Here is a 57472-nt window from a genome sequence, read left to right as displayed (position 1 = left end):
GCCGCACGACGAGAACAAGGCCACCGACGCGCTCGCCCGCCTGTCCGCATCCGGCAAGGCACGTATGCCGGAGAACGACGACGAAGGCCGCCTCCTCGGCGCGTTCCGTGCGTGCGGTGTGCTGACGCCCGTGTGGGAGGTCGCGACCGACCGCCTGCCCGAGCAGCAGGCCGCGCCGATGGCCGAACTCGCCAAGGCCTTCGACGACGCGTTCGCCTCGCTCGAGACCGAGCCGCTCACCGCCGACGAACGTCGCGCCCGCAACGGCATCGTCTCGCGCCAGATCACGCTGCGCTGACGTCCGCCATCAGGTCGCACTGAGCTCGGCTCTCCGCCGGGCAACGACCGCGGCGGCGCTCGTCATCAGGCGCTCACCTTGCCGTCACTCGTGAGGCCCCCACATCGTCAGGTGCGGGGGCCTCACGCGTGTCGCTGCCGGGGGCGTCGTCGTCTGACGGAAGGGGCCGAGCGCGGCGCGCGTCCTACGTCGGCGACGGTGTGAAGGGATCAGTGGAAAGGGCTCGAAGCCCCCGGAAGCCTGTACCCATCTGCGATTTTCATCCACATTCGCCTTCCCGCAACGTCCGTTGAATGTGGACGTAAATCGCAGATGGGTACGGCCGTCAACTCTTCACGGCAGGCACGCGAGGGGCTTCGCTCGTGCGCGGCGATCCGAGGCGCGCCGCGACGATGACGAGCAGTGGCATGATGACGAGCGCGCCGGCGGGCGGGATCGAGGTGCCCGAGTCGTTGGCGAGGAATCCGGCGGCGAGCATGATCGTGATGGCGATGAGGCCGTGCCGCATCATGGGCACGCGCACGAGCAGTGGCTTGAGGAAGCGCCCGGGCCCGTCGGGAAACGCGAGCACGACGATGCACACGACGAGCCAGATCGGCACGAACCAGTAGAACCAATGCGTGTTGAGCATGTGCCAGTTTGCGTACAGCACCCGCCTGATCGGGTTGACCTGCCCGTCGCCGACGAGGCCGGCGAAGATGTCGCCGAGGTGTGTGCGCGCACTCTCGCCGCGCAGGTAGTCGAGCCAGCCGATGACGAAGACGAACGCAGCACCGCCCAACGCGGCGAGCAGCAGTCGCGTCAGCGTGATCCGCCACCCGCGCGCACGCATCGCCAGGTAGATGATCGCGGGCACGAACGCTGCCGAGCCGCCACCCTCGTTGCCCCACTGCGGCACCCCGTTGACGAGGATGGCGGGCACGCCGATCGCGAGCACCGTCAGCAATGCGAGCCGCGGCCGTTTCATCGCGCGATAACGCCCCGCGAGCATCGCCGCGACGAACAGGCATGACGTCATGAACAGCGCGTATCCGACGTTGCCCATCCCGAAGAATCGGCCGCCGTACACCGGCTGCAGCCCGAGCACGCTGACGAGCTGCAGCGGCGATCCCTGCACCGCGTCCATCGCGAGCACCAGCGCGGTGCAGGAGGCGACGAAGACGGCAGGGCCGGGCGTCCAGCGACGCCACGGCCCGAGCAGTGCGAGCGTCGCGATGACGACGATGATGACGACGACGCACCCGCCGAGCCACGCCAACGCATGGTCGTGGAGGTACCAGGCGTAGAGGTTCGCCAGGAAGGTGGCCACCGGCACCGCACCGAGCAGCGCACCCGTCGTCGCCCACCAACCGCGCGCCACCCGCAGCCGGCGCGTCATGACGGCGCGAGCCGCGGCGTCGCCGACGCCCGCGGCGTCGCCGTCAGCCACGTCACGTCCGCTCCAGGGCCACCAGCGCGCGCGGACCGACAGCCACGCCCCGATGGTGACGGCGAGCGCGCCGAGGGCCGCGACCCAGACGAAGAACGGCCCGACGAGGTTGCGCTCGGTGCGCAGCAGGGTCTGGGTGTGGCGCACCGAGCGCAGTGCGGCGGGCGTCGAGACGGGTTCGATCGACAGGGGGCGCCCCTCGCCGAGCACCGGCGGGCGGGGGGTGCGTTGGAGGACGAACGCGGAGATGTCGGTCGTCGTGACGATCCCGCGCTGACGCGTCTGGCGCGAGCGCAGCATGCCGGAGCCGACCGTCGGCCCGTCGAGCATGATCGCGCGCGGCGATTCGGGACGTTCGTCATCGGTGAGGCCGGTGACGAGGACGGTCGTGTCGATGGGTGCCGCGTCGAGCACCTGACGCAGTTGCGCGTCGCTGCGCCCCTCGAGCGAGACGTACGTGACGGGGCACGCGGCGAGGTCAGCGCCGGAGATGCTCGGCCAGTAGTGCGAGACGACGCCCTGACGGTTCGCCGCACCGAGCGTTGCCCGTTCTCCAACGGCGCTGACGCACTGGCCGTCCTTCTCCAGTGTCGAGGTGACGAGCCCCATGCGTGAGGGGATGTTGCGTTTCAGCGCGTCCTTGGCCCACGTGCTCCACTGCGGGTAGCGGTAGGTGTGGTGCGTCGCGTCGTACTCGCCTTTCACCGGAGGCGGGCAGAAGTCGTTCGTGCCGGACGCTGCCGCCATCGGCGGGCTGTAGCCGAGCGGGGTGCGTGTACCGGAGCCCAGCGTCACCCATGCCGCGTCGCTGCACGAGTGGTCGCTGATGACGCGGACGAGCTGGTTGCCGACGGCGGCGTGCTGCGACATGTCCCACAGCGTCGGTGTCGTGTCGGGGTTGATGTCGCTCCATGTCAGCCCCGGCATGCCGACGACGACGAGGTTGCCGGGCAGCGCGCGATGCGTGGGGGAGGTGTCGGACTTGGCGACGGAGATGCCCACGGCGAGCGCCGCGAACGTCACGGCGGCGACGAGAGCAGTCACGAGCCACCGACGGAACACCGCTCAAGCGTAGACGCTGATCCTGGATCCTCGCTGCGACCGGTAGGCTCGTGGCCCGTGGATCTCGCCCTCGCCCTGACCGTCTTCACGACGCTGTTCCTCGTCGAACTCCCTGACAAGACCTTCATCGCGACGCTCGTGCTCGCGACGAAGTATCGGCCCCTGTACGTGTGGATCGGTGTCGCGTCCGCGTTCGCCGTGCAGACGGTCGTCGCCGTGCTGTTCGGCCGCGCGCTCACCCTGCTGCCGGAGAAGCCGGTGCACGCCGTCGTCGCGCTGCTGTTCCTCGTCGCAGGTTTCGTGCTGATCAAGGGCGCGAAGGAGGCCGATGAGGGTGAGGCGGAGGCCGAGGAGGAGTTCGGTGCCAAGGCCAAGCCGGCCGAGGGGCTCAAGGCGATCGGGGCGAGCTTCCTCATCCTGTTCCTCGCCGAGTGGGGCGACCTCAGCCAGCTCGCGACCGCCGGTTTCGTCGCGCGTGGCGGCAACCCCTGGCTCGTCGGCCTGTCGGCGTTCCTCGCGCTCGCCCTGGTCTCGGCGTTGGGCGCCGTCGCCGGAAAGGCGCTGCTCAAGCGGCTCAGCCTCTCCGCCATCCGCACCGCCGGTGGCGTCGTGTGCCTGCTGTTCGCGGCGCTCATGGTGGCCGCCCTCGCCGGCGTCGAATTCCCGGCCTGGGTGCCGGTCTGATCGACCACGCCCGGTTGCATAGGCTGACGTCGTGATCGCCGTCGCTCTCGCCGTCGCAGTGTGTGCTCTCCTGCTCGCCGGGTGGGCGCTCGTGCAGGTCCGCGCGAGCGAGGCCCGCCTCGCGACCATCATCGGTGACGACGACGGCGGCCCGCGCCAGGTGGCGCGCGACATCGCCGCTGCTCGAACCGAACTCGCCGCAGCCCGCGCCGATTCGGGACGCGCGCTCAAGCACGTCGCAGTCGTCCGCTACGACGCGTTCGGCGACATGGCGGGTCAGCTGTCGTTCTCGGCGGCCCTCGTCGATGACGCCGGTGACGGTCTCGTCATCTCGTCGATCCACGGGCGCGCCGAGTCACGCACGTACGCCAAGAGTGTCGAAGCAGGCGCGAGTTCGAGCGAGCTCACGCCCGAGGAGAAGCAGGCGGTCGCCGCGGCGCGCGCCGGTGAGGGGAATGCCCGATGACGCACGACGAACCGACCTACGGCTACCTCGGCCCTGCCGGCACGTTCACGCAGGCTGCGCTGCGGGGGTGGCTCGAGCAGCAGAGGCGTGACACCGCCGGAGCGGTGCGTCCCGCCAGTGACGAGGGGGCGGACGCGACCACGCCTGCCGCGGGTGCTTCGACCCCCGGTGAGGCGAGTTCGCACCAGACTCCCAGCTCGTCCGGCGCCCCAACCGCGACGGACGACCTCGTCGCGGCTGCCCTGGAACGCTCGGTCCCGTTCGCGACCGTCCCGGCCGCGCTCGACGCGGTGCGTTCGGGTGGCGTCGACGGCGTCATGGTGCCGATCGAGAACAGCGTCGAGGGTGGCGTGAGCTCCACGCTGGACGCCCTCAACGCGGGAGCCGGCGCACCCACGGACTCGCAGTTGCTGCTCGTCGGTGAGGTGCTCGTGCCGATCACGTTCGTCCTCGCGGCCCGCCCGGGCACGCGCGCCGAGCAAATCACGGGCGTCGGGTCGCACTCGCACGCGTGGCCGCAGGTGCGCGGCTGGATGGCGTCGAACCTGCCACAGGCGACCTACGTGCCGACGCTTTCGACGGCCGCCGCCGCGCAGAGCCTCGCCGATGACGCCGCAGAGAACTTCCAGGCTGCCGTGTGCGCGCCGATGGCCGCCGACGTATTCGGCCTCGAGACCCTCGCCACGCACATCGGCGACAACGCGGGCGCCGTCACCCGATTCGTCCTCGTGACGAAGGCCCGCGACGCCGCGGGCCGCCCCCGCACCCCCGCGCCGACGGGCCACGACAAGACGACGCTCGTGCTCTACCAGCACGCCGACCGCGCCGGGGGGCTGCTCGAACTGCTCGAGCAGTTCGCGACGCGTGGCATCAGCATGTCGCGCCTCGAATCGCGTCCGACGGGCGAGGCGATGGGCAGCTACTGCTTCTCGCTCGACATCGAGGGGCACATCGCGTCCGAACGTGTCGGGGAGGCGCTCATGGGGCTCAAGCGCGTGGCCGCCGACGTGCGTTATCTCGGCTCGTACGCGCGCGCCGACAAGCGTCCCGTCGACGTCACGCCCGAGACGAGCGACGAGGCCTTCGCCGACGCCCGCGCGTGGTTGCACGCGCTGCGCTGAGGGCCGTCCGCCTGAACGGGGTCTCCTCGTCGCAGGGCGCCGCGCGTCAGTCGCCCGTCAGTGCAGCGTGCGGTGACGCGACTCGACGAACGGCGCGTCGTGGTCGGCGAGCCAGCGCAGCACCTGCGGTGCGACCTGCGGTTCGGTGCGCGCGAGTCGCTCGTGCAGTTCGGTGAGGTCGAGGCGCACGCCCAGCTCGTCGAGCCTGCGCAGGATCGTCAGCGTCATCGCGAACACCAGCGCCCAGCGGTCCTCGGCCTCGGGCGTGAAGGCGTAGTCGATGCGCCGGATGCGCGGGTTGTCCTGCACGCGCTCGAACCGTGCGTCGAGTTCGGCGCGCGTCGCGCGCGTGCGGGCGACGGCGGCGTCGAGCTCCTCCGGAGAGACGGGGTCGAGGCGGCTCGCCGGGTGCTCGGCGGCGTGACGCAGGGAAGCATCGTCCTCGCGCACGTAGAAGTGCAGCAGCTGGCTCGTCACGCGGCCCTGCGCGTCGCCGAACGGCGCATGGTCGTTCGCCGGCGGAACGACGGCGCTGTGGTGCGTCCACACGCGACACAGCGGGGTCGCGGCGTAGAGGAAGTTGTCATGGATGTCGGCGCGCAGCGGTTCCGCCGCATAGGGGTCGCTCACCAGCTCGCGGGCGAGCTCACGCGTCGTCGTGAAGCCGTAGCCGAGCACCATCGCGACGATGTCGCCCACGTCGTCGGGCCACGGCGTCGTCGTGACGGACGTGATGGCAATGGCGGGCAGGCCGACGTGGGGGCGATCCACCGCGCTCGTGCGCGGGCAGCCGACGTGCTGCACGGCCCAGGCGGCGTAGGCGTCGGGGTTGGGCTGCAGGCTCGTGTCGGCGAAGCGCGGTGCGCGTCGACTGCGGACGGCGAACGCGTCGTGCAGCGCGTCATGGACGAGGGGGTACTGGTTCGGTTGCGGCGCGGTGGCCTCGGCGCCCTGGGCGCGTAGGTCGATGCGGTCGGAGACGTGCATCGGGTAGCCGCGCGGGCCCTCGAAGACGGGCAGGACGGCGGCGCCGAGCCCCGACGCGGCGGCCGCGCGCACGACGTTGACGGCGCCCTCGTCAGCAGTGATCGCCGTCAGGGTGCTCTGGGCCTCGGCGATCTTGGCGCGCACCGTCTGCAGCCGGTAGGCGGCTTCGATGAGCTCGGCGTTCTCGGGGGCGGGGTCGAGGATGCCCATGACGCGCGGCAGGTGCGTCGGGTCGTAGGTGGCGCGGCCGGTGGGGTCGCTGCTCATGCCGAGGATGCGTCCGATGACCTTGAGCGTCATCAGGGGCGGTGACGTCGAGTGCCGCCAGCGCTTGATGATCTGCTCGTCGACGGGTGCGCTCAGACCGCTGGAGGGCAGGTCTGCGTTGATCGCCTCGGCGAGCGCCTTGTTCGTGAAGCGGCGCATTTCCATCCAGTGCTTGAGTTCGCTGCGGAAGATCTCCCAGCTGGAGTCGTGCGCTGCCATCGTCGGTGGTCCCCTCGTGAGCGTGCCCGTGTCCGACGCGGGCGCATGCCGTGGCTTCCGGCCAGTGTAGGAAGGCGCGGCTCGCTTGGCCGCGCACCAAGTCGGTTGTCCGACCTGTGAACAGAAATCTTCGCTTGACCTCGTCAGACCCTATTCGACCAGGACGAAAATTTCGGGTTGACCAGGGGGCACTCGTGGTCGGCCAGCCACCGCAGCAAGGAGGGGGCGATGTCCGGTTCGTCTCGCATCAACCGATCATGCACGGCGTCGAGGCCGTCGGTGCGCTCGACGCCGAGCTCGGCGAGAAAGCGCGTCGCGGCCAGCGCCGCGCCGAGGGCGTTCTCCCACCGCTGCGCCGACGTCTCGGCGAACGGTGTCGGCACGAGCAGGGTGCGTCGTCGCACGTGCGCGAGCGCGCCGCTGTGCAGGCGGGCCTCGACGGTGGACGAGGTGGTCTGCGTCAGCGTCAGAGCTTCCTCGGCGCTCATGCCGAGCTGCCCGCCGAGCTATTCGGACGTCCACTCGATGAGCCGGTGATCCTCGACGAGTCGGATGTGCACGAGGCCGGGCGAGCCGGTTCCGTCGGCTGCGGCCCACGGCGAGTTCGGGTTGTCCTCCGGCACCATGACGCTGTGGTGCGACCACACGTGGTGCGACGGCGGGCGCGCGACGAACTGATCGTGCACCTCGCTGCGCAGCGCGTCCGTCGCGATCGGGTTGCGCGTCAGCTCACGCGCGATCTCGCGGGTCGTGACGAAGCCGTAGCCGAGCAGCCACGCGATGATGCCGCCCACGTCGTCGGCCCGCGCACTCGTCGTCGAGGCGGTGACGGCGATCGCCGGCGCGGCGGGGTGGATGGCCTTGCCGTTGCGCATCGAGGGGCGGCCGATGAGCTGGATCGCCCAGTGCGATTGTTCAGCCAGATCATCAGGCTGGGTGCTGAATCGTGGATGGCGGGTGCCCGGCACGGCGGCGTTGGCGACGAGCGCGGCGAGCATCTCGTCGTTCTCCTCGACGGCAGGGATGTCGTCGCGCGGGGTGCGGAAGTCGATGCGGTCGGCGACGTGCATCGGATAGCCGACCGGTCCCTCCCAGACGGGAGAGACTGCCGCGGCGTACCCGTACGAAAGCGCCGTCTGGACGAGCTGGCCGGCGCCGGTGCGCGCGGCGTGGCGGCTCAGCTGGCCGCGCACCTCACTGAGGCGCAGGCGAAGCTCCTGCAGGCGCAGGCTCGTGTCGAGAAGTTCCTGGGCCGGCGCGGCGGGCGCGAGCAGGCCCATGCGACGCAGGATGAACGCGGGATCGTAGGGAGCCTGACCGCTCGGGTCGTCGCTCATCGCGAGCAGGGAGGCGATGTGAGGCACGGCTTCGAGGGGCGGTGACGTGGAGTGGCGCCATCGCTTGACGACGTGCTCGTCGAACTGCTGGTCGACGGTGAGCTCGTTGAGGCGAGCGGCGAGGGCCCTGCTCGTCATCCCCCGAAGCTCCATCCAGTGGCGGAACTCCTGGCGGAACGCCTCCCACCCGGCGTCATGGCTGGCCATGCAGCAGCTCCTCGTTCTCGGTTGCGCTTCCCCCGTGCGCGGCGCCGTGGCGGCTCGCGCGGGCCTGTCGTCCGCCACCACCCGGTCGGACGTCAGACCCACTACGCGTGTCGGATTTCACCACTCGCGTTCGATAAAGCGTACCTGACGGTCAACATAGATTCAGGGTCATTGGTCCCTTCGGGTGAAGGACCCGGTGCGACGGGCAGTGAATGAGACGCGCCCGCAGCGCCAAGGTTGTTGTGATGTGGGGCACACTGGTGGAACCGACGAAAGGAAAGACCCATGGGCCCGGCCGCACCCCTGCCGTACCGCTCGCCGTGGATGGACGACGAACTGGAAGACCTCCAGCGTCTCGCCGCCACGTTCAGCCGCGAGATCTTCGCGAACATCGACCGCTACAGCGAACAGCACCAGGTCGATCGTGACGTCTGGACGAAGGCGGGTGAGCTGGGCCTGCTCGGCCTGTCGGTGCCAGAGGAGTACGGCGGCAGCGGCGCGACGTTCGCGCACGAGGCCGTCGTCGCCATCGAGCAGGCGAAGGCCGGTGACGACTCGTGGGGCTTCGTCGTCCACGCCATCATCGTGACGCACTACATCGTCGCCTACGGCACCGAGGAGCAGAAGCGCAAGTGGCTGCCGAAGCTGTGCTCCGGCGAATGGGTCGGCGCCATCGGCATGACGGAACCCGGCGCGGGCTCCGACCTCAAGCGCGTCTCGACGCGCGCGCTGCGCGACGGCGACGAGTTCATCATCAACGGCTCGAAGACGTTCATCACGAACGCCGGTCACGCCGACCTCATCGTCCTCGTGGCCCGCACCTGCGAGCGTGACAAGGCCGCCGGGCACAAGGGCATCTCGCTCATCGTGCTCGAGACGGCCGACCTCGACGGTTTCGAGCGCGGGCGCGTGCTGCAGAAGATCGGCCAGCACGGTCAGGACACGCGCGAACTGCACTTCACCGACATGCGCGTACCCGTCGCGAATCTGCTCGGCGAGGAAGGGCGCGGTTTCTACCACCTCATGGAGCAGCTGCCGCAGGAGCGCCTCGGCCTCGCGTGCACCGCCGTCGGATCGGCGGAGCTGGCCGTGAAGCTCGGGGTCGAGCACGCGAAGTCGCGTGAACTGTTCGACGGCACGCTGATGGACCTGCAGAACACGCGCTTCGTGCTCGCCGAGTGCTCGACGGACGTGCTCGCCGCCCGCACTCTGCTCGATCACTGCATCATGCTGCACATGGAGGGCAAGCTCGACTCGGCCACCGCCTCGCGAGCGAAATACTGGACGACGGACGTGCAGTGCAATGTCATCGACCGCGTCCTGCAGCTGTTCGGCGGCTATGGCTTCATGCTCGAGTACCCCATCGCGAAGATGTACGCCGGTGCGCGCATCCAGAAGATCTACGGCGGCGCCAACGAGGTGATGAAGGAACTCATCGCCCGCTCGTTGTGACCTGACGCCCGCAGAACGGTTCGTCGAGTCCCGGCGAACCGCTCTGCGGTGCCCAGAGGCCGCTGCGTGCGCGATTGGGCAAGATGAAGGCGTGAACATCGATATCGCACATGCCATGCCTGGGGACGTCGAGGATTTCGTCGATCTGTTCGAGCAGTACCGCAGCTTCTGCGGCAAGGCGCCAACGCCAGACGCGCGGACGTTTCTGGCCGAGCGCATCGAGACGGGGCAGACGCTCGTCCTCGGCGCCCGGGACAGCGTGGGCGTCGTCGGGTTCGCGCAGGTCTACCGCGCGTTCGACTCGATCCACCTCACTCACGACTGGGTGATCGCCGACCTGTTCGTCGACGGAGCCGCACGCGGACGCCGCGTCGGCGGGTCGCTGCTCGAAGCGGTACTCGACGGTGCCCGTGAGAACGGTGCGCACCACGTTCGCGTCAGCACGCAGAGCAACAACGCCTACGCGCACCGCCTGTACGAATCGCACGGCTTCGAACAGCTGGACACCACGGGCGCGACGGTCTACTACCAGCTGAAACTGCGCGACCACCACTGACGCGCTGCGTCCCTGAAGGCCCGCCCCTCCGCGATTGTCGTCCCCATCTGCGATTCGGCCATCTTCGCAAGCGGCGTCCTCATCCGCGATTTCGGTCACATTCGCCCTTGAATCGACCGTCGTGGACCGTGGATACGCAGGGGGCTTCGACCGGCTCGGTTGGAGCGTTGTCGGTGGCCCGTGGCAATGTGAGGGCATGACGACTTCTCAGATGATCGTGCTCGCATCGCGCCCCCATGGCGCGCCCACCTCCGACAACTTCCGCCTCGAGACGCGGGAACTCCCCGCCCTCAGCGACGGCGAACTGCTCGTGCGCAACACCGTCATGAGCGTCGACCCGTACATGCGTGGCCGCATGAACGACGTGAAGTCCTACGTCCCGCCGTTCCAGATCGACGAGCCCCTCGACGGCGGCGCGGTCGGCGAGGTCGTCGAATCCCGCGCTGAGGGTTTCGCGGAGGGTGACCTCGTCCTCCATGGCCTCGGCTGGCGCGACATGGCCGTCGTGCCCGCGAAGGCGGCACGCAAGGTCTCGACGAACGTCGGTGGCGCGCAGGTGTCGCCGTCCGCCTACCTGGGCGCGCTCGGCATGCCCGGCATCACGGCGTACGGCGGGCTCATGCGCGTCGGTGAATTCCACTCCGGCGACGCGGTGTTCGTTTCCGGCGCTGCTGGTGCCGTCGGCTCGCTCGTCGGTCAGATCGCGAAACTCGAGGGTGCGTCCCGCGTCATCGGTTCGGCGGGCTCCGCACAGAAGATCGCGCGTCTCGAGGAGCTCGGTTTCGACGCCGCCTTCAACTACAAGGACGGTGACGTCCGCGGCCTGCTCAAGAACGCCGCGCCGGAGGGCATCGACGTCTACTTCGACAACGTCGGGGGCGACCACCTCGAGGCGGCCATCTCGTCGATGAACACCCACGGGCGCATCGCGATGTGCGGCGCCATCGCGCAGTACAACTCGACGGAGCCGCCCGCCGCGCCGCGCAACCTCGCGCTCGTCATCGGCAAGCGCATCACGATCCGCGGGTTCATCCAGAGCGACTTCCGCGACCTCGTGCCCGAGTTCCAGCAGAAGATGGCGACGTGGCTCGCCGATGGCTCGGTTCAGTGGGACGAGACGGTCGTCGAGGGCCTGGAGAACGCGCCGCAGGCGTTCATGGACCTGCTGAACGGCGCCAACACCGGCAAGATGGTCGTCTCGATCTGATCGTTCGACTCCTGTCGCGCCACGCCCCGCAGGGCGGCGCATGCGACGTGAGATCCAACTGCGTCACCAACGTCCGGGTGAGTCAGTCCTGACTGACTCACCCGGACACGAGAGTGACTCACTCGCCGGTAGACCCAGCACCCCGGCCTCGAGCACCCCGGGCGAGCGCCGTCGGGCGGGTATAACGTCGGGGGATGAGCGCGCTCCCTTCCACGAACTGGGCCGGCACCGTCGTCTTCGAAGCACGCGAGCGATACGCGCCGCGGACGACGTCGCAGGTGCAGGATGCGGTCTGCCGGGCAGCGGCCGACGGTGGGCGGCTGAGGGTGGTCGGCACCGGCCACAGCTTCAACGACATCGCCGACACAGACGGCGTGCAGCTCAGCCTCCTCGACCTCGAGCGTCGCATCGACCTCGACGAGGACGCACGCTGCGTCACCATCGACGGCGGCGCCACGTATGCGCAGGTCAACGCCGTTCTCGCGCAGCGTGGTTGGGCGTTCGAGAACCTTGCGTCACTGCCGCACATCACCGTCGCCGGGGCCATCGCGACGGCGACGCATGGCTCCGGCTGGGAGCGTCCGAGCCTCGCGTCTGCGGTGCGTTCGCTCACCCACGTCACCGCTGCGGGCGAGCTGCACACGATGACGCGCGGCGAACCCGGGTTCGAGCACTATCCCGTGCATCTCGGTCTGTTCGGGCCCGTCGTCGAGTTGATCCTCGACGTCGTGCCCGCGTTCGACATCGCAACGACGGTGTACGAAGGGCTCGAATACGACACCCTCGTCGACCATCTCGACGACCTGACGCGCCCGCTCTACTCGTTCAGCATCGCCCCCGACTGGAGCGACGGCGGTCGGGCGTTGCTCTTCGCCAAGCGTCCGCGCGGCGTCGATGCTCCGGCGCAGCTCGCCGGCGCCCGCGCCGCCACGAGCCCTCGTCACCCGAGCCCAGGCGCTGATCCCGTCGCGGTGACTGAGCAGCTCGGTGTTCACGGGCCGAGCGCCGAACGGCTGACTCACTTCCGCAGCGACTTCACCCCCAGCGTCGGCGACGAGGTGCAGAGCGAGTACTTTGTTTCACGTGAAACGGTCGCGGACGCCCTGCGAGCGCTGCCACGGTTCGCCGACGTCTTCGCCCGCCTCGCGCATTCGATGGAGATCCGCGCCGTCGCCGGCGACAGCCTCAGTGCGAGCCCGTTCGCCACAGGCGAGATGCTCGCCATCCACCTCACCTGGCGCCGCGACCCGGACGCCGTCCGCCGTGAACTGCCGGCCCTCGAAGCTGCACTCGGCCACCCGCGCCCGCACTGGGGCAAGCTGCACGCGGCACCGCCACAGCAGCTCAGCGAACAGTTCCCCGGACTGCATGCCCTCGACGGCGAGGCGCGTCGGCATGACCCGTCCGGCATGTTCCGCAACGCCTGGGTCGAGCGGTTGCTCGGGAATGAGCCGGCCTGATTTGGTGCTGCAACCGGGGCAGGCGTAACTTCCTGAGACGTGGAGAGCATAGATGTTCGATAAGAAAAAACAGCCCAGTGTGGAACTGGCCGGTGAGGCCGCTCACGCCTCTGCCGTCGCGCAGTTGAGGGCCTCCTTCGAAGCCATCCCCGCCGGCGCCACGGTGCGCCTCGCGAAGAAGACCTCGAACCTCTTCCGTCCGCGCGAGAAAGCGAAGGTAGGCCTCGACGTCAGCGGCCTCACGGGCGTCATCAGCATCGACGCCGACGCTCGCACGGCCGACGTCCAGGGCATGTGCACGTACGAGAACCTCGTCGACGCCACGCTCGAGCACGGCCTCATGCCGCTCGTCGTCCCGCAGTTGCGCACGATCACCCTCGGCGGCGCCGTCACCGGCCTCGGCATCGAGTCGACGTCGTTCAAGAACGGACTGCCGCACGAGTCCGTCCTCGAGATGGACATCCTCACCGGCACCGGCGAGCTGCTCACCGCCTCGCCGACCAACGAGCACGCCGACCTCTTCCGCGCCTTCCCCAACAGCTACGGCAGCCTGGGCTACGCGACGCGTCTGCGCATCGAACTGCAGCCGATCGGTGACCTCGTCGAGACGCGCAACGTGCGGTTCGCGAGCGTCGCAGCCATGACGCGAGCGATCGACGCCATCGTCGAGACCCGCGAGTGGCAGGGCGAACGCGTCGACGGCCTCGACGGCATGATCGTCAGCAAGGACGAGGCCTATCTCGTGCTCGCCAACTTCTTCCCCGAGACGCGCCGCCGCCCGAGCGACTACACGGGGCAGAACATCTTCTACAAGAGCATCAGTGAGCTCGACCGCGACACCTTGAGCGCGCACGACTACATCTGGCGTTGGGACACCGACTGGTTCTGGTGCTCCGACGCGTTCTTCGCACAGAACCCGAAGGTGCGACGCGTGTGGCCGCGCAAGTACCGTCGCAGCGACTTCTACCACCGCATCGTCGGGTGGGAGAACCGCTGGGGCTTCGCCGCGAAGATCGACGAGATGCGCGGCGAACTGCCGCGCGAGCGCGTCGTGCAGGACGTCGAGGTGCCCCTCGAACAGCTCGAGACGTTCATGCCGTGGTTCGACGAGCACGTCGGCATGACGCCCGTGTGGGTGTGCCCGCTGCGCCTGCGCGGCGACGACGCGTGGCCGCTGTACCAGCTCGAACCGAACCGCACGTACGTCAACGTCGGGTTCTGGGGCACCGTCGCCATCACCCCCGGGCGGGCTGACGGCGACGTCAACCGCGACATCGAGGCCGTGCTGCCGACGATGCACGGCCACAAGTCGCTCTATTCCGACGTCTACTACGACGCCGAGACGTTCGAAGAGCTGTACGGCGCAGACGAATACCGCCGCATGAAGACGAAGTACGACCCGCAGGGCCGCCTTCCTGAGTTCGCTGACAAGATGAGGACGCACGCATGAGCCAGACCACGACCGCCACCCCCCTCGTCGCCCAGGCCGTCCAGGCCGTGTTGGAGGAGCCGTTGCCCTTCCGCATCACGGCGTACGACGGCACCGACATCGGCCCGCGCGACAGCGACATCGCCGTGCGTGTCGAGAGCGAGGAGGGGCTGCGCTACCTCCTCAGCGCCCCTGGCGATCTCGGCCTCGCCCGCGCCTATCTGACGGGCACGCTGACCGGCACCGGTTTCCACCCTGGTGACCCCTACGAGGTGTTCAGCCGCATCAAGCGTGACGTGCGCACGAAGCAGCTGACGCCGAAGGGCGTCGCGTCGGCGCTCGCGCCCGTCGTCAAGCAGCTGGGGCCGAAGGCGTTCGTCCACCCGCCGCTGCCCGAGGTCGAGAACGAGCCCCGCTGGAAGCGCCACCTCGCCAAGGTGAACCCGGTGGGTCGCGCCGCCGACTCGATCAAGCACCACTATGACGTCTCGAACGCGTTCTACGAGAAGGTGCTCGGTGACTCGATGGCCTACACGTGTGCCGTGTTCGACACGCCGGACGACACCCTCGAGGAAGCGCAGGAGCGCAAGTTCGCCCTCGTTGCCGACAAGCTCGACCTGCAGCCCGGCCAACGGCTGCTCGACGTCGGCTGCGGCTGGGGCGGCATGGCGATGCACGCCGCTCGCGAGCGCGGCGTCCACGTCATAGGCGTCACCCTGAGCAAGGAGCAGGCCGAGTGGGGTCAGCGCGCCGTGCGTGAGGCGGGCCTCGAGAGCCTCGTCGAGATCCGCCACGGCGACTACCGCGACGTCACCGAGACGGGCTTCGACGCCGTCAGCTCGATCGGCCTCACGGAGCACATCGGCGTGAAGAACTACGCCAACTACTTCTCGTTCCTGCACTCGAAGCTGCGCGACGGTGGCCGCCTGCTCAACCACTGCATCACGCGTCGCGACGACACGGCATCGGCCAAGCCGGAGCCGTTCACCGATCGCTATGTCTTCCCCGACGGCGAGCTCGCCTCGCCGGGGCGGCTCATCAGGGAGTGCCACGACGCCGGTTTCGAGGTTCAGCACGACGAGAACCTGCGCCTGTCGTACGCCCTGACGCTGCGCGACTGGTGCCGCAACCTCGAGGCGAACTGGGATTTCTGCGTCGCCGAGGCGGGCCTGCCGACCGCGAAGGTGTGGGGCATCTACATGGCCGGTTCACGCCTCGGGTTCGAGGAGGGCTGGCTGCACCTGCACCAGGTGCTCGCCACGAAGACGACCGACAACGGCGACAACGGCGGCTACCCGCTGGGCTCGCACTGGGCACCCTGAGCTCTCACTGGCGGTGCTGAGCGGCTGCCCGTTGCCCGTCCAGACGTAGGCGACGCGCAATCATGACGGTGGGGGTGATGCCGACGAGCATCGCCGCCACCGTCATGATCTGCGTCCACGCGAACGCGTTCTGGAACGAACTGTTCGCGATGGCGACGGCCGCCGAGCGCAGGTTGAACGCGAGGATCGCGGCGCGGGCCCCTGACGCGCGGCGTGTGCGCGCCCAGTAGACGAGAGCGCCGACGGCCGGCGCGAGCAGCGACCACATGTACGCGCTCAAATCGCTGCCACCATGCGACTTCACGAACTCGACCGTGACGATCGACGCTCCGATCTCGAACACGGTCACGGCGATCATGAACCATCGATCACCGCTGCTCACGGAAGGGGGAGTGCTCCACGGGCGTTCTGCTCTCAGTATGGCCGCCCGGGTGCGGCGGGCCCCTGACGAATGTCACGGTGTGGCCGCCGTTGATGCATAACTCGACCTTTATGTTTGGCCAGTGCTACGTTATGTGTGGGTCACGAGCCCCGGCGCGAAGTCTCGGCTGGCCGGGCGGCAACCCCCATGCGAACGCACACGCGCGCCGGGGTGCCCCGAGTAACGACCCGGCCGCCCGTCGACCGACGCGGCGGCAAGCGCAACGAAGGGTCTGCCATGACACTCCTCGACACCACGCCCGACACGAACGTCGACTCCGCGAGCGGCGCACCGACGGGTGTTCCGACGAGCGCAGCGGCGCGCCACGGCGGCACCGTCGCGACGCCCGGGCTGCGCATCGAACGCCTCGGCCCGGCGTTCGGCGCAATCGTCCACGGCGTCGACCTCGCGCAGGTCGACGACGCGATAGCGTTCGACCTGCGCCGCGCGCTGCTCGCGCACAAGGTGCTCTTCTTCCGGGGTCAGGACGCGTTCGACGACGACGCTCAGGTGCGCCTCGGAAACCTGCTCGGCGAGCTGACGGCGGGCCACCCCGTCGCGGGCACGCACGAGCGCAAGGAGATCTACTCGATCGACTCCTCCGACCCCGAGTTCTCGTTCTCCGACGAGTGGCACACGGATGTCACGTTCATGAAGGAGCCGCCGGCCATCAGCGTCCTGCGCGCCGTGACGCTGCCGGACTACGGCGGCGACACCTCCTGGGCCGACGCGCAGGCGGCGTACGACTCGCTGTCGGAGCCGTTCCGCGGCCTCGTCGACCAGCTCGTCGCCGCCCACGACGGCAACCGCGAATGGGGCGCCTACCTGCGCAAGAACGGTGGGCAGGAGTGGAGCGGCGAGGTCGTCACCGAGCTGCCCGTCGTCGAGCACCCCGTCGTGCGTGTGCACCCCGAGACGGGCCGTCGCGGGTTGTTCGTCAACCCCGGTTTCACCTCCCACATCGTCGGCGTGTCGCAGGCCGAGTCGCGGGCGATCCTCGACGTGCTGTACGCGCACCTGACGCAGCCCGAACACACCATCCGCCACCGTTGGGCGCCCGGCGACGTCGGCATCTGGGACAACCGCGCGACGTCGCACTACGCGAACCGCGACTACGTCGACGCCAACCTTGGCCCGCGCGCCATGAGGCGCGTGACGGTCGGTGGCGACAAGCCCGTCGGCGTCAATGGCCTGACGGGTGGCGCAGCTGCCTGACGGTGTGAGCTGACATGGCGCGGTGCGGGTCTCTGGGGCCCGCATCGCGTCGTCATGTACCCCTCTGCGATTTTCGTCCCCCTTCGCGAATCCCGTCCCCATCGGCGAATCCCGTCCCCATCGGCGAATCCCGTCCCCATCGGCGAATCCGGTCCCCATCGGCGAATCCGGTCCCCATCGGCGATTTTCGTCCCCATCGGCGATTTGCGTGTGTACATTCGTCCAGCCGGCCGTCGGGAAAATCGGTCGCCGGGGGCGTCGCACGGTGATGGAATGACGGGATGCTGACGCTCATCAGGCCCGACGCCGCTCGCTACGACGACTGGAAGGACGCATTCGACGAGTTCGGCGCGACGCCGAAAGACGGCACGGGCTATCGTCGCGACGACGTCGTCGACACGTCGCGCGCCGGGTTCGACGCCTACCTCACCGATCGTGCGCGCCAGGGCGATACGACCGTCGCGCCGCCTGAGGGATTCGTGCACTGCAGCTATTTCTGGGTGCTCGACGGCCCGCGGGCGGGGGAGGGTGACATCGTCGGCTTTCTGGCCCTGCGTCACACCCTCACCGAGGTGCTGTATGAGGCGATCGGTCACATCGGCTACTCGGTGCGTCCCAGCGCTCGTGGGCGGGGCGTCGCCGCGGGCGCGCTGATGCTCGGTCTCGACGAGGCGCGGGCGCTCGGCGTCGAACAGGTGCTGGTGTGCTGCAGCACCGAGAATCCGGCGTCACGTGCCGTCATCGAGAAGTGCGGCGGGCAGTTCGAGGACGTCCGCTCCCACCCCGCGTTTCCGGGCGAGACACGTCGCTACTGGTTCGGCTCGCCGCCGTTTCCGCAGGGACCGACGGCCTGACGCCGGCTGCGGCGGGTGCGAATGCGACCGAAAATCGCAGATGAGGACGAGAATCGCCGACGGGGACAGGAATCGCAGAAGGGGCACGGTGCGGGGCGGCCCGGCCGAGGTCAGTCCCCATCCGAACTCAGGCCCCCAAACCCTCAGCCGACGTCGTGACCAGGATGTGATTGCTCGGTCCGCGAGCCGAGACGCCGTACCCATGGGTAGACCCCTACTGTGGCCTTACTCACATCGGCCGTCATGGCCACCAGCACTACCAGGAGGTCACCGTGGCGGCGTCACGTCTCGACACCCTCGACCGCGATCCGGGGTTGCCCCCCGTCGCGGTCGAACCCCCTCGCACCATCACCGGGCGGCAGAAGATCATGATCGCCGTCGCGGCGATCGTCGCCGCCATCGGCTGGACGATGGTCGCCTTCGTCCGCGGTGAGCACGTCAACGCCATCTGGTTCGTGTTCGCGGCCGTCGGCAGCTACGTCATCGGCTACATGCTCTACAGCCGTCTCATCGCGTACAAGGTCGTGCAGCCGCGCGACGACATCGCGACGCCGGCGGAGCAGTTCGAGAACGGCCAGGACTACATGCCGACGGACCGTCGCGTCCTGTTCGGCCACCACTTCGCCGCCATCGCCGGCGCCGGCCCCCTCGTCGGCCCCGTGCTCGCCGCGCAGATGGGTTACCTGCCGGGCACGATGTGGATCATCTTCGGCGTCATCTTCGCGGGCGCCGTGCAGGACTACATGGTGCTCGCCATCTCGACGCGCCGTGGCGGCCGCAGCATCGGCCAGATGGCGCGCGACACGCTCGGCCCCGTCGGTGGTTGGGCGGCGATGCTCGCCGTCATGACGATCATGGTCATCCTCATCGCGGTGCTCGGCCTCGTCGTCGTCAACGCGCTCGCCGAGTCGCCGTGGGGTGTGTTCTCGATCGCGATGACGATCCCGATCGCCCTGTTCATGGGCTGCTACCTGCGCTTCCTGCGTCCGGGGTCGGTCACCGAGGTGTCGCTCATCGGCGTCGTGCTCCTGCTGCTCGCGATCGTCTCCGGCGGCTGGGTCGCCGAGACGGCCTGGGGCAAGGACATGTTCACGCTGTCTCCGACGGCGCTCGCCTGGTGCCTCATCGTCTACGGGTTCGCCGCGGCCGTCCTGCCGGTCTGGCTGCTGCTCGCGCCGCGTGACTATCTGTCGACGTTCATGAAGGTCGGCACGATCGTCCTGCTCGCGCTCGGCATCATCATCGCGCGTCCGGCGATCGACATCCCCGCGATCACGTCGTTCGGCAAGCACGGCAACGGTCCCGTCTTCGCGGGTTCGCTGTTCCCGTTCCTGTTCATCACGATTGCGTGCGGCGCGTTGTCCGGCTTCCACGCGCTCATCTCGTCGGGCACGACGCCGAAGCTCATCCAGAAGGAGAGCCAGGCGCGACTCATCGGGTACGGCTCGATGCTCGTCGAGTCGTTCGTCGCCATCATGGCGCTCATCGCGGCGGCCATCATCGACCAGCACCTGTACTTCGTCATCAACGCCCCCGCCGGCGTGACGGGTGGGACGGCCGAGAAGGCCGCGACGTGGGTGAACTCGATAGGCTTGGGCGGTAATCCGATCACCGCGCCCGAGATCACCCAGGCCGCGAAGGACGTCGGCGAGGCTTCGGTCGTGTCGCGCACCGGTGGCGCCCCGACGTTCGCGTTCGGCATGTCGGACGTGTTCAGCCGCGTCATCCCAGGCGATTCGATGAAGCAGTTCTGGTACCACTTCGCGATCATGTTCGAGGCGCTGTTCATCCTGACGACGGTCGACGCCGGCACGCGCGTCGCACGTTTCATGTTGTCGGAGACGCTCGGCAACGTGCCCGGGCTGCACCGCTTCCGTGACACTTCCTGGCGCGTCGGTGCGTGGATCTCGACGCTCGTCGTCGTCGCCGCATGGGGTTCGATCCTGCTCATGGGCGTCACCGACCCGCTGGGTGGCATCAACACGCTGTTCCCGCTGTTCGGCATCGCCAACCAGTTGCTGGCCGCCGTCGCGCTGACGGTCGTGACGGTCGTCGTCATCCGCAACGGCAAGGCGAAGTGGGCGTGGATCCCGGGCATCCCGCTCGCCTGGGATCTGCTCGTGACGATGGTCGCGAGCTACCAGAAAATCTTCTCGAGCGACGCGAAGATCGGCTACTGGGCGCAGCACAACGCGTTCGTCGACGCCAAGAACAAGGGGTTGACGAAGTTCAAGACGGCCAAGACCCCCGAGGAGATCGACGCCGTCATCCGTAACACGCTCATCCAGGAGACGCTCTCGGTTCTCTTCGCGGTGCTCGTCATCGTCGTCGTCATCGCGGGTGTGTTCGCGGCGCTCAAGGCGCTGCGCACCGGGCACGTCGACCCCGAGGTGCGCGACGGCGCTGTGCCGTCGCAGATCTTCGCGCCGAGCGGCATGCGCGTCACGCCCGACGAGGAGAGCGTGCTAGCCCAGTGGCTTGAGGCGGGCCTCGACCCCGAGGGCGTGCATGCGGGTGAGCGCGTCCATGCCTGAGCCGCGCGGAATCGTCGGCGCGCTCAAGTGGTACGTCGCCTCGATGATGGGCGACAACCACTACGAGCGCTACTTGCGCCATCACGCCGTCGCCCACCCCGGCAAGGCGCCGATGTCGAAGCGCGACTACTGGCGTGAACGCACCGACGCCCAGGACCGCAACCCCGGCGCGCGGTGCTGCTGAGGGGTCTCGGTTCGAGACCGCGGGTCTGAACGCGACGAGAGGGGCTGACGCATCAAGCGTCAGCCCCTCTCGCAGTGCGGCCCGTCACTGTCGCAAGCGATCCGTCCGTGCGACGGGTTGGGCCAGGCTCGGCAACGAATGTGGACGAAAATCGCAGATGGGGACGGGAATCGAACAGGGGGCGCGTGTCAGCGGCGCAGCGTCTGGCCCAGGATGCCGGGGAGGTGACGGCGGACGTCGGACATGCGTGAGTGACGCGCGTTGGCGACGCGCACGCGCAGTGCCTTCTCCTCGACCCACATCTCCATCTCACGCACGTCGCCGAGGACGTCGCCGTCGAGTTCGAGCGCGCGCGGGCGTCCCATGGCCTTGGCCGCGACGCGGGCGCAGCGTGTGCGCTCGACGCGACCCGTGGTGCGCCGCGAGCGGGCGAAGATCTGCGCCGAGAGCGCAGCCCATTGCAGGGGCCCGTCGGCGGAGAGCCAGACGGTGTCGAAGCGCCCGTCGGTGCCGTTGGCGCCTGGCATGAGTTGCACCCCCGCCGTCAGCTGACCGAAGTTGCCGACGAGCAGCGTCGTCGTCTTCTTCGTGTGCGGCGCGCCGTCGTCGAAGGAGGCGAGCATGCGCTCGGGGCGCTGCGTCACGTAGCGCGCACCGGCGATGGGGTAGGCCATCCACCCGATCCGCTTTTTGAGGGTCTCGCTCGTGGCGTTCATGATGTCGCCATCGAGTCCGAAGCCGGCCATGATGAGGAAGGTGTCGTTCGTCGCCGAGCCGTCCCCGAACGTCGCATGCACCCGCCCGACGTCGATGACGGTGTCCTCGCCCGCGAGCGACCGCGCGAAGTTGAGCGCCGCCGAGCCGTCCACCGAGACGCCGAGGTTGCGCGCGAGCAGGTTGCCGGTGCCCTGTGGCATCAACCCCAGCGGCACGCTCGTGCCGCTCAGCGCCGCGCCGACGTGGCGCACCGTTCCGTCGCCACCGGCGGCGAAGACGATGTCGCAGCCCTGGCGCAGTGCTTGCTGCGTCTGGCCGGTGCCGGGGTCGTCGAGGCGGGTCTGCAGCCACAGCGGCTCGGCCCATCCGGCGTCGCGCGAGACGTCGACGCATTCGCGGCGCAGGGCGCCGAGGTCGTCGACCTTCGTGGGGTTGACGACGATCGCGGCGCGCGGACGGGAGGGCGTGTTCGACACGCCTTGCACTGTAACTGGAATGACGCACATTCGCGCGGGCGATAGCCTTGAGGGGTGATCGACATTCGACTGCTTCGTGACAACCCTGACGCCGTCCGCGCGAGCCAGCGTGCTCGCGGCGCTGACGAGGGCGTCGTCGACCGCATTCTCGAGCTCGACGCGACGCGCCGCAGTTCGCTCGGCGAGTTCGAGAGGGTGCGCGCCGAGCAGAAGCAGGTGTCCAAGAGCGTCGGCGCCGCGATGGGTGCGCTCAACAAGGCCAAGAAGGGCGGTGACGACTCGGAGGTCGCGCGTCTGCAGGCCGAGGCCGACGCCGCGCGCGAGAACGCTGCGACCTTGAGCGCCCGCGTCAAGGAGCTCGAGGCCACTGCCGACGAGGCGGGCAAGGAGTTCGACGCGCTGCTTCGCACCGTCCCCAACGTCGTCCTCGACGGCGTGCCGGCGGGTGGCGAGGACGACTTCGTCACCGTCAAGACGGTCGGTGAGGCCCCGACGTTCGACTTCGAGCCGAAGGATCACCTCGAGATCGGTGAGCTCATCGGCGCGATCGACATGGAGCGCGGCACAAAGGTCTCCGGTTCGCGCTTCTACTTCCTCAAGGGTGTCGGCGCACGCCTCGAGCTGGCGCTGCTGCAGATGGCGCTCGACCAGGCCATCGCCAACGACTTCACCCCGATGATCACGCCGACCCTCGTGCGCCCGGAGACGATGCAGGGCACCGGCTTCGATGTCGCGCACGACGCCGAGATCTACCGCGTGCAGGAGGAGGACAACCTCTACCTCGTCGGCACCTCAGAGGTCGCGCTCGCCGGCTACCACGCGGACGAGATCTTGAACGTCGACGCTCCCGTGCGCTACGCCGGCTGGTCGAGCTGCTACCGCCGCGAGGCCGGTTCGTACGGCAAGGACACGCGCGGCATCATCCGCGTCCACCAGTTCAACAAGGTCGAGATGTTCTCCTACTGCCGCATCGAGGACGCCGAAGCGGAGCACGCTCGCATGCTCGCGTGGGAAGAGGAGATGCTGGCCAAGTGCGAGCTGTCGTACCGCGTCATCGACACCGCCGCCGGTGACCTCGGCACGTCCGCCGCACGCAAGTTCGACTGCGAGGCCTGGGTGCCGACGCAGGGCACCTACCGCGAGCTGACGTCGACGTCGAACTGCACGACGTTCCAGGCGCGCCGCCTCAACATCCGTGAGCGCACCGACGGCGCGACGCGCTCTGTCGCCACGCTCAACGGCACGCTCGCGACGACGCGTTGGCTCGTCGCCATCCTCGAGACGCACCAGCAGGCTGACGGCTCGGTGCGTGTGCCCGAGGCGCTGCGCACGTACATGGGTGGCCTCGAGGTGCTGCCCGTCATCTGACGACGAGCTCGGACGACGCAGTCCGACGAGGGCTGACACGGGCCGGCATCCTGGGCGGGTGCCGGCCCGCGCTCAGCCGATGAAGATCTCCCCGTGCGGATCGATCGCCACCATGATGGCGACGATGATGGTGGCGCCCAGGAAGCCGCTGACGAGTTCGCGCATCTTCTCGGCGCCCATGCCGTTGTCGGTCGCCTCCAGCCACCGTGCGGTGCGGTAGCTCAGCAGCGTCATGAGGGCGAACGCGACGGCGCCCGCCCCGGCCATCGCGACGGGGGTGATGGGTGTCGCCGTGCTCGGTCGCACCATGAGGATCACGCCGCCGATGACGCCGCCCATCTCGCTCGTCTCATGCACGCCCGGCATGGGGTCGTAGTGCTGAGCCCGAATGATTCGCGCCCGACCAGTTCGTGCCGGCGGGCCCGGCCATGTCGGTGCCGGGGGCCGTCCCCGCGGCATGCTCGGCGCTCGCGTCGTCTCCTCGCGTCGTCTGCTCCCGCCGCGCGATGCGGCAGTCGGTGCCGCTGAGGTCGCTCCATGCTCACGCCCGTACGACGCGCCGGTCGTTGCGTCCGTTGCCGCAGGCCACGGTGGTTCGCGTCCGTCGGGTGACAATGAGCGCATGAATGACACCTCCCACGAGACGTCCAAGGCGAACCGTCGTGCCCTCACGCGCCGCACGGGGTTTCGGTTGGTGATCAGCGTGATCGTCGGTGTGCTCGCGGCGTTCGTCACGATCGCCGTCGCCGACCGGACGATCGTGTTCGACGTCATGACGGGGTGGACGGTCGGCGCGATCGGCGTCAGTGCGTGGACGTGGCTGATCGTGCGTGGCATGAACTCGACGCAGGCCGCCGAGCACGCACGCGAGGAGGATCCGAGCGTCGCAGGAGCGGACGCCACCGTCATCGTCGCGACGATGGCGAGCCTCGCGGGGGTCGGGTTGCTGCTCGTCGCGGGCAAGCACAAGACGGGCACCGCCGAAGCCGTGCTCGGGACGGCGAGCGTCGTCGCGTCCTGGTTTCTCGTGCACCTCATGTACATGCTGCGCTACGCCCGTCAGTACTACGGGCCGGCGCCGGCCAGCAACGGCATCGACTTCGAGGGCGGCGAACCCGACTACTACGACTTCGCGTACGTCGCGTTCGACCTCGGAATGACGTACCAGATCAGCGACACGAACCTGAAGAACCGGTGGGTGCGACGCCTCGTGCTGCAGCACACGCTGCTCAGCTACGCGCTCGGCGTCGGCGTCGTCGCGACAGCCATCAATCTCGTCGTGTCGCTCGCGACGAACTGACGCTCCGTCGCGCGGGGGAGGCGGGCTGTCGGTGGCGGCGTCTACCCTCGCAGGCGTGAGGGAGTTCTTCGGTCTGGACGACGACTGGGTGCGGCCGTTGCCACCCGGATGGCAGCGACGGGACGCCGTGATCGCCGTCGTCTTCCTGCTCGGTGCCGTCGTCGAGCTCGAGGCGATGCGCGCGTTGGGTCTGCCGCGCGGCACCTGGGGGCGGCCCGCGCTCTATGCGGCGACGCTCGTCGGGATGCTGCCGCTCGTGTGGCGGCGACGCTTCCCCCTCGCCGTCATGCTGCTGCTCGCCGCGCACATGTTCGCCTTCGGCATGGCGCAGTACGTCGTCATGGGCAACCTCGCGATGCAGGCGGCCTACTTCTTCTCCATCTTCACCGCACTCGCCTGGGGCCGAGATCGCCGGATGACGATGGTCGCGGCGAGCGCCGTCGTCGTGTTCATGTTCGGGTGGGTGGCCGTGCAGCTGTCGGTCGCGTCGGGGCGTGACGCGCTCGTCGACGCCTACGGAAACGGCCGCGGCACCCGCGATGACGCGCTGTTCGGCCCTGGCACAGGAGCGGTGCTCACGAGCGTCATGATGAACGTCCTGTTCTTCGTCACCGCCGTCGCGACGGGCGCCAACTCGTGGCGTGGAGCTCGCGCCCGAGCCCGCGCCGAGGATCAGGCACGCACGATCGAGGAGCAGTCGGCGCAGCTCACCGAACGCGCCGTCGTCGACGAACGACTGCGCATCGCCCGCGAACTGCACGACGTCGTCGCCCACCACGTCGCCGCGATCGGCGTGCAGGCCGCGGCCGCACGCAAGCTCATGACTAAGAACCTGTCGCTCGCGGCCACGTCGCTGACGAACGTCGAGACCTCCTCGCGCGACGCCGTCACGCAGATGCGCAGCCTGCTCGGCACCCTGCGAACCGGGGACGGCGCGTCGTCCGGGCCGGGCCGTCTGCCGCCTGGCGGCGGGGTGGTGTCGGCTGATCTGGCGGTCGCCGCGTCATCGGACGGTTCGCTCGCGACGAGGAACGAGCGCGAGACGGGCGTTGCGCTGGACGCGACGCACCGTCGTCCCGAACCTGGGTTGGACGATCTGCCGCGACTGGTCGAAGAGGTCACCTCGCCCGGGTTCGACGTCGAACTGCGCGACCTCATCGGTGACGTCGACGTGCCTGGCAGCGTCCAACACAGCCTCTACCGCACCGTGCAGGAGGCGCTGGCCAACATCCGGCGCCACTCGACGGCGACGTCCGCGTCCGTCACGGTGCGCAGTGGCGGCGGCGAGGAAGGGGCCGGTGCGGCGCGCTACGCAGAGGTCGAGATCCTCGACGAGGGGCGCCCACGGCAGGGCACCTCGGGCAGCGGCATGGGACTGCTCGGCATGCGTGAACGCGTGACGGCTCATCGCGGCAGCGCCGAGATCGGCCCCCGGCTGACCGGTGGGTACCGCGTGCGCGTCAGGCTGCCGCTACCCGACGCGCGAGGCGACGACGGCGGGCGCTCATGACCGAGGCCGCAGCGAGAGGCCGACAGAGGCAGCGAACGACAGGAGGGTGGGCCTGATGGACGCGCTCAAGGTCGTCATCGTCGATGACCAGAAGATGGTGAGCAGCGGATTCTCGCTCATCCTGTCCGTGGAGGACGACATCGACGTCGTCGCCACCGCGACGAACGGGGCGCAGGCGCTGGACGTGGCCCGCGAGGTGCGGCCCGACGTCACCTTGATGGACGTGCAGATGCCCGTCATGGACGGCATCGAGGCCACGCGACGGTTCGTCGACGAGGGGCTCGGGCGCGTCGTCATCCTCACGACGTTCGATCGCGACGACTACCTCTTCAGTGCGCTCGACGCGGGCGCCAGCGGCTTCTTGCTCAAGAACGCCGACGCGGACGACCTCGCCGACGCCGTGCGCGCCGTCGGGCACGGACACGCCCTGCTCGCCCCGGAGGTGACGCGCCGCGTCATCGAACGACGCGTGCAGGACGGGTCGCTCGGCGCGGGCTCCGAGGCCGCCCGGGCCGCTGACGACGGCCCGGGCAACGTCGGACCGACGACGTCGGCCTGGCCCTTTGCCTCATCGGCCCACTCGACGCCCTCGCTGCCCCCGAGGAGGACGGGCGACGGCGGCCGTCTTGATGACCTCACCCCGCGCGAACGGGAGGTGCTGGGTCTGCTCGGGCGTGGGCTGTCCAACGCGGAGATCGCGGCGGCGCTGTTCGTCGGTGAGGTCACCGTCAAGACACACGTGTCGAACGTGCTGATGAAGCTCGGTCTGCGCGATCGGGTGCAGGCCGTCGTCGCGGCCTATGAGACGGGCCTGGTGCGCGTCGGCGACTGACAGCTCCGTCGCGAGGGGGAGGCGCGAAGATCCGTCGCGCGCCGGATCCGGCGCGGCGGCCAACGCGACAGGCTGAAGGAACGATCGAACATGACGAGGGAGCGGAACATGTTGGAAGCCAGAGGCCTGACCCGCAGGTTCGGTGACAAGACGGCCGTCGACGACGTGTCGTTCGAGGTCGCCGACGGGCAGATGACGGGTTTCATCGGCGGCAACGGCGCCGGCAAGACCACGACGATGCGGATGATCATGGGCGTGCTCGAGCCCAGCGCCGGGGAGGCGTTGTGGAACGGCGAGCCGATGACGCGCGAACATCGCCGGCGCATCGGATACATGCCCGAGGAGCGGGGGCTGTACCCGAAGCAGCCCCTCATCGACCAGCTCGTCTACCTCGCCCAGCTGCGCGGCGTCGCACCCGCTGCGGCGCGTGCCCGCGGGCTCGAACTGCTCGAACGGTTCGGCCTCGGCGACCGAGCGAAGGACAAGCTCGAAGCGCTGTCGCTCGGCAACCAGCAGCGCGTGCAGATCGCGGCGTCCGTCATCGCCGAGCCGGACGCGCTCATCCTCGACGAGCCGTTCAGCGGCCTCGACCCGCGCGCCGTCGACGCGATGGCCGACCTGCTGCGCGAGTTCACCTCGCGCGGCGTGCCCGTGCTGTTCAGCAGCCACCAGCTCGACCTCGTCGAACGCCTCTGCGACAGCCTCGTCTTCCTCGCGGGCGGCCGCGTCGCCGCGCAGGGCACGGCCGCGCAGCTGCGCCGCAGCGGACGCGTCCGTCACCGCCTCGTCCTCGACTCCGACGCCGGGTGGGTGCGTGACGTCGCCGACCGTCTCAGCATCGGTGTCGTCGACGTCGACGGCCCGCGGGCGCTGCTCGAACTGCCCGACGACGCCGAGGGCCGCGAGAGGGCGTCCGACGAGTTGCTGCGCACCGTCATGACACGCGCGAGCATCCGCGAATACGCCGAGGTCCTGCCCCAGCTCGCCGACATCTACCGGGAGGTGGCGTGATGAACGTCCAGACAGCTCAGCGTGATTCGCGTCCGGCGTGGCAGATCGTCGCCCTGCGCGAGATCGCCGTCAAGGCGCGCGACAAGAACTTCCTCGTCGGCCTCGGCGTCACCCTCGCCATGGTGATCGGCACGTTCGCCGTCCAGGTGTGGATCGCCGGCAAGACGGACACGCAGAAGGTCGCGATCGTCGACACGAAGGGCGCCTCCGGGCCGTCGGCGAAGCAGGTCATCGACGGCGCTGCGACGAGTGCGAAGGACGGCGGCGCGAAGGTCGAGTACACGAGCACGGCCTTCCCCGACGATGCCGCAGCCCGCGCCGCCGTCACGAAGGGCGACGCCGACGCCGCACTGCTGCGCACCAACGGCGGCTGGCAACTCGTCGGCGACAAGAACATCGACGACGGGTTGAAGAAGAACGTGACGACGAGCGCCGCACACCTGACGCTCGCGTCGAACGCGGCATCGCAGGGCGTCGAGCTGTCGTCGCTGACGAAGGGCGGCGCCGTGGCGACGTCGACGCTCAGCTCCGACGCCGACCGCGCCGGGCTCGCGAAGGTGGTGTCACTCGTCTTCGCGTTCCTGTTCTACTTCGTCGCGTTCATGTTCGGCATGCCGATCGCGCAGAGCGTCGTCGAAGAGAAGCAGTCACGCATCGTCGAGATCCTCGCGAGCGCCGTGCCGCTGCGCCACATCCTCGCCGGAAAGATCATCGGCAACGCGCTGCTCGCCATCGCTCAGGTGACGTTGCTCGCCGCCGTCGCACTCATCGGGTTGAGCCAGACCAAGTGGAGCGCCTTCGTCGGCACCGTCGCGGGCGCCTCCGGATGGTTCCTGCTGTTCTTCCTCGTCGGATTCTTCGTCGTCGCCTGCATGTTCGCCGTCGCCGGCGCGCTCGCCTCACGCAGCGAGGACGTGCAGTCGACGTCGCAGCCCGTCGTCATGCTCGTCGTCCTCGTGCTCGTCGTCGGCATGTCGCTCAGCGGCACGGCCCAGGTCGTCGCCTCGTACGTTCCGGTCGTCTCGACCGTGACGATGCCGGCACGCATCATGGACGGCAGCGCCGCATGGTGGGAGCCGATCCTCGCCATCGGCATCGCGATCGTCGCGGCGTACGTCATCACCCGTCTCGCGACGCGGCTGTATGAGCGCAGCATCATGCGCACCGGTGGGCGCCTGTCCTACCGCGAGGCGTTCAAGCTCGGGGCCTGACGACTCTGCCGTCCACTGTCGCGCGGCGACCGGGCCGTGGATGGCGCCGCGGCACGTACATTGGGAGCAAGTTCTTTCGTACCTCGAATCATGAAGGAGAGGGGCATGTCGACCAACGACGCGTCCGGCCAGGGCTCGACCTGGAGCGCAGACAACAACGAGCAGGCCACCCACGTCGCGGGTGGCACCGGCGCCGGCGCGACGCCTGGGGGTTCCACGCCCGCCGGGGCCGCGTCGTCGGACGCGGGAGTCTCGATGTCCAAGGACACGGCTGTCTCCGACGACCACACGCAGGCGATCGGCAGTGACGCGACGCGCGTCGCCCCACGCTCAGATGCGCCGGCTCAGCCGGCATGGGGCCCGTCGAGTCAGGGTGGGCAGCAGAACGCCGCGTCGTCGCAGGCATACCCGAGCGCGCCGGGGGTCGGCTATGCCGGGCCGCAGGGCGGTGGCCAGCCTGGGTACAGCCAGAGCGGGTACGACCAGGGCGGACACGGGCAATACCCCGGGGGCCAGAACCCGGCGGGTCCGTCGTACGGCCAGGGCGGTTACCCGGCCGCTCCGCAGAGCGGTTATCCGTCGGCCCCGCAGGGTGGTTACCCCTCCAACAGCCCGCAGGGCGGCTACGGCTCTGCGCCGCAAGGTGGTTACCCGTCGAACAACCCACAGGGTGGCTACCCCTCGTCCGCCCAGAACGGCTACGCGTCGAACAACCCACAGGGCGGCTACCCCTCGTCCCCGCAGGGCGGTTACCCGTCGTCCCCGCAGGGCGGCTACCCCTCGTCCCCGCAAGGCGGTTACCCGTCGTCGCCCCAGGGAGGCTATCCGTCGAACAACCCGCAGGGCGGCTACGCGTCGTCACCGCAGGGCGGTTACCCGTCCTCGCAGGGTGCGGCGTCGAACCAGCAGCACTACACGTCGGCGCCGTACGGTCAGTCGTCCGCACCGGGCGTCGGGCAGACGGGCGCGGCGACCGGCGTCGGCGCGTCGCACGCAACGTCGACCGCCTCGCCTGTCGCGAAGTTCGGGCCGTTCGTGCCCGCGCTGCTCGGGCTGATCGCGCCGTTCGTGGCGTGGGTGACGTTCAAGGCCGGCAGCGAGTCGGTGGCACTCAACGGCATCGGCGGCAACAGCAACACCGCGAACTCCGCGCTCGGTGGGTCGAAGAACACGGCGGGCATCTTCGTCGCGATCCTCGCCCTCGGCCTCGTCGCCGCCGGGGTGCTCGCCTTGCTGGGCAAGCTCAACGCCAAGGTGGCGGGCCTCGTGACCGCGGCGATCGGACTCGTCATCCTCATCCTCGGCATCGTCCAGTTCCCGTCCGCGTCGAGCGCCGTGAGTTCGAATGGTGCGGCCGCCGGATACACCGCGACGATCGGTGCCGGCGTCTGGTTGACGTTGCTCTCCGGCCTCATCGCGATCGCCGTCGGCGTCGTCGCGTTTCTGCAGTCGCGCAAGGCGGACGCGACGAACCCGTCGGCGCACAACACGTCGAACGTGCAGAACAACGGGCAGGGCCCGCAGCAGCCGTGGGGTCAGCAGACCTACTGACACGCTCAACGGCACGCACCTGACGAGGCCGGCTCGCCCCAGACGGGGTGGGCCGGCCTCGTCGACGCGGTGGTGACGCTGCGTCGACTCCTCTGTCGGACGCGGCTGGACCCCGGCCGTGTACGTCCCGCGACGGATGGTCACCGTCAGGAGGGGCCGTTGCGCCTAGGGTGGGTACGTGACTGTCTCTGACACCTGCGCGCCGCCCCCGTCGACCGGTTCGGCGGTTTCGTCGCAGCCGGATGGCAAGGAGTGGCCGCCGCTCATGGTGTGCCTCGACATCGATGGCACCCTGCTGCAGTACGACGGCACGATGCACGACGTCACGCGCGACGCCGTGCGCGCCTGTGTCGAGGCGGGGCATCAGGTCGTGCTGTCGACAGGGCGTGCGGTGATCGCGACGAAGCCGATCATCGACATGCTGGGCCTCTCGTCCGGCTACGCGGTGTGCTCGAACGGCGCGATCACGCTGCGTCTCGACAGCTCACTACCCGACGGGTTCGAGACGATCGAACGCGTCACGTTCGACCCGACGCCGGCGCTGCAGATGCTGCGCGGACAGTGGGAGGACGCCGTCATCGCCGTCGAATCGGGTGACGTGTTCAAGGTGACGGCGCCGTTCCCCGACGGTGAACTCGACGGCGAGCAGGTCGTCGTGCCGTGGGAGGAGCTGATGACGGAGCCCGTCACGCGCGTGACGTTCCGCTCGCCGACCGGCACGAGCGAGGACTTCCTCGACCTCGCCGAACGCGTCGGCCTGCACCAGGTCAACTACGCCGTCGGGTTCACGGCCTGGATGGACATCAACCCCGAGGGCGTGACGAAGGCGTCCGCGCTCGAGCAGGTGCGGCGCAAACTGTGCGTGGAACCAGCGAACACGGTGGCCGTCGGCGACCAGCGCAACGACGTCGAGATGCTCGAATGGGCCGCGCGCGGCGTCGCCATGGGCCAGGCGCCCGACGAGGTGAAGGCCGCCGCCGACGAGGTCACCGCCCCCATCGACGACGACGGCGCCGCCCTCGTCCTGCGCTCGCTCATCTGACCCCCTTCTGCGATCGACGTCCACATTCGCGATTCCCGTACCCATCTGCGCACGGCGTCCACCTTCGCGTGAGACGCGTCGATTTGGGATGATGGGGCGTGCCTGATCTTCACCTGACGTCCGCGACGAACCCGCGCCTCAAGGGCCTCGTCGGCCTGCGCAAGCGCCGCACGCGCGAGACCGAGGGCCTGACGCTCGTCGAGGGGTACGACGAACTGGGTCTGGCGCTCGACGCCGGCGTCCGCCCGCAGACGCTCTACGTCTGCGACGAGTTGATGCTCGACGCGGCGCGGCAGCACGACGTCATCGACGCGGCGCGCACTGCGGGCGCGGAGATCGTCACCGTCGCGCGTCAGGCTTTCGAACGCGTCGCGTATCGCGAGGGGCCGGACGGGTTCCTCGCCGTCGTGCCGAGCGTCAACGCCCATCCGCGCATGCTCGACCTGCCCGCCAACCCGCTGCTGCTCGTCGCCGAGGGCGTCGAGAAGCCCGGAAACCTGGGCGCGATGCTGCGCACGGCTGACGCGGTGGGCGTCGACGGTGTCATCGCGGCCGACCCTGTCACCGACTGGGGCAACCCCAACGTCGTCCGCGGCTCGAAGGGCACCGTCTTCAGCGTGCCGGTTGCGGCGGCACCCACGTCAGAGACGCTGGAATGGTTGCGCGACAACGACATCCCCCTCATCGCGACGACACCCGACACCGACGTCATGCACACCGACATCGACCTGTCCGGGCCCGTCGCCGTCGCCGTCGGCACCGAGAAGTACGGCCTCACCGACGAGATGCTGGGCGCCGCGACGTCCCGCGTCCGCATCCCGATGGTCGGGCAGGTCAACTCGCTCAACGTCGCGACGAGCGCCGCCATCGTGCTCTACGAAGCCATGCGACAGCGCGGCGTGCGGGGCTGACGAGCGGCCACCCGACGCACTCAGGTGACCCGGCGCCGCGAGCGAGGTGCCCCCCGCCACCCGTCCGCACCGGGGCGCCAGCCGGTGACGCGGCCCCGCGTCGCCGAGACGTGACCCTGATTACAAGCTGTGTTGGGTGACGTGGCACAGTGTCTCCATGCGGATTGACCACGTGATGTATGCGGCCGAGAATGACGGCCTGCAGGCCACAGCCGAGCGCCTCTCGCAGCAGCTCGGCATCGAAGTGCGTGACGGCGGCGTGCACCCGCGCTTCGGGACGCGCAACATGATCCTGCCGCTGAGGCAGGGGCGTTTCGTCGAGGTCGTCGAAGCGCTGGAGCACCCGAGCGTCGACAAGATGCCGTTCGGTCAGGCCGTCAAGGCTCGCTCCGCCAACGGCGGCGGTTGGGTCGGCTGGGTCGTCGAACTCGACGACATGAGCGGCCCCGTCGCCAAGCTCGGCCGCCCCACCACGGAAGGTCGCCGTCACCGCCCCGACGGCGCGGAGATCACGTGGCAGCAGATCGGCGTCAGCGACCTCGTCGTCGACCCGCAGCTGCCGTACTTCATCCACTGGGACGATCCCGCGCAGCACCCGTCGAAGGACGGCGCCACGGACGTCGCGCTCAAGGGCATCATGCTTGCCGGCGCGCCCGAGCGCGTGCGCGAATGGCTCGGCCTGACGGGCGAACCCGGCGTCGACCGCGAGGACTGGGAGCCCGACATCGACTTCCAGTTCGTCGCGCCGCACGGCACCCCGTCGGTGCTGTCGGTGACGTTCGCGACCGCCAAGGGCGACGTCACGATCTGATGATTTGAGGGGCGGCGTTCCGTCCTGACGTTGAGGGCCGAAACTCTGCAGTCCAGAGTTTCGGCCCTCAACGCATCTGGTGAGGTCTGAAACTCCGCATTGCGGGATTTCAGCCCCCAACAGCCGCGTTGAGAGCTGAGGCCCCGACATGCAGGATCTCAGCTCTCAGCGAGGCAGCCGCGGGCTTCAGCAGATCGCCAAGGGGCGCACGAGCGTTCGTCGCAGGCCCGTGCACGTCGAGCGTCGAAATGATCCGCTGGGCGTCAGACCTCGAGGAAGTCGACCAGCTGCGGAGCGATACCGACGTACGTCGCGGGCGTCATCTCGACGAAGCGTGCTTCGACGTCGGCGGGCAGGCCGAGGGCGCGCACGAACTCGCGCAGGTCGTCGCCGGTGATGCGGCGTCCGCGCGTCAGTTCCTTGAGGCGCTCGTAGGGCTGCTCCATCCCCGGCACGCCCTGGGCGCCGAGCGCGCGCATCGCCGTCTGGATCGGCTCGCCGAGCACCTCCCAGTTGGCTTCGAGGTCCTTGGCCATGGCGCCCGGCACGGGGTCGAGACCGCCGAGGCCCCGCGCGACGTTGTCCATGGCCAGCACCGAGTGCCCGAATGCGGTGCCGATGTTGCGCTGCATCGAGGAATCCGTGAGGTCGCGCTGCAGGCGCGACGTGACGAGGGTCGAGCCGAGGACGTCGAGCAGCGCCGAGCTGACCTCGAGGTTCGCCTCCGCGTTCTCGAAGCGGATCGGGTTCACCTTGTGCGGCATCGTCGACGATCCGACGGTGCCCTGGCCGCGCACCTGCGCGAAGTAGCCCATCGAGATGTAGGTCCACACGTCGGTGCACAGGTTGTGCAGGATGCGGTTGAAGCGCGCCATGTCGGCGTACAGCTCGGCCTGCCAGTCGTGGCTCTCGATCTGCGTCGTGAGCGGGTTCCACGTGAGGCCCAGGCCCTCGACGAAGCTCTGGCTCAGCGCCGGCCAGTCGGCGCTCGGCACGGCGGCGGTGTGCGCGCCGAACGTGCCGGTGGCGCCGTTGAGCTTGCCGAGGAACTCCTGGGCCTCGATGCGGCGCAGCTGTCGGCCGAGGCGGTGCGCGAGCACGGCGAATTCCTTGCCCATGGTCGTCGGCGTCGCCGGCTGGCCGTGCGTGTGCGCGAGCAGCGGCACGTCCCGCATGTCGCGGGCCATCGTCGCGACCTGCTCGACGAGCGTCGTCGCCTTCGGCAGCCACACCTGCTGCGTCGCACGCTGCACCATGAGGGCGTAGCTGAGGTTGTTGATGTCCTCGCTCGTGCAGCAGAAGTGGATGAGTTCCGAGAGCTGCTCGGCGTCGTCGTGGCCAGCGTCGGCCACGATCTGCGTGAGGCGGCGCTTGAGGTAGTACTCGACTGCCTTGACGTCGTGCACCGTCTCGCGTTCGATCTCGGCTAGTTCGGCGATGTCGTCACCGTCGAACTCCTCGACGACGTCGCGCAGCGCCTCCTTCTCGCCGTCGTCCAGCGCGCGCACGCCGTCGAGAATGCCGGCGTCGGTGAGGTGGATGAGCCACTCGACCTCGACGTGGACGCGCATCCGGTTGAGCGCGGCCTCCGACAGGTGGTCGACGAGCGGGGCGACGGCGCCGCGGTAGCGGCCGTCGAGGGCTCCGAGGGCGATGGCGGGCTGGGTGTCGGCGAGGCTGTGCATGCACCCATTGTTCCAAACGACGAGCCCCGGACGCGTGTCGCATCCGAGGCTCGTCCTCACGGTGGAGTCAGCGCTTTCGGGCCCGCAGCGGGAGCCACACCGCCAGGCCCATGAGCGCCATCGCCAGCGGGACGTGGACGGCGGCCATGACGTCCTTGCCCTCGTCCACGATGAGCCCCCCCGAGATAGGCCTCGAGGATCAACAGCACCGTCAACGCCAGCGCGCCGAAGGTCAGGTCGGTGCGTTCACGCAGCTTCAGGAACGCCCACACCGTGGCGAGGAGCGCGAACCCGATGGCGGCCTTCCCGCACCACGAATGGACCTCGAGCCAGGGCGTCTTCTCAGGGTCGGTGTCGGGCGTCGACATGAACAATCCGGCCCACAGGCCCTGCAGCAGCACGGCGAGCGACGCGACGCCGACGAGTGCTGCGAACGTACGAGTGGGTGCCGTCGCGGCTGAGGAATTCGCGGGCGTGGAGCTCGTCATGATGGTCCTTCGCGGGGGATGGAGCAGTGTCCCCACAGCAAACCGCATCCACCTAGGAGAAGGCTCTCGTCCGTAACCGGCAGACCTGACAAGTACCCGGGATTTTCCTGGGTCAGGGCTGGCTTACCTCACCCGCTCGTCACTCGGCGTCTCGACCGTTCTCGGCCTCGGGTGAGAAAGCGATGACGTTGAAGGTCTCACCCTCGGGCCCGCGAATCGTCGCCTCCGGCCCGAACGGGGTGTCGAAGCTCATGAGCACCTCGCCGTCGAGCTCTTCGACGATGGCGACGGTGGAGTCGCGGTCGGCGACGACGAAGTGCGTCAACCAGTTCGCGGGAACGTCGTCGGGCAGCTGCGTCGCGAGGTGCATGCCCGCGACGACCTCGCCGTCGCTCGCGCGCTTGATCGTGACGTAGTCGGTGCCCATCTCCTCGTAGGAGAAGCCGAAAACCTTGCCGTAGAACGACTTCGCGCCCTCGAGGTCGCGCGTCATGAGGTCGTTCCAGCCCACGGAACCGGGCTCGTTGAAGATGCCGAACCCGGGGTGCTCGCCGCCCTGCCAGACACCGAACGCGGCCCCCTCGGGATCCTGGAAGAACGCCATGCGTCCTGTGTTCGGCACGTCCATCGGCTCGACGAGCGTGCGGCCGCCGGCGTCGCGGATGGCGCCAGCGGTCGCGTCGACGTCGTCGCTCGCGAAGAACGTGGACCACGCGCTCGGAACGTCGGGCTGCATGCGCGGCGCCAGCCCGGCAGCAGCGTGGTGATGCTTGAGCGCGACGGCGTAGCCGCCCATGTCGTCACCGCCCTCGCGGATCTCCCAGCCGAACAGCTTGGCGTAGAAATCCTTCGCTCGGTGCATGTGGTCGAAGCTGCAGTCGACCCAGTTGGGCGTGCCGGCGGGCCAGTTCGTGGTGCGGGTTGGCATGACGACTCCTTCGGTCGCGGTGAGGCCAGCCGGCCTCGCTCGGTGACGTTCCCAGCCAATCACGTGACGCTGATAACTGCGCGGTTCCGGGCCTGCCGGGAATCGCATCTTGTCCGCGGTGCGTCGGCGCCTCGCGCATGAGGCGCCGACAGGCCTCGCCTACGCCGGCCCCGAGATACCTCAGGATTCGGTCGACGGGCTCGACACCATCGCGCAGCACAACGCCGGTCGACGCCGCGAGGCTGGCCCCCGCCGTTCGGTGTGCGCCGAGCGTGGAGAACTGCGTTCGCGACGGGCGCGACGGGTAGCACCTGTGGCACCCGTCGATCAGCCTGGACCGCCGATCGTCGAGTCACTGCGACCAGGTCGCTCAGACGAGCCGATGCGCCCCCGCGCTCGCAAGCGCGACGAAGGGCTCCGGCTCGGGGAAGCCGCCGTCGTGCGCCGCGCGTCGAGCGGCCGCGACGGCATCATCGACGCCTTCGACGTCGACGAGCGCGATGACGCACCCGCCGAAACCCCCGCCCGTCATGCGTGCGCCGTACGCGCCACCGGCGACGAGTGCGGCGGCGAGCGTGTCGACGGCCGGGACGGTGATCTCGAAATCGTCGCGCATGCTGACGTGTGACTCCGTGAGCAGCGCCCCGACGTCAGGCGCTTTGTCCCGCGTCACGCCACCGGTCAGGAGAGCGTCGACGGCGAGGACCCGCGCGGAGTCGGTGATGACGTGGCGCGCGCGGCGGCGCGGCACGTCGGGCAGCCCGGCGAGACGCGCATCGACGGCGTCGACGTCGCGTCCGTCGATCTTGGCGCACAGTCGCCCGCGGGCGATGCCCAGGGCGTCGGCGGCCTCCTCACACGCGCGGCGGCGCTCGCCGTACGCACCGTCGACGAGCTCGTGCGGCGCGTGCGAGTTGACGACGAGCAGCGCGAGGCCCGCGTCGGCGAGGTCGAACGGCACCTGCATCGTCTCGTTCGTCAGCGTGTCGAGTCGCAGCGCGTTCCCCGGTTCGCAGAGCACGGACGCGAGCTGATCCATCGTTCCGGTCGGTGCTCCCGCGATCTCGTTCTCGGCGAGGCGCCCGAGCCTGGCGATGCCCGACCCGTCGAGCCCCCAGCCGGCGAGGTCGTTCCACGCCGACGCCGTCGCACAACTCAAGGACGCCGACGACGACAACCCGGCGCCGCGCGGTACGTCGGCCGCGAACGCGATGTCGAGCCCCGGCACGTCGAGGCCGTCGCGACGGGCGGCCCATCCCACGCCGGCGGCGTAGGACGCCCATCCGAGGCCCGCCTCCCGCGACACCTCGCCGAGACGCACCTCGACACGCTTGCCTTCAGAGGCGAGGCGCACGAGATCGTCGTCGCGCCGACGTGCGACGGCAACCGTACCCGTCGGCAGGGCGATGGGTAGGACGTAGCCACCGTTGTAATCGGTGTGCTCACCGATGATGTTGACGCGGCCCGGCGCCCACCACGCACCGTCGGGTTCGCCTGCGTCCGAGCCGAACTCGCGATCGAACAGGGAGCTCGCGTCGTCGAGCAGGCGACGCTGCGTCGAGGTCGGCGTCGTCATGACGACTCACCCACTTCGCGGCCTGAGCCGCCGTCGAACGCGTCTGCCACCTCACGCAGGCGCTGTGCGACAGCTTCGGGGGAGACGTCGTTGCTGAACGCACCCTGCCCCGACTCGGTGCCGGCGAGGTACTTCAGCTTGTCGGCGCTGCGACGAATAGAGAACAGCTCGACGTGCAGCCACGCGAGCTCGCGGTCCGGGTGATCGGCCTTGGCCGGCGCCTGCTGCCACGCCGAGATGTACGGCAGCGGCGCGTCGTAGAGGGCATCGAAGCGGGTGAGGACGTCGCGGTACAGCGCCGCGAGCCCGTCGCGCTGGGCGTCGTCGAGGGCCGCAAGGTCGGCCACCTGCGTCCGCGGATACAGGTGCACCTCGACGGGCCAGCGCGCCGCGAACGGCACGAACGCCACCCAGGTGTCGTTCTCGGCGACGATGCGGGCGCCGTCGGCGAGTTCGCGGGCGATGACGTCGCCGAACAGGTTGCGCCCCGTCGCGTCATGGTGGGCGCGGGCGCGCGCCAACTCCGTCGCCGCGCGTGGCGGCACGAACCCGAACGCGTAGATCTGCCCGTGCGGGTGTGGCAGCGTCACCCCGATCTCGACGCCGCGGTTCTCGAACGGATAGACGTACTCGACGCTGTCGCGCGCGGACAGCTCGCGCGTGCGGTCGGCCCACGCGTCGACGACGAGGCGCGCCTGCTCGAGGCCGAGATCCTTGAACGACGCGTCGTGTCGTTCGCTGAAGCACACCACCTCGCACGTGCCGTGCGCGGGAGCCGAGGCGAACAGCGGGTCGTCCTCGGTCGGGACGTCGACGACCGCGTCCGACAGTGCCGGGAAGCGGTTGTCGAACACGGCGACCTCGTACGAGTCGGACGGCACCTCGCTCGCGTATCCGTCGCGACTGGGGCACAGGGGGCACTCGTCGGCGGGCGGCATGAACGTGCGGTTCTGCCGGTGCGCGGCGAGCACGATCCGTTCGCCGGTCAGTGGATCGCGACGGATCTGCGACATCGGGGTCGTCGTCGGCAGGTCGCGGGTGTCGGGGCTCGGCTCACGGCCCGCGGTGCGGTCGTACCAGCGGATCGTGCGGCCGTCAGCGAGACGGCCGTCGGTTCGGAACATCACAGATGCACCCATTCTGTTGCGTGCGTGCGGAATTCGGCAGGCTCCAGGCTAGCCGCGCCGGTCGGGATGCGGCCGAGGGGCTGGGTGCCGGCCGCGGTGGGCAGGTCGTCGATGTTGGTGCGCTCGGCGAGATCGGGCTCGCTCGGGTAGCTGCCGACGACGTACCCGATGAGGTCGAGCTCGCGGCGAGCGAGCGCCTCGGCGGTCAGCGCCGTGACGTTGAGGGTGCCCAGGCGCGAGGCGACGACGAGGACGAAACCGGCGCGAGCGCCGGCGTCGCGCAACGCGATTCCAAGGTCGGCCAGGGTGTTGCCCTCGCCGTCGAGGTGCACGAGCAGCCCCCCGGCACCTTCGACGATGACGGTGTCGACGTCGTCCCTCTCGGCGATCTCGAGGACGCGACGAGCGTGCTCGGCGACCGTCGGCAGCGTCACCTGGGCCAGCCGAGCTGCGGAATCGGGGGCGAGCGGGTCGGGCAGCCGGACGAACTCGTGCGTCGTGAGCGAGCCCGTGGCCGCGTCGTCGCCACCCAGATCACCGACAAGACGCGCCACCTCGTCGACGTCGCCGGCCTCGCCCGGCGCGAGACCCGTCTGCGTGGGTTTGACGACGGCCACGTGCATGCCCTGAGCGATGAGAGCCGCGGCGATGGCGGCCGTCGTCACCGTCTTGCCGACCTCGGTGTCGGTGCCGGTGACGAGCAGGATGGGCGCGGTCATGCGATCTCCTCGAGAGGTGGGGAAGCGGGCGGGCCGGCAGCAGGTCGCGGCGACTCCGAGCTGCCGGCTCGTTCGTGCGACGTCTCGCGAAGCACGCCGTGCATGATGCGTTCGACGTCTGCGAGGTCGTCGTCAGTGATACCGGCGTTGGCCGTCAGGCGTAGGCGCGAGATGCCGTCGGGTGTGCTCGGTGGGCGGAAGCAGCCGATGCGCAGGCCCTCTCGTCGGGCAGCGTCGACGGCGGACACGGCACTGCGCGGTGACGGCATGGGAACGCTGAGGACGGCGCCCGCAGGCGCCTCGACGCCGACGATGTCGGCCAGTCGTGCTGCGACCTCTCGGGTGCGTGCGGCGAGTTCGGGTCGCGCGACGAGCTGGCGCAGAGCACCCAGCGCGGCTCCGGCTGACGCGGGAGCCAGGCCGGTGTCGAAGATGAACGGGCGTGCCGTGTTGACGAGATGCTCGCGCAGCGCGGCCGAGCCGAGGACCGCGCCGCCCTGGGCGGCGAGGGATTTCGACAACGTCACAGTCGTGATGATGCGCTCGCGGCCCGGGCGATCGAGCAGACCGAGCGCCCGCACAAGGCCTTCGCCCCGCTCGCCGATGACTCCGAGGCCGTGTGCCTCGTCGACGACCAGGAGCGCATCGTGCTCGATCGCGAGGTCGAGCAGTTCGCGCAGCGGGGCAGCATCCCCGAGCACCGAGAAGATCGACTCGACGACGATGACGGCGCGCGGCTCGGTGCGTTCGACGAGCTCGTCGCGGACCGCGGCCACGTCGAGGTGCGGAGTGACGGCGACGCGCGCCTTCGCGAGCCTCATCCCGTCGATGAGGCTCGCGTGGTTGTGCGCGTCGCTGATGATGACCGTGTCAGCCGTGCCGAGGGCCGTCATGAGGGAGAGATTGGCGTGGTAGCCCGTGGAGAACACGAGTGCGGCCTCATGCCCCAGGTGCGCGGCGAGTTCGCGTTCGAGTGTGACGTGCGAGGCATGCGTGCCCGTCACGAGGCGGCTCGCACCGGCGCCCGCACCGTCGTCCTGGAGCGCGGCGACGGCTGCGGCGATGACGTCAGGGTGTCGCCGCAGCGCGAGGTAGTCGTTGCCGGCGAGGTCGATGCGGACGCCGTCGAGCTGGTCGTCGACGGCCGTGCGGGTGAGGCCCAGCTCTTCGCGGCGCTGTGCGGCGTCGCGCAGGAAGACGGCGTATTGATCGACCTGACCGCCGCGGACGGTCGCATCCGCTGGGGCTGAGGCGCCCGCGTCAAGGCCCCCGCGTGGCACGGCTGCGCCGTCCGTCGAGGCTTCGGGCTCCATTCCGTCAGGCCTGCTCATCGCGACTCCTCGCTAGCTCGGTAGCCGGCGTCGACGCTCGCCCGCACTGCGGCCGTGACGCCGCGCACGATCGTCGCGAGATCATCGTCGGTGCACACGTACGGCGGCATCGTGTAGATGAGGCCCCGGAACGGGCGGATCCAGACGCCTTCGGCCAGTGCCGCCTCAGTAGCGCGCGTCATGTCGACGTCGCCCTCCAACTCGACGACGCCGACCGCACCGATGACGCGAACGTCCTTCACACCCGCGATGCTGCGCAGCGGGCCGAGCCCGGCCTCGAGGGCGCCCTCGAAGTGTGCTGCGCGCGTGAGGCGTTCGGCGTCGAGCAGGTCGAGGCTCGCAAGTGCGACGGCGCACGCGAGGGGGTTACCCATGAATGTCGGGCCGTGCATGACAGCACCCGTGCGATCGCTGATGCGCTGGGCCACCTCGTCGCTGCACAGCGTTGCGGCGAGGGTCAGGTACCCACCGGTCAACGCCTTGCCGACGCACATGATGTCGGGTGTGACGCCGACGCGTTCGGCCGCCCAGAGGGTGCCGGTGCGTCCGAAACCGGTGGCGATCTCGTCGAAGATGACGAGCGCCCCGTGCTCACGGGCGAGTTCGGCGAGGAATCGCACGCACTCCGGGTCGTGGATCCGCATGCCGCCGGCGCCCTGCAGCAGGGGTTCGAGGATGACGGCCGCGATGTCGTCGGCGTGCTCGGCGAACAAGCGCGCGGTCTCGTCCTTCCACGCGGCCATCTCGCCCGCGTCAGCGACGAGGCCGGAAGACGGGTCCGCGGGTGCGGGCGGCAGCGGCGCGAAGATCTGCTCGGGCAGCGTGCCGCGCCAGAGCGTGTGCATACCGCCGTCGGGGTCGCAGACGCTCATCGGGTGCAACGTGTCGCCGTGGTAGCCGCCGCGGACGGTGAGGATGCGACGCCGTGGCCGGTCGTCGGCGGCGAAGCACTGCAGCGCCATCTTCATTGCCACCTCGACGCTGACGGAGCCCGAATCGGCGAGGAACACTCGGTTCAACGCCGCACGTTCCGGCTGTGGGTGCGGCGCCATCGCGACGAGGCGCTCGGCGAGCCGGATCGCGGGTTCGTGCGTCAAACCGCCGAACATGACGTGCGACATGCGCTGTAGCTGCCCCGTGGCAGCCGCATCGAGCTCCGGCACGCCGTAGCCGTGCACGGCGCACCACCACGAGCTCATCGCGTCGATGACGTCGCGGCGCGTTCCGTCGGCCTCGACGAGACGCAGCCGCACGCCGGAGGCGGACTCGACGACGTGGGGCGGTACTCCTGCCGTGGCACTCGCGTAGGGGTGCCACACGTGGGCGGCGTCGAGGGTGAGCAGCGCGTCGACGTCCGTGGTCATGGCCGCATCCTCTCATCCCACGCCCGGTTACCCGCGAGTCCGGAAGGCGGTCTCGAGCACGGGCGGCGTGATGCGTCTCACCCTAGGATCGAGCGCCGACAACCGCGTCCTTCCGCGGTTGTCGGCCGTTCTCGCTACTGTGAGGCCATGATCACGGATCTCGCGGTGACCGCCATGATCGGCGCCTGCGTCCTCGCCGCCATCGCAGCAATGACGGCGTGGCTCGCACGCTCGATCACGTCGGGCACGCTGCCCTTCGGCGGTAGGCTTGCGCTGCGCCCGCGCGGCGTTGCACGTACCCCTGAGGCGTTGCTCGACGCCAACCGCGCCGCCGCGCCCTTCATGATGCGTTACGCGCTCATCGTGGGGGTGCTCGCCGTTCTCGTCATCCTGGTCGCGCCGTTCAGCGACATCGCCGCCGTGATCGTGCACCTCGTCGCCATCGTCATGGTGTGCCTCGGCGCATGGGTGTGCTGGGCGAAGGCGCGACGAGCCGCCGCGTCTTCGTCCGTCGTGGATCCCACCGTCGGGACGACGGATGCCGCGCGGCCCGAGTAGCGCAGATCAGATGCCGTAGCGACGAAGGAAACCGCTGAGATCCTTGCCCGCGGCCTTCTGCGCCTCGGCCTTGAATTGGGCGCGGGTGATGCTCGAGTGGGCGTGGCCCGTGGCCAACGTGCGCAGGAATGCCGTGAAGCGCGGTGCGCGCGCCTGCTCGATCGAGCCGTCCATCTCACGGCGCAGCTCCCGCATGAGGCCACCCGCGTACTGATACGTCAGCTTCTCCACCTTCATGTGGGTCGGCACGCGCCAGGTCGTGGGCGGCGTCAGCAGGGGAGCCCACATCGCGGCGGAGGTGCCTGACGTGGCACGCAACATCTGTACATAGTCCCATTCCAGGAGCTGCGCCAGGCCCTCCTGGATCAACACGACGTCCGCCCAACTCGCCGCGGTCACGCTGTTGCCGAACCACATGTGCGCATTCTCGTGGGCGACGAACGCGGCTGTGTTGCAGGACGCGTCGTAGGTCGGCCCGCCGACGGTCTCCTGAGCGCCCACACCAATATCTTTGACCAAGACCCCGCCTGCGTGCGAGAAGGGGAAGCTGCCGTAGCGCGCCGCGAAGTACGACAAGGCCCGCGGGGTGTGATCGAGCAGGGTCGACTTCGTGAGCCCCGGCTGTGCCGCCACGCCGTAGGGAACGTCACGCCCGCCGATCGACCACGTACCCGAGGTGACGCTGAACGGCCCGACGGCGAGGCCGAGTTGGTAGGTGGCGCTGGGTTCGGCGACAGCGAAGCGAATGTTCGTCATCGCGGTGCGGCCCGAGGTGTAGAACGTCTGTGAGGTCGGCCTCGCCAGCATGACCCGGTTGGCCCGCTGGGTCGAGATGCTGACGCCGTAGGTCGATTTCACGTCGAGCCGGTCGTTGCACGGGAACCAGTGCGTGGCGGCGATCGGCTCGCCGGCGACGACGAAGTACGGCCCGGCGCTCAACAGCGAGGCGGTGCGGTTCGCGTCGGCGGAGACGTTGTAGCCGACCTTGAGCGTGAATCGCGCTCCCGCCGGCAGCGAGAAGCCGCTGACGGTGAATCGGCGATGCCCGCCCTGGTCGCCGTACGTCGTGGCGACGCTGGACGTCCTGGAGAATCGCACGGCCTTGCCGTTGATCGACACGACGTTCGGTGTGTGCTGGAAGTCGACGAAGAGGTTCGTCATAGATCGCGCAGCGACGCACGTCATCGTCGTCGAACCGAAGAGCCGCGGCGAGCTGCCGGTGAGGATCGTGTCACCGATCTGGTAGTGCAGCACGCGGTAGCGGCTGTCGCCGAAGCGCGGGTACGAGGGGTCTGTGGTGTCGGCCAGTGCTGACGTCGTCGAAGTGGCGACACAGCCCAGGGCCGCGGCGCCCGCACCGCCCAGGAGCGCATTCCGGCGGCTGACGTGTGAACAGGTCAATTCGGGCATCGTTCCCCCTCGCGACATGGGCCTCGACCCCTGTCGATGCCTGAACCCTCAGGATACGTTCAGATGTGACTCGGGTCACTCCCGACGTCGCTCACGACCTCGCGTCTGCCGGCCACTCGCGGTCAGACGCCGGCGCCGCCACTGATCGCGCCGTGACGCGAGCACTCGGCCGACCATCCCGTCGGGATGATCTGCACCTTCATGCGCCGCGCGCACTGCGCGCAGAAGCGCGGCGGCTCTTCCGAGGCGAGCCACCGAGCGCACGTCGCGTGGTCGGCCGCCTCGGGCGCCAACCCGCACCGCGTGCAGAACGCGGGCTCATCACCCGAGTTGCCCGCCGCCGCGACCTGCGAACCCCGCCCACGCACAGCCGGGCCCCCCACGACCGCACCCTGGTCGCGGCCCGGCAGCGTCGCGTCACTCATCGTCGTCATCTCTCGTGCAGGGCGCGTCAGAGTGTCGCGTTGAGGGCCTTGATCGGCATGTTGAGCTCGCCGAGCAACGACAGGTCTTCCTTCGGGTCGCGCCCGAGCGTCGTCAGGTAGTTGCCGACGATGACGGCGTTGATGCCGCCCATGAGCCCGTCACGCGTGCCGAGGTCACCGAGCGTCAGCTCCCGGCCGCCCGCGTAGCGCAGGATCGTGCGCGGCAGTGCGAGACGGAACGCGGCGATCGTGCGCAGCGCGTCGTTCGACTCCATCGGCTCGATGTCGCCGAACGGCGTGCCGGGGCGCGGGTTGAGGAAGTTGAGCGGCACCTCGTGCGGCTCGAGCTCGGCGAGCTGCGACGCGAGTTCTGCGCGCTGCTCGAGCGTCTCACCCATGCCGACGAGACCACCGCAGCACAGTTCCATGCCGCTGGCCTTGACCATCGTGCACGTCTCCCAGCGCTCCTCGTACGTGTGCGTCGTGACGACGTCGGGGAAGTACGACTTCGCGGCCTCGAGGTTGTGGTTGTAGCGGTGCACACCCATGTCGCGCAGGTCGTCGACCTGCTCCTGCGTCAACATGCCGAGAGACGCCGCGACCTGGATGTCGACCTCGTCGTGGATCGCCTTGACGCCCTCGCGCATCTGCTCCATGAGCTTCGCGTCCGGCCCGCGCACGGCGGCGACGATGCAGAACTCCGACGCGCCCGTCTCGCGCGTCTGCTTCGCGGCGCGCACGAGCTGCGGAATGTTGAGCCACACCGAACGCACCGGCGACGTGAACTGCCCCGACTGTGAGCAGAAGTGGCAGTCCTCGGGGCAGCCGCCCGTCTTGAGGGAGACGATGCCCTCGACCTCGACCTCGTCGCCGTTGTACTTCAGGCGCACCTCATGGGCGAGCTGCAGCAGCTCCTCGAGGCGATCGTCACCTGTGCGCAGCACCTCGACGAGGTCGTCGTAGCCGAGCGGCTTGCCCTCCTCGAGCACGATGCGGCGAGCGCGCGCCAGAACGTCCTCGTCGGACGTGGGAGCCTGCGTGAGCGGTGCGTCGGTGATAGTCATGCGGCCTAGGTTAACGACCATTAACCGAGAATTGGGCGCCGGTCCTGAACCGGCGAGTAGGTGTTGAATGCCTTGCCCCGTCAGGAGCAGGGCGCGCGGGCCCGCCGCGCCTCCCGCATCCCGGGCGGCCGTGGGCATACCCACCCGAGCGGGTGGGGTTGCACCACGCGACGAAGCGCCGCCTCGACGTTTCGGCCCACGCCCTCGCCGTCGAGATCCGCGGCGACGGCAAGGGGCTCGACGTCCTCGTCAACAACGCCGGCGTCATGACGCCCCCGGAGCGCATGCTGACGAAGGACGGCCACGAACTGCAGTGGGGCAGCCACTTCCTCGGCCCGTTCGTCCTGACGAACCTGCTCCTGCCGACGCTGCTGGAGGGGCGCGCGCCGCGTGTCACGACGATGTCGAGCATCGCCGCGCAGGCGGCGTCGATCGACTTCGCCGACCTCGAGTGGGAGAAGAAGTACTCCTCGTGGCGCGCGTACGGCCAGTCGAAGCTCGCCGACCTGCTCATGGGCCTGCATCTCGCCGCAGGAGCGCGGCTGGAGGCTCCTTTCCACCATCGCGCACCCCGGCTACACGAAGACCAACCTGCAGAGCGCCGGCGCCGCGCTCGGTTCCGGACGCACGACGATGATGATGCGCATCGTGGACCCCGACGTGCTGCCGAGCATGGACGCCGTCCAGGGCGCCGGCCCCGAACTCATGGCCGCCACCGACCCGGCGGCCCGGAACGGCGCGTTCTACGGCCCGAAGAGCCGCACCGGCATGACCGGAGAGGCCGCCGAGGTGCCGGTGTACCGCAGCGCCAAGGGCCCGACCCTCGCCGCATCCGTGTGGGCCCTCGCGGCTGCGACGACGGGCGTCGACCTGCCGCGCGTCTGAACCGCTGACGGGCGAAACCCCTGACGGACCAGGCACCTCACGGACGAAAGCTCCTGACACGACGAAGCGGGCTCCGAGACCAGATGGTCGCGGAGCCCGCTTCGTCGGTCAGCGCTCAGCCGGCCGGGTCTCTGACGCTCAGCTCGTACGCGGGCGGTCCTCGTCGTCGCGGGCGAGGTGCTTCGGCGTCGAGTGGCTCTCACCGGCGAAGAGTTCCTCGACGATGCTCGCCGGCGTCGCGCCGTGCAGACCGGGCGTCGTGGCCGCGTGCTCCGAGGCGGCCGCGTCCGTCGTCTCCGTCCCCGCAGCGTCGGACGAGGCGGCCGAGCCGGCAGACGCAGCGGCGACCCCATCGGTCGTGCCGGCGGCTGCGCGCTCCGCAGCGTGCTCGGGCGAGCCGGGGCGCGCGCCGTGCTGGCTGAGGCTTTCACCTTCGACGTCGACGTTGGGCATGATCTTGTCGAGCCACTTCGGGATCCACCAGGCGTGCTTGCCCAGCATGAGCATGACGGCCGGGATGAGGATCATGCGCACGAGGAACGCGTCGAGGAAGACGGCCGTCGCGAGCGACACACCGATCGTCTTGATGAGCGCGTTGTCCTGCGAGGCGAACGCGGCGAACACCGAGATCATGATGAGCGCGGCGGCGACGACGACGCGGCCCGAGTGGCGGAAACCGTCGATGACGGCGTCGCGTGCGTCCATGCCGTGGGCGTACGCCTCACGCATGCGCGTGGTGAGGAAGACCTGGTAGTCCATCGCGAGGCCGAACACGATGCCGATGAGCAGCGTCGGCATGAAGCTCATGATGGGCTGCGGGTCGAACCAGCCGAACATACCGTCCTGGACGAGCTTCACCGTCACGCCGAGCGTCGCGAGGATCGAGGCGAGGAAGCCCAGCGTCGCGAGCAGCGGCACGACGATCGAACGGAACACGAGCACGAGCAGGACGAACGCGAGCCCGACGACGATGGCGAGGTACGGCGCGAGCGCGTCGTTGAGCTTCTCCGACACGTCTGCGGCGATCGCCGTCTGGCCGGTGATGCCGACCTTGACGTTGCTCGACTTCTCGATGTCGGCCTGACCGTCGCGCAGGCGCGTCAGCAGGTCGTCGGTCTTCTTGTCGGCGGGGCCCGTCTTCGGCGTGATCATGACGACGGCGCCGTCACCCTTCTTCGCCATCTGGACGATCTGCGCGTTGGCGACGTCGTCCTCCTTCGACGCCCACTGCACGACCTTGCCGTACGCCTGCATCTGCTTGCCGGCGAGTTCCTTCTGCGCCGCGGCGTCCGTGCCGGAGACCTTGATGTCACGTCCGTCGAGTACGGCGATCATCGGGGCGTTCTTGCCCGGGCCGAAGCCCTCGGCGAGCAGGTCGGCGCTCTGACGCGCCTCGGTGTTCTTCTCCGCCGTGGCGTCGGAGGGCAGGCCGAGGTGCAGGTTGCTCACGGGTGCCGCGAGCACGCCCAGAAGGGCGACGACGCCGAGCGCGACGGCCCACGGAGCCTTGCGGATGCCGCGACCGAGTCGGACCGAACCGTTGACGAAGTCGTGGTCGGAGTCGTCGGCGGTCGTGTCCTTGCGCACCCGCCCACCGAACGCCTTGCCCTTGAGCATGCCCATGAGAGCGGGCAGCAGCGTCAGGCTGACCATGACGGCGACGAAGACGGTGCCCGCGGCGCCGAGACCCATCGCCGTCAGCATGCCGATGCCGAGCACCGAGAATGCGGACAGCGCGATGAGGACGGTGAGACCGGCGAACACGACGGCCGAGCCGGCCGTCCCGAGGGCACGACCCATCGCGTGGGCACGCTCGTCGTTCTTCGTCCGGTCGACGTGCCGCAGCTCGCTGCGGTAACGCGACAGGATGAACAGCGCGTAGTCGATGCCGACGGCGAGACCGATCATCGACGCGAGCGCCGTCGTCGTCTCCGGCAGGTCGAAGAAGTACGTCGCACCCGTGATGCCGAGCGTGCCCAGCAGCAGCCCGATGACGGCGTTGAGGATCGGCATGCCCGCCGCGACGAACGAACCGAACGTGATGACGAGGACGACGAGCGCGACGGCGATGCCGATGAGCTCCGAGGTGCCGCCGGGCTGCATCATCTCCTGCATGCCCTGACCGCCGGCGACGATCGTCAGACCGTTCTTCGCCTCGGCCGCGGCATCCGAACGGATCTGCTTCTGCGTGTCCTGCTTGATGTCCATGACGTTCTCGACATCGAAGTTCCACGAGATCGTGCCGATGCGCCCGTCCTTCGACAGCGGCGACAGGGCCTGGGCGTTCGCCTCGGCCTGCTCCTTCGTCATGCCCTGCTTCATCGACTGCGCGACGAGCTGCTTGCTCTGCATCTGCGCGGCGACGACGGGGTTCGCGATGGTCTGCGCCTCAGCGCCCTTCGGCATCTGCGGTGCGCTCTGCAACTTCTTGACGAGCGCGTCGATCTGGCCCTTGTACGGCTGCTCGGAGAGCGTGTGACCCGCCGGCGCCTTCAGGACGATCTGGCCGTTGACCTGCTTGTCGGCAGCCTTGGCGTCGGGGAAGAGCTCCTTCTGCATCTCGGCCGCCTCGAGCGACGGGATGCCGGGGATGGTGAACTCGCTGGACATCGGCTTGCTCTTGGCGGCGGCGAAACCACCGACCGCGAGGATCGCGATGAGCCAGCCGACGAGGAAGAACGGCCACTTCTTGTAAGCCGTCCGCCCGAGGCGGTAGAGGATGTTTGCCACGACGATCTCCTTGCGAGTGGCGGGTGGACGAAGGATGCGCGACGCAGTGCGTCGAGACGGTGGTGATGAGACGGTGGTGCGAGACGGGTGGTGAACGTGGGCCGATCGGGCGGGCTCACGGACAAGGGCTGATGGGGGTCTGAGAGGGCGGGCGTCGCTGCCTCAGTGCTCTTCGTGCACCTCGACGGCGGCTGCGAGCACCTCGTGGAATCGGGTCGTGAAGTCGATCGGCGGAGCGTCCTGACCGCCCGCGAAATCGTCGAGCGTCAGCTTGAGCATGCTCAGCATCGTCGTGGCGAGGACGCGGGCCCGCAGATCCGACGGCTCCCACCCCTCCCGCTGGGCGATGGCGTCACGCAGCATGGCGGCGACGACCTCGAAGCGGTGGGCGACGAGTTGCATCACTTTCGCGTCGGACATGATCGCCCGATTGACGAGGGCGCGGTGTCCGGGGCTCGTGGCGTCCAGGTCGTCGGCGGAGGCGATGACGGTGTCGATGGCGTGGACGAGATCGTCGACGAGTCGGCCGTGGGGCTGCTTCTCGAGGAACAGTTCGAGCGCCCCGGGGCGCGGGTTGTTCTCGTCGAACGGGCCGAGAACGACCGAGGCCTTGTCCGGGACGTGATTGAACAGGGTGCGGCGGCTGACGCCGACGCGTTCGGCCAATTCGTCCATCGTGAAACCGTCATAACCCCGCTCGATGACGAGGGTCGCGGCGGCCTCCTGGATCTCGACGAGACGCCGCATCGCGCGCGCCGTGCGAGACGCGGGCTGGGTGCAGGCTGTGGTGTGCACGGGCCCCCTTCGACTGTTGCACTGAAATCTTCAGCAGTGCAATGTTGCACTTTTCTCATCCCAAGTGCAATCGCAGTGCGGGTGACGTGCCTCACGGCGGGTGCTGCTCGCTGCGATGGCGCGACGGGGCGTGGCGGCGGACGTCAGGGCAGGGAGCCTGGGACGGACATCGGTCGTCACGGTGAAGGGGCTGCGGCGACGGCCGCGTCCGGCGTCATCGAACGAGTCGGCGCGGTGCATGGGCGAACGCGCCGCCGGTGGCTAGGCTCGGTCGAGAACAGCGCCGTTCGACGGCGCACGTCACGACGAAGGGGATTGGCCATGATCACCGCTCGCGAGGTGCACGACGCCGAGTTTCGCCGCGCCGCGGCCGGCACGCCGGGATACGACGAGGTGGCCGTGGACGACTTCCTCGACCGTGTCATCGCGACGCTGACGGCGCTCGAGCAGGGCCACGGCAGCGTCACCGACGCCGTGACGTCCCACGAGGTCGTGGAGGCGGAGTTTCCCGAGCGAGCCGCCGACGTCAACGGCGGCTACGACATGGACGACGTCGACGACCTGCTCGACCGCGTCGCTCAGCGCCTGTTCGCCGCCGAGACCTCCGGTTCGCACGGCGGCGAGACGCTCCACGCCGACGATGAGTGGGAGCCCGCGAGTGGGTTGAGCGACGACGATTTCGCCGACCCCCGGCGCGACGACGGTGGTGTCCGTGACGCCGCGGCGCTCGCCGTCGCGTCAGGCGCGCCGCGCGGCGCGGTTCAGAGTGACACCAGGGCCGACGACGAGTGGCAGAGCGCCGCGGTGACCGACGGCGTTCGTTCTGGCGCCGACAATCAGCGTGGTGGCGCGGAGCCCACCCCAGAGCGTGGCTACGACCAGGTCGACGACTCGCGTGGGGGCTCGTTCGGCGAGCCCGGGGTGCGCGTGCCGCAGGTTCGCCCCGACGGCGCGTGGGATGAGGAGCCGACCGACGAGACCCGTCACGAGAGGCTCGCCGAGCCCGGCGTGCAGGTGCCGCGGGTGCGTCCCGACGGATCGTGGGATGACGCCGACGAGCACGCTGACCACGAGGCGCCTGCTCTCGCGACTGGCGACGCCGAGTCTGAGGGCGACCCGGCGAGGGGATTCCTCGGTGCGCATGATGACGCGGGCGCTCAGGACGATCACCGCACCCAGCGTGTGGTCGATGCAGAAGATGTCGCGGGCGACTCAGAGCGGCGCGGCCCCAGTGACGAGCACGTCGTCGAGGCAGGTGCGGGCGGCCGCGTCGTCGATGACGCCGTCGAGGGCGACGGGCACGCCGTCGACGACGAACGGACCGTCCAGCAGGGCATCAACCCCGTCGGTGGGGAGCCGCTCGACGAAGCTGCCGACGCGCGCGACGAGGCCCGACGCGAGGCGTCGCAGGCGTCGGCGCAGGTGAACCCTGTTGGTGGCGGACTCGCCGCCACCGGCGACGAGCTGATCGACGACGAGGGCGCTGACGACGATTCTGGCCGCGACGCGGTCGCGCCCGTCGACGAGGGCGACGACAGGAGCGACGAGGCGTCGCGAGACGTGACGATCGAACACATCGAGCGATCGGCCGAGCCGGGCGATCAGCGCGCGGCGACCATCCGTCCTTCGATGGGCCAGTCGTGGACGGGCGGCGCTGCCGACGACGCGTTCACCGAGTCGGTCGCGGACGCGAACGACGTCGATGAGCAGGGCGCAGAGGCCCAGAGCGCAGGTGAGGTGCCCGTCGTACACGAGCCTGTCAGCGAAGAATCGATCATCTCCTACCCTGCGACGGATCATCGGGTTCCGTTGCCCCGCGGCGATGTTCGCCGTGCGATGTCCGACGCTGACCGCCAGGCGGAGGGGCACTACCACCCCGAGTTCAGCGCCTACGCCACGCCCGAGGTCTTCGCCGAGCCCGCCGGCTCCGAGATCCCCCCGATCGAGCCGGCGGCGCCCCGCAGCGACGTGGTTGCCGAGCACCAGAGCGAACCGCGTCACCTCGATGAGACCCGCGCCGGCTCGGCCGCCGACCCCGCCGACGACGATCGCTCGTCCGCCGATGGCTCGCCTGCCGAGGCTGCGATGGCTGACCCCGCAGCCGCGGATTCCGTCCCCGATCACGCTGGCCTGGACGGGGGTGCGTTCGACCGCACGCCGTCCGACGCTGCTCCCGCTTCGACGGAGACCGGTGCCACGACCGAGTCGTCGCCGTGGAACGAGCCGATCGTGTCGCGTGACCCGGCCGTCGCGTCTCATCCCTCCGACGTGGCCGCGGACGACCCGTTTGCCGACGAGGCGCCGGTCGCCGCGTTCGACCCGCACGCCGGAGACGACTTCGATCCCTTCGCCCAGCCGAGCGGTCCGACCGCGATGACGCCGCGCGTGCCGTCGCCCGAGGCGGATGGCACGTCGCGTGCTCAGGTGGACGACGCCGGCGCACCCCACGACGAGACCCACACGTCGCGTGATGCGGTGCCCGGCTCGCGTCGCGAGGCGTCGGCGCACGTGGGTGAGGCGTTCGAGTCGCGTGACGAGACCTCCGCGTCCGATGCCCACACTGCTGCGCCCGAGGACGAGCCGTCAGTGACACGTAACGCAGCCGTCGGGGGAGACGACGAGGCACCCGCGCCGGCATTTGCGGCGCTTCGCAGAGTCGCCCCCGCCAAGGAGGAGGTCGCTCGCGTGCGTGAGCCCCACGACGATCGCGACGCGATGGGCGCCCCGGCGCCCGTCGCCGCCGAACTCGCCCGCCGCGCGGCCGAGCGCGAGCGCCTCGCGGCCGCAGGCCACGCTGCAGATGGAGAGCCTGCCGAGACGGCCCGGACGGTGGGTGACTCGTCAGACGCGTCCTCCAGCGTCCCCGCGCCCCAGGTGGACGGATCGGGCGGTGACGCAGCGGCCGGTTCGTCGCCGCAACGTGCCTCCGACGACACGCGGGCCGCGAACGGCGGTCAGGCCCCGTCGAGTGATGATGAAGACGACGGTTGGAGCGTCGGACGTCCGGAGCCCATCGACGCAGCCGAGCCGATCGACGCCGTGAAGCAGCCGGAGACGATCGAGGCGCCCAAGCCGTTGCCGACGCGGGACGACACGTCCCGCAAGGGCATTCTGCGTCGCATCTTCAGGGGCTGATTCAAGGGCTGGGCGAGGCCACTGACGCGCCGCCCCCGGCGCGTCCATCCTGGTGGGCAACGTGTGGCGGGCTGAGGAACCGATGGGCGTTCCCTGACTCGCTGGGCGTTGCCCATCGGCGCGTCGCCACCCTGAGACCACGGTGCTCGGCGCACCGACGACCCCGCGCCGGCGGTGCGTTCTTGCCCCAGGGGCAGCGATGCTCGCCGTCCTGGTCCATCGACGCACCGAACGCCGACCGGCTCGAGGTGATCAGGCTCGCGCGAACTCCAACTCGACGACGCGGTCGAGCGCATCGAAGGCGACGGGGTGGTGGCTCACCATGACAACGGTGCGCCCGCCACTGGCTTCGAGCAGGTCGCGGATGACGGCGTCGGCGGTCGGGCCGTCGAGGTGAGCGACGGGTTCGTCGAGCGCGATCACGGGGCGTTCGCTCAGCAGCGCACGGGCGATGCCGAGGCGGGCGCGTTCGCCGCCGGAGAGGGAGCGCTCGGTGGCCGTGCCGGCCGTCGCGGCGCCGTCACGGCCGGCGCCGACGAGGTACTCGCCGAGATGGGTGTCGAGGCCGTCGGTGAGCTCGTCGAGCCACCCACCGAGGCCGGCGCGACGCAGTGCCGCGCGCACCTCGTCGTCACTCGCATCCGGCTGCGCAAGAAGCAGATTGGCGCCAAGCGTCCCGGCGAACAGGTGCGGGTCGTCGTCGACGAACGCGATGCGCGAGCGCACGGCGTCGGCGTCGAGATCACGCACGTCGACGCCGTCCCAGCGGCAGATGCCGTCGCTGGGGTCGAGGTGGCGGGCGAGGACGGCGAGCAGCGTCGACTTGCCGCACCCGTTCGGGCCGGTGATGGCGAGATGCTCGCCCGGCGCGATCGTCAGCGTGTGCGGGCCGGTGTCGGTGCGCGCGCCCGTCCACGACGCGGTGACGTCGTCGAGTTCGATCGTCGGCGCGCCGTCGGCGACGCCGTGCGTGCCGCGGGCGGCGACGGCGGGTTCCTGCGTCAGCAGCGCCTGCAGACGATCCCGGGCCGCGGCCGAGCGCGCGAACGAACCGACCGCGTCCGGGATGAGCCCGACGACGTCGCCCAGCGCCAGCGGCGTCAGCAGCAGCAGCGCGGCGAACGGCCCGTCGATGGCGCCCGACCTGACCTCGCCGTCCAGCGTCCACGCCATGAGCAGGGTGGCGGCGCCCGTCGCGAGGAGCGTGAGCGCAACACCTGCGGCACGGCCGCGTGCCTGCGCCGTCGCGGCCTTCTCGACGTTCTTCTGCGCGTGCGCGAGCCACGCCATCGGAGCGTCCGTCGCGCCGATCGCCGCGAGTTCGGTGGCGCCGGAGCTCACGAGGTGCGCGACGCGATCGACCTGGCCGCGCGCCTTGAGGGACGCCGCCTGCCCGTGCCGCTCGAGGGCGAGATCCAGCCACCCGACGAGCGCCGCGACGACGATGAACCCGAGCATGACGAACCCGGCCGGCGGATGGATGAGGAACGTCGCGACGAGCGCCACCGCGGCAGCACCGACCGTCGTGATGAGGGGGACGATGACGCGCACCTGGATGTCGACCTCGTCGTCGAGATCGCGCACGACACCGGAGAGCAGATCGGCGCGTCGACGAGTGCCCAACCGGGCGGGCGTGAGCGGCAGCAGCTGACGGTAGGCCGCCGTGCGCCGCTCGGTGAGGTCGGCCAGCGCCGCGTTGTGAGAGACGAGCCGCTCGACGTACCGGAAGAAGGGGCGTCCGATGCCGAACGTGCGCACCGCGACGATCGCCGTCAGCAGCGTGAGGACGATGGGGCGCTGGCTCGCGCGCACGATGAGCCAGCCGGATGTCGCCGTCAGCGCCACGCCGCAGGCGAACGCGAGAGCGCCGATGAGGCCCGCGATGATGACGCCGCGCACCGGCACGAGCAGCGGGCGGCGCCGATCCGGGCGCGATCCGCCCTCGCGCGCGATGCCGCCTCGCGCGTCGTCGGCGGGTGCCACATCGTCGGGCGTCACATCGGCATGTGTCACGCCCTGGCGTGACGCAGTGTTCGAATCGGCTTGTGAGGCAACGCTGCTCATGCCTTCACCTCCTGGTCGTAACGCTGGGGTGAGCGGGCGGAGACGCGCCACTGATGGTCGGCTGCGGCGGCAAGGGCGTCGTCATGGGTGACGACGACGACCGGCTTGCGCTTGCTCAGCGCGACGATGGCCGAGCGGATGTCGGCGGCGCTCGCCGGGTCGAGGTGTGCGGTCGGTTCGTCGAGCAGCACCATGGCCGCGTCGGAGAGCCAGGCGCGCGTCAGCACGAGACGCGCGCGTTGCCCGGCGGACAAGCCGAAACCGTTGTCGCCCAGCGATGTTCGCACCCCGTCGGGCAGCGACAGGACGACGTCGTCGAACCCCGTGGCCGCCATCGCGGTGCGCATCTCGTCGACGCTCGCGTCGTTGCCGAGCTCGAGGTTGGCACGCACCGACATCGGCGCGATGAACGCACGTTGGCTGACGAGGTGCGTGCTGGGCACCTCGAGGCGCCCCGAATCGGGCTTGCGCGCGCCGGCGAGGATCTCGAGCAGCGTCGACTTGCCGGAGCCGCTCGGGCCGGTGAGGGCCGTGAGGCCGTCGCGGACGACTCCCGTCGTGTGCGTGATCGCGGGCGCGCTCTGGCCCGGGTAGGTGTAGGTGACGCCGCTCATCATGGCGCGCGCGAGGCCGCTCGACGTCTCGGGTGCGGGGGCGTGCCAGGGGCGTTCACGCTCGTCGGCGAGCAGCGAGTCGATGGCCTCGACGCCGTCGGCCGCCGCGTGGAACTCCTGTCCGACGCGACGGATCGGCCAGTAGGCCTCCGGGGCGATGAGGATCGCCATGAGGCCGGTCAGCAGGGAGACGTGGCCGTTCGCGAGGCGCAGGCCGACGGCGACGGCGACCATCGCGACGGAGATCGTCGCGAGCAGGTCGAGGGCTGCGGAGGAGAGGAATGCGATGCGGAGCGTCCGCATCGTCGCGCTGCGGTGGCGATCACCGACCTTGCGCACCTGCTCGACCTGATGGCTGCCGCGCCCGTACGCGACGAGCGTCGGCAACCCGGCAACGACGTCGGCGAAGTGACCGGCGAGCATCGTCGTTTCGACCCAGCGTTCCGCCGTGGCGCGCTGCGTGTACTTGCCGATGAGCGCGGCGAACAGCGGCAGCAACGGCAGGGTGACGATGACGATGAGCGCGCTGCGCCAGTCGACCCACAGCATCGCGATGACGGCGAGCACCGGCACGACGCCCGCGGTGACGAGCGCCGGCAGATAGCGCGCGACGTACGGCTCAACGGCGGCGGCACCCTTCGTCGCCATCGTCAGCATCGCGCTCGGTGCGGGGCGTTCGTCCGCCGTCTGCGTCATCCAGCGGCGCATCGCGGCCTCGCGCAGCGCGCCGGAGACGCGTGCACCCGCGTGGGCTGCCGCGAGTTCGGTTGCGCCGGAGAGCATTCCGCGGGCTGCGAACAGCGCCAGCACCCACAGGCCCGGCGTCAGCAGCGCGTGCCCCTCGACGACGGCGACGACGAGGTGCGCCACCGCCACGGCCTGTGCGATCGCCACGATGCCGCCGAGGCCGCCCAGCAGGGCCAGCACGGCGACCGGGAGGCGGGTGGCGGGCGCGGCGCGCAGCAGGTGGGGGTCGAACGGACGCATGGCCTCATTCTCGCAGCCGACGGTGACAGCCCTCGCAGCGGGCGAAACGGGATGTTTGAGGGCTCTTCACAGATGAGGGTGTAGCGCGTAGTCAAGGATCGAACGGCGTGGCGCTGCCCGGGTAGGCGTCGAGGCC

49 protein-coding genes and 1 riboswitch (1 of these 50 cut by a window edge) are annotated in these 57472 nt (G+C 69.7%); of the genes, 27 read left to right on the top strand and 22 right to left on the bottom strand.

The window, feature by feature from the left end; translation table 11 throughout:
* Window positions 1-298 carry the 3' portion of a DUF5926 family protein gene (locus AC1RS9_RS09950; protein WP_131940350.1) on the top strand. It extends 596 nt beyond the left edge of the window, so only the last 298 of its 894 coding nucleotides appear in the window; its start codon lies off the left edge, out of view; its stop codon occupies window positions 296-298.
* 325 nt (window positions 299-623) lie between these two features.
* Here the strand turns inward: AC1RS9_RS09950 and AC1RS9_RS09945 are convergent, their stop codons facing one another.
* On the bottom strand, window positions 624-2789 hold the full coding sequence (locus AC1RS9_RS09945) for a hypothetical protein (protein WP_131940352.1): 2166 nt from the start codon (window positions 2787-2789) through the stop codon (window positions 624-626).
* A gap of 57 nt (window positions 2790-2846) precedes the next feature.
* On the opposite strand from AC1RS9_RS09945, the gene AC1RS9_RS09940 reads away from it, so the two are divergent.
* From AC1RS9_RS09940 to pheA, 3 genes are read left to right on the top strand one after another with little or no spacing between them, the layout of a single operon-like run.
* A complete protein-coding gene (locus AC1RS9_RS09940; RefSeq protein ID WP_131940354.1) occupies window positions 2847-3473 on the top strand; it encodes a TMEM165/GDT1 family protein in 627 nt (208 codons plus the stop codon).
* Between the two features lie 31 nt (window positions 3474-3504).
* Window positions 3505-3939 (top strand): DUF4446 family protein, encoded by a 435-nt coding sequence (locus AC1RS9_RS09935; RefSeq protein ID WP_038566542.1) that lies wholly within the window; start codon window positions 3505-3507, stop codon window positions 3937-3939.
* Complete coding sequence (pheA, locus tag AC1RS9_RS09930) at window positions 3936-5060, top strand: prephenate dehydratase (RefSeq protein WP_038566544.1); 1125 nt, start codon at window positions 3936-3938, stop codon at window positions 5058-5060. Before AC1RS9_RS09935 ends, pheA begins: the two co-directional genes overlap by 4 nt.
* Window positions 5061-5117: 57 nt before the next feature.
* Here pheA and AC1RS9_RS09925 read toward each other — a convergent pair whose 3' ends face one another.
* The 3 genes from AC1RS9_RS09925 to AC1RS9_RS09915 all read right to left on the bottom strand — a co-directional run bounded on the left by AC1RS9_RS09925 (window position 5118) and on the right by AC1RS9_RS09915 (window position 8077).
* Window positions 5118-6533: a hypothetical protein gene (locus AC1RS9_RS09925; protein WP_131940356.1), complete on the bottom strand. Its 1416-nt coding sequence runs from the start codon at window positions 6531-6533 to the stop codon at window positions 5118-5120.
* A gap of 143 nt (window positions 6534-6676) precedes the next feature.
* Complete coding sequence (locus AC1RS9_RS09920; RefSeq protein WP_131940358.1) at window positions 6677-7021, bottom strand: hypothetical protein; 345 nt, start codon at window positions 7019-7021, stop codon at window positions 6677-6679.
* 18 nt (window positions 7022-7039) lie between these two features.
* Window positions 7040-8077 carry a hypothetical protein gene (locus tag AC1RS9_RS09915; protein WP_131940360.1) on the bottom strand — a complete coding sequence of 346 codons (1038 nt, stop codon included), beginning with the start codon at window positions 8075-8077 and terminating at the stop codon, window positions 7040-7042.
* Between the two features lie 285 nt (window positions 8078-8362).
* Here AC1RS9_RS09915 and AC1RS9_RS09910 point away from each other — a divergent pair, with 285 nt between their 5' ends.
* The 6 genes from AC1RS9_RS09910 to AC1RS9_RS09885 all read left to right on the top strand — a co-directional run bounded on the left by AC1RS9_RS09910 (window position 8363) and on the right by AC1RS9_RS09885 (window position 15503).
* Complete coding sequence (locus AC1RS9_RS09910) at window positions 8363-9529, top strand: acyl-CoA dehydrogenase family protein (protein ID WP_131940362.1); 1167 nt, start codon at window positions 8363-8365, stop codon at window positions 9527-9529.
* Window positions 9530-9620: 91 nt separating this feature from the next.
* The gene (locus tag AC1RS9_RS09905; protein WP_051805511.1) at window positions 9621-10085 is read left to right on the top strand and encodes a GNAT family N-acetyltransferase; all 465 of its coding nucleotides are present in this window, start codon (window positions 9621-9623) and stop codon (window positions 10083-10085) included.
* Between the two features lie 196 nt (window positions 10086-10281).
* The gene (locus tag AC1RS9_RS09900) at window positions 10282-11292 is read left to right on the top strand and encodes an NADP-dependent oxidoreductase (protein ID WP_115296670.1); all 1011 of its coding nucleotides are present in this window, start codon (window positions 10282-10284) and stop codon (window positions 11290-11292) included.
* A gap of 194 nt (window positions 11293-11486) precedes the next feature.
* Window positions 11487-12752 carry an FAD-binding protein gene (locus AC1RS9_RS09895; protein WP_038566553.1) on the top strand — a complete coding sequence of 422 codons (1266 nt, stop codon included), beginning with the start codon at window positions 11487-11489 and terminating at the stop codon, window positions 12750-12752.
* A 52-nt stretch (window positions 12753-12804) separates the two neighbouring features.
* The gene (locus AC1RS9_RS09890) at window positions 12805-14202 is read left to right on the top strand and encodes an FAD-binding oxidoreductase (RefSeq protein WP_115296669.1); all 1398 of its coding nucleotides are present in this window, start codon (window positions 12805-12807) and stop codon (window positions 14200-14202) included.
* On the top strand, window positions 14199-15503 hold the full coding sequence (locus AC1RS9_RS09885; RefSeq protein WP_115296668.1) for an SAM-dependent methyltransferase: 1305 nt from the start codon (window positions 14199-14201) through the stop codon (window positions 15501-15503). Before AC1RS9_RS09890 ends, AC1RS9_RS09885 begins: the two co-directional genes overlap by 4 nt.
* A gap of 4 nt (window positions 15504-15507) precedes the next feature.
* Here AC1RS9_RS09885 and AC1RS9_RS09880 read toward each other — a convergent pair whose 3' ends face one another.
* The gene (locus AC1RS9_RS09880; RefSeq protein WP_115296667.1) at window positions 15508-15861 is read right to left on the bottom strand and encodes a hypothetical protein; all 354 of its coding nucleotides are present in this window, start codon (window positions 15859-15861) and stop codon (window positions 15508-15510) included.
* A 162-nt stretch (window positions 15862-16023) separates the two neighbouring features.
* Window positions 16024-16151, top strand: a riboswitch (SAM riboswitch).
* A gap of 10 nt (window positions 16152-16161) precedes the next feature.
* On the opposite strand from AC1RS9_RS09880, the gene AC1RS9_RS09875 reads away from it, so the two are divergent.
* The 4 genes from AC1RS9_RS09875 (at window position 16162) to AC1RS9_RS09860 (ending at window position 20711) form a co-directional block, all read left to right on the top strand.
* A complete protein-coding gene (locus tag AC1RS9_RS09875) occupies window positions 16162-17139 on the top strand; it encodes a TauD/TfdA dioxygenase family protein (RefSeq protein WP_200829267.1) in 978 nt (325 codons plus the stop codon).
* A 281-nt stretch (window positions 17140-17420) separates the two neighbouring features.
* Window positions 17421-17993, top strand: coding sequence for a GNAT family N-acetyltransferase (locus AC1RS9_RS09870; RefSeq protein WP_115296666.1), 573 nt, complete (start codon window positions 17421-17423; stop codon window positions 17991-17993).
* A 272-nt stretch (window positions 17994-18265) separates the two neighbouring features.
* The gene (locus tag AC1RS9_RS09865; protein WP_062256727.1) at window positions 18266-20527 is read left to right on the top strand and encodes a carbon starvation CstA family protein; all 2262 of its coding nucleotides are present in this window, start codon (window positions 18266-18268) and stop codon (window positions 20525-20527) included.
* Window positions 20520-20711: a YbdD/YjiX family protein gene (locus AC1RS9_RS09860; protein ID WP_062256729.1), complete on the top strand. Its 192-nt coding sequence runs from the start codon at window positions 20520-20522 to the stop codon at window positions 20709-20711. Before AC1RS9_RS09865 ends, AC1RS9_RS09860 begins: the two co-directional genes overlap by 8 nt.
* Before the next feature lie 188 nt (window positions 20712-20899).
* Here AC1RS9_RS09860 and AC1RS9_RS09855 read toward each other — a convergent pair whose 3' ends face one another.
* Window positions 20900-21904, bottom strand: a complete 1005-nt coding sequence (locus tag AC1RS9_RS09855; protein ID WP_051805515.1) for a diacylglycerol/lipid kinase family protein — start codon at window positions 21902-21904, stop codon at window positions 20900-20902.
* 54 nt (window positions 21905-21958) lie between these two features.
* Between AC1RS9_RS09855 and serS the strand changes: the two genes are divergently transcribed.
* Window positions 21959-23272 (top strand): serine--tRNA ligase, encoded by a 1314-nt coding sequence (gene serS / locus AC1RS9_RS09850; RefSeq protein WP_062256735.1) that lies wholly within the window; start codon window positions 21959-21961, stop codon window positions 23270-23272.
* A 72-nt stretch (window positions 23273-23344) separates the two neighbouring features.
* Here serS and AC1RS9_RS09845 read toward each other — a convergent pair whose 3' ends face one another.
* Window positions 23345-23629, bottom strand: coding sequence for a hypothetical protein (locus AC1RS9_RS09845; RefSeq protein ID WP_156444921.1), 285 nt, complete (start codon window positions 23627-23629; stop codon window positions 23345-23347).
* Window positions 23630-23894: 265 nt separating this feature from the next.
* Between AC1RS9_RS09845 and AC1RS9_RS09840 the strand changes: the two genes are divergently transcribed.
* The 9 genes from AC1RS9_RS09840 (at window position 23895) to AC1RS9_RS09800 (ending at window position 33451) form a co-directional block, all read left to right on the top strand.
* Window positions 23895-24572: a DUF1345 domain-containing protein gene (locus AC1RS9_RS09840; protein WP_492921298.1), complete on the top strand. Its 678-nt coding sequence runs from the start codon at window positions 23895-23897 to the stop codon at window positions 24570-24572.
* A 55-nt stretch (window positions 24573-24627) separates the two neighbouring features.
* Window positions 24628-26082: a sensor histidine kinase gene (locus tag AC1RS9_RS09835; RefSeq protein WP_231729396.1), complete on the top strand. Its 1455-nt coding sequence runs from the start codon at window positions 24628-24630 to the stop codon at window positions 26080-26082.
* A gap of 55 nt (window positions 26083-26137) precedes the next feature.
* Entirely contained in the window at window positions 26138-26914 is a 777-nt protein-coding gene (locus tag AC1RS9_RS09830; protein ID WP_062256742.1) for a response regulator, read from the top strand.
* 108 nt (window positions 26915-27022) lie between these two features.
* Window positions 27023-27925, top strand: a complete 903-nt coding sequence (locus AC1RS9_RS09825) for an ABC transporter ATP-binding protein (RefSeq protein ID WP_492921295.1) — start codon at window positions 27023-27025, stop codon at window positions 27923-27925.
* The gene (locus tag AC1RS9_RS09820) at window positions 27925-29136 is read left to right on the top strand and encodes an ABC transporter permease (protein WP_492921293.1); all 1212 of its coding nucleotides are present in this window, start codon (window positions 27925-27927) and stop codon (window positions 29134-29136) included. The genes AC1RS9_RS09825 and AC1RS9_RS09820 overlap by 1 nt, the downstream gene beginning before the upstream one ends.
* Before the next feature lie 105 nt (window positions 29137-29241).
* Entirely contained in the window at window positions 29242-30687 is a 1446-nt protein-coding gene (locus AC1RS9_RS09815; RefSeq protein WP_492921291.1) for a hypothetical protein, read from the top strand.
* A gap of 178 nt (window positions 30688-30865) precedes the next feature.
* The gene (locus AC1RS9_RS09810; protein WP_006947074.1) at window positions 30866-31729 is read left to right on the top strand and encodes an HAD family hydrolase; all 864 of its coding nucleotides are present in this window, start codon (window positions 30866-30868) and stop codon (window positions 31727-31729) included.
* Between the two features lie 98 nt (window positions 31730-31827).
* Window positions 31828-32640, top strand: a complete 813-nt coding sequence (locus AC1RS9_RS09805) for a TrmH family RNA methyltransferase (RefSeq protein WP_006946927.1) — start codon at window positions 31828-31830, stop codon at window positions 32638-32640.
* Between the two features lie 157 nt (window positions 32641-32797).
* Window positions 32798-33451 (top strand): VOC family protein, encoded by a 654-nt coding sequence (locus AC1RS9_RS09800; protein WP_038566581.1) that lies wholly within the window; start codon window positions 32798-32800, stop codon window positions 33449-33451.
* Window positions 33452-33714: 263 nt separating this feature from the next.
* On the opposite strand, the gene purB is transcribed toward AC1RS9_RS09800, so the two are convergent.
* The 8 genes from purB to AC1RS9_RS09760 form a co-directional block, all read right to left on the bottom strand.
* Complete coding sequence (gene purB, locus AC1RS9_RS09795) at window positions 33715-35136, bottom strand: adenylosuccinate lyase (RefSeq protein ID WP_006947045.1); 1422 nt, start codon at window positions 35134-35136, stop codon at window positions 33715-33717.
* A gap of 56 nt (window positions 35137-35192) precedes the next feature.
* Entirely contained in the window at window positions 35193-35672 is a 480-nt protein-coding gene (locus AC1RS9_RS09790) for a hypothetical protein (protein ID WP_156444922.1), read from the bottom strand.
* Window positions 35673-35763: 91 nt separating this feature from the next.
* Complete coding sequence (locus AC1RS9_RS09785) at window positions 35764-36552, bottom strand: VOC family protein (RefSeq protein WP_281711469.1); 789 nt, start codon at window positions 36550-36552, stop codon at window positions 35764-35766.
* A gap of 370 nt (window positions 36553-36922) precedes the next feature.
* Window positions 36923-38128 carry a galactokinase gene (galK, locus tag AC1RS9_RS09780; protein ID WP_492921287.1) on the bottom strand — a complete coding sequence of 402 codons (1206 nt, stop codon included), beginning with the start codon at window positions 38126-38128 and terminating at the stop codon, window positions 36923-36925.
* Window positions 38125-39252, bottom strand: coding sequence for a galactose-1-phosphate uridylyltransferase (gene galT, locus AC1RS9_RS09775; protein ID WP_115296657.1), 1128 nt, complete (start codon window positions 39250-39252; stop codon window positions 38125-38127). The genes galK and galT overlap by 4 nt, the downstream gene beginning before the upstream one ends.
* Window positions 39252-39974 carry a dethiobiotin synthase gene (bioD, locus tag AC1RS9_RS09770; RefSeq protein ID WP_006947077.1) on the bottom strand — a complete coding sequence of 241 codons (723 nt, stop codon included), beginning with the start codon at window positions 39972-39974 and terminating at the stop codon, window positions 39252-39254. Before bioD ends, galT begins: the two co-directional genes overlap by 1 nt.
* Entirely contained in the window at window positions 39971-41305 is a 1335-nt protein-coding gene (locus tag AC1RS9_RS09765; RefSeq protein ID WP_242686768.1) for an 8-amino-7-oxononanoate synthase, read from the bottom strand. Before AC1RS9_RS09765 ends, bioD begins: the two co-directional genes overlap by 4 nt.
* Window positions 41302-42669, bottom strand: a complete 1368-nt coding sequence (locus AC1RS9_RS09760; protein ID WP_074045918.1) for an adenosylmethionine--8-amino-7-oxononanoate transaminase — start codon at window positions 42667-42669, stop codon at window positions 41302-41304. The genes AC1RS9_RS09765 and AC1RS9_RS09760 overlap by 4 nt, the downstream gene beginning before the upstream one ends.
* Window positions 42670-42816: 147 nt before the next feature.
* Here AC1RS9_RS09760 and AC1RS9_RS09755 point away from each other — a divergent pair, with 147 nt between their 5' ends.
* Window positions 42817-43227, top strand: a complete 411-nt coding sequence (locus tag AC1RS9_RS09755; RefSeq protein ID WP_006946976.1) for a hypothetical protein — start codon at window positions 42817-42819, stop codon at window positions 43225-43227.
* A 6-nt stretch (window positions 43228-43233) separates the two neighbouring features.
* Here AC1RS9_RS09755 and AC1RS9_RS09750 read toward each other — a convergent pair whose 3' ends face one another.
* From AC1RS9_RS09750 to bioB, 3 genes are all read right to left on the bottom strand, one after another.
* Complete coding sequence (locus AC1RS9_RS09750) at window positions 43234-44637, bottom strand: M1 family aminopeptidase (RefSeq protein ID WP_074045919.1); 1404 nt, start codon at window positions 44635-44637, stop codon at window positions 43234-43236.
* A 122-nt stretch (window positions 44638-44759) separates the two neighbouring features.
* Window positions 44760-45062, bottom strand: a complete 303-nt coding sequence (gene bsaP, locus AC1RS9_RS09745) for a biotin synthase auxiliary protein BsaP (protein ID WP_136788592.1) — start codon at window positions 45060-45062, stop codon at window positions 44760-44762.
* A gap of 26 nt (window positions 45063-45088) precedes the next feature.
* The gene (gene bioB / locus AC1RS9_RS09740) at window positions 45089-46126 is read right to left on the bottom strand and encodes a biotin synthase BioB (protein ID WP_006947112.1); all 1038 of its coding nucleotides are present in this window, start codon (window positions 46124-46126) and stop codon (window positions 45089-45091) included.
* A 639-nt stretch (window positions 46127-46765) separates the two neighbouring features.
* Here bioB and AC1RS9_RS09735 point away from each other — a divergent pair.
* On the top strand, window positions 46766-47011 hold the full coding sequence (locus tag AC1RS9_RS09735; RefSeq protein WP_171969817.1) for a hypothetical protein: 246 nt from the start codon (window positions 46766-46768) through the stop codon (window positions 47009-47011).
* A 138-nt stretch (window positions 47012-47149) separates the two neighbouring features.
* On the opposite strand, the gene AC1RS9_RS09730 is transcribed toward AC1RS9_RS09735, so the two are convergent.
* On the bottom strand, window positions 47150-49741 hold the full coding sequence (locus AC1RS9_RS09730; protein WP_492921282.1) for an MMPL family transporter: 2592 nt from the start codon (window positions 49739-49741) through the stop codon (window positions 47150-47152).
* A gap of 162 nt (window positions 49742-49903) precedes the next feature.
* Entirely contained in the window at window positions 49904-50536 is a 633-nt protein-coding gene (locus AC1RS9_RS09725) for a TetR/AcrR family transcriptional regulator (RefSeq protein ID WP_492921280.1), read from the bottom strand.
* A gap of 321 nt (window positions 50537-50857) precedes the next feature.
* On the opposite strand from AC1RS9_RS09725, the gene AC1RS9_RS09720 reads away from it, so the two are divergent.
* Window positions 50858-53671: a DivIVA domain-containing protein gene (locus AC1RS9_RS09720; RefSeq protein ID WP_492921278.1), complete on the top strand. Its 2814-nt coding sequence runs from the start codon at window positions 50858-50860 to the stop codon at window positions 53669-53671.
* Window positions 53672-53923: 252 nt separating this feature from the next.
* Here AC1RS9_RS09720 and cydC read toward each other — a convergent pair whose 3' ends face one another.
* The gene (cydC, locus tag AC1RS9_RS09715) at window positions 53924-55735 is read right to left on the bottom strand and encodes a thiol reductant ABC exporter subunit CydC (RefSeq protein ID WP_286697169.1); all 1812 of its coding nucleotides are present in this window, start codon (window positions 55733-55735) and stop codon (window positions 53924-53926) included.
* Entirely contained in the window at window positions 55732-57336 is a 1605-nt protein-coding gene (gene cydD / locus AC1RS9_RS09710; protein WP_286697170.1) for a thiol reductant ABC exporter subunit CydD, read from the bottom strand. The genes cydC and cydD overlap by 4 nt, the downstream gene beginning before the upstream one ends.
* Window positions 57337-57472: the final 136 nt, after the last annotated feature.

The sequence above is a fragment of the Dermacoccus sp. MPR-E5 genome, assembly GCF_058809565.1.
This window is presented reverse-complemented; position numbering and strand designations above follow the sequence as displayed.

Excerpts from the sequence above, each read along its gene's own strand:
- AC1RS9_RS09815 (WP_492921291.1), top strand. The coding sequence starts at position 29,242 with ATGTCGACCAACGACGCGTCCGGCCAGGGCTCGACCTGGAGCGCAGAC.
- AC1RS9_RS09840 (WP_492921298.1), top strand. The coding sequence starts at position 23,895 with ATGAATGACACCTCCCACGAGACGTCCAAGGCGAACCGTCGTGCCCTC.
- AC1RS9_RS09915 (WP_131940360.1), bottom strand. The coding sequence starts at position 8,077 with ATGGCCAGCCATGACGCCGGGTGGGAGGCGTTCCGCCAGGAGTTCCGC.
- AC1RS9_RS09910 (WP_131940362.1), top strand. The coding sequence starts at position 8,363 with ATGGGCCCGGCCGCACCCCTGCCGTACCGCTCGCCGTGGATGGACGAC.
- AC1RS9_RS09800 (WP_038566581.1), top strand. The coding sequence starts at position 32,798 with ATGCGGATTGACCACGTGATGTATGCGGCCGAGAATGACGGCCTGCAG.
- AC1RS9_RS09925 (WP_131940356.1), bottom strand. The coding sequence starts at position 6,533 with ATGGCAGCGCACGACTCCAGCTGGGAGATCTTCCGCAGCGAACTCAAG.
- AC1RS9_RS09765 (WP_242686768.1), bottom strand. The coding sequence starts at position 41,305 with ATGAGCAGGCCTGACGGAATGGAGCCCGAAGCCTCGACGGACGGCGCA.
- AC1RS9_RS09900 (WP_115296670.1), top strand. The coding sequence starts at position 10,282 with ATGACGACTTCTCAGATGATCGTGCTCGCATCGCGCCCCCATGGCGCG.
- AC1RS9_RS09895 (WP_038566553.1), top strand. The coding sequence starts at position 11,487 with ATGAGCGCGCTCCCTTCCACGAACTGGGCCGGCACCGTCGTCTTCGAA.
- cydD (WP_286697170.1), bottom strand. The coding sequence starts at position 57,336 with ATGCGTCCGTTCGACCCCCACCTGCTGCGCGCCGCGCCCGCCACCCGC.
- galK (WP_492921287.1), bottom strand. The coding sequence starts at position 38,128 with ATGACGACGCCGACCTCGACGCAGCGTCGCCTGCTCGACGACGCGAGC.
- AC1RS9_RS09720 (WP_492921278.1), top strand. The coding sequence starts at position 50,858 with ATGATCACCGCTCGCGAGGTGCACGACGCCGAGTTTCGCCGCGCCGCG.
- bsaP (WP_136788592.1), bottom strand. The coding sequence starts at position 45,062 with ATGAGTGACGCGACGCTGCCGGGCCGCGACCAGGGTGCGGTCGTGGGG.
- galT (WP_115296657.1), bottom strand. The coding sequence starts at position 39,252 with ATGTTCCGAACCGACGGCCGTCTCGCTGACGGCCGCACGATCCGCTGG.
- AC1RS9_RS09885 (WP_115296668.1), top strand. The coding sequence starts at position 14,199 with ATGAGCCAGACCACGACCGCCACCCCCCTCGTCGCCCAGGCCGTCCAG.
- AC1RS9_RS09880 (WP_115296667.1), bottom strand. The coding sequence starts at position 15,861 with ATGATCGCCGTGACCGTGTTCGAGATCGGAGCGTCGATCGTCACGGTC.
- AC1RS9_RS09820 (WP_492921293.1), top strand. The coding sequence starts at position 27,925 with ATGAACGTCCAGACAGCTCAGCGTGATTCGCGTCCGGCGTGGCAGATC.
- cydC (WP_286697169.1), bottom strand. The coding sequence starts at position 55,735 with ATGAGCAGCGTTGCCTCACAAGCCGATTCGAACACTGCGTCACGCCAG.
- AC1RS9_RS09920 (WP_131940358.1), bottom strand. The coding sequence starts at position 7,021 with ATGAGCGCCGAGGAAGCTCTGACGCTGACGCAGACCACCTCGTCCACC.
- AC1RS9_RS09785 (WP_281711469.1), bottom strand. The coding sequence starts at position 36,552 with ATGCCAACCCGCACCACGAACTGGCCCGCCGGCACGCCCAACTGGGTC.
- AC1RS9_RS09790 (WP_156444922.1), bottom strand. The coding sequence starts at position 35,672 with ATGCGGTTTGCTGTGGGGACACTGCTCCATCCCCCGCGAAGGACCATC.
- pheA (WP_038566544.1), top strand. The coding sequence starts at position 3,936 with ATGACGCACGACGAACCGACCTACGGCTACCTCGGCCCTGCCGGCACG.
- bioB (WP_006947112.1), bottom strand. The coding sequence starts at position 46,126 with ATGACTATCACCGACGCACCGCTCACGCAGGCTCCCACGTCCGACGAG.
- AC1RS9_RS09825 (WP_492921295.1), top strand. The coding sequence starts at position 27,023 with ATGTTGGAAGCCAGAGGCCTGACCCGCAGGTTCGGTGACAAGACGGCC.
- AC1RS9_RS09890 (WP_115296669.1), top strand. The coding sequence starts at position 12,805 with ATGTTCGATAAGAAAAAACAGCCCAGTGTGGAACTGGCCGGTGAGGCC.
- purB (WP_006947045.1), bottom strand. The coding sequence starts at position 35,136 with ATGCACAGCCTCGCCGACACCCAGCCCGCCATCGCCCTCGGAGCCCTC.
- AC1RS9_RS09875 (WP_200829267.1), top strand. The coding sequence starts at position 16,162 with ATGACACTCCTCGACACCACGCCCGACACGAACGTCGACTCCGCGAGC.
- bioD (WP_006947077.1), bottom strand. The coding sequence starts at position 39,974 with ATGACCGCGCCCATCCTGCTCGTCACCGGCACCGACACCGAGGTCGGC.
- AC1RS9_RS09860 (WP_062256729.1), top strand. The coding sequence starts at position 20,520 with ATGCCTGAGCCGCGCGGAATCGTCGGCGCGCTCAAGTGGTACGTCGCC.
- AC1RS9_RS09735 (WP_171969817.1), top strand. The coding sequence starts at position 46,766 with ATGCGCATCGTGGACCCCGACGTGCTGCCGAGCATGGACGCCGTCCAG.
- AC1RS9_RS09750 (WP_074045919.1), bottom strand. The coding sequence starts at position 44,637 with ATGCCCGAATTGACCTGTTCACACGTCAGCCGCCGGAATGCGCTCCTG.
- AC1RS9_RS09755 (WP_006946976.1), top strand. The coding sequence starts at position 42,817 with ATGATCACGGATCTCGCGGTGACCGCCATGATCGGCGCCTGCGTCCTC.
- AC1RS9_RS09760 (WP_074045918.1), bottom strand. The coding sequence starts at position 42,669 with ATGACCACGGACGTCGACGCGCTGCTCACCCTCGACGCCGCCCACGTG.
- AC1RS9_RS09830 (WP_062256742.1), top strand. The coding sequence starts at position 26,138 with ATGGACGCGCTCAAGGTCGTCATCGTCGATGACCAGAAGATGGTGAGC.
- AC1RS9_RS09870 (WP_115296666.1), top strand. The coding sequence starts at position 17,421 with ATGCTGACGCTCATCAGGCCCGACGCCGCTCGCTACGACGACTGGAAG.